Source organism: Ferrimonas sediminum, from assembly GCF_900100175.1.
Lineage (GTDB): Bacteria > Pseudomonadota > Gammaproteobacteria > Enterobacterales > Shewanellaceae > Ferrimonas > Ferrimonas sediminum.
In genome coordinates, this window is the sequence record NZ_FNEM01000005.1 from 81,679 (window position 1) to 139,349 (window position 57,671).

Annotated in this window: 53 protein-coding genes and 1 riboswitch (1 of these 54 running past the window's edge); of the genes, 16 read left to right on the plus strand and 37 right to left on the minus strand. The window is 56.6% G+C overall.

Features of this window, described 5'->3' with window-relative positions:
* Both BLT77_RS20255 and BLT77_RS08175 read left to right on the plus strand, forming a co-directional pair.
* Positions 1-261: hypothetical protein (locus BLT77_RS20255; protein ID WP_218126918.1), on the plus strand; the 261-nt coding region annotated here is incomplete at its 5' end.
* A 214-nt stretch (positions 262-475) separates the two neighbouring features.
* Positions 476-1,864 carry a cytochrome C biosynthesis protein gene (locus BLT77_RS08175; protein WP_090364594.1) on the plus strand — a complete coding sequence of 463 codons (1,389 nt, stop codon included), beginning with the start codon at positions 476-478 and terminating at the stop codon, positions 1,862-1,864.
* 61 nt (positions 1,865-1,925) lie between these two features.
* On the opposite strand, the gene BLT77_RS08180 is transcribed toward BLT77_RS08175, so the two are convergent.
* The 9 genes from BLT77_RS08180 to BLT77_RS08220 form a co-directional block, all read right to left on the minus strand.
* A complete protein-coding gene (locus tag BLT77_RS08180; protein WP_281241972.1) occupies positions 1,926-2,378 on the minus strand; it encodes a low molecular weight protein-tyrosine-phosphatase in 453 nt (150 codons plus the stop codon).
* A gap of 424 nt (positions 2,379-2,802) precedes the next feature.
* On the minus strand, positions 2,803-3,045 hold the full coding sequence (locus tag BLT77_RS08185) for a nickel-binding protein (protein ID WP_090364597.1): 243 nt from the start codon (positions 3,043-3,045) through the stop codon (positions 2,803-2,805).
* A gap of 314 nt (positions 3,046-3,359) precedes the next feature.
* Positions 3,360-5,402 carry a methyl-accepting chemotaxis protein gene (locus tag BLT77_RS08190; RefSeq protein WP_342707528.1) on the minus strand — a complete coding sequence of 681 codons (2,043 nt, stop codon included), beginning with the start codon at positions 5,400-5,402 and terminating at the stop codon, positions 3,360-3,362.
* A gap of 247 nt (positions 5,403-5,649) precedes the next feature.
* On the minus strand, positions 5,650-6,105 hold the full coding sequence (locus BLT77_RS08195; RefSeq protein WP_176819237.1) for a DUF2780 domain-containing protein: 456 nt from the start codon (positions 6,103-6,105) through the stop codon (positions 5,650-5,652).
* Positions 6,106-6,160: 55 nt separating this feature from the next.
* Complete coding sequence (locus BLT77_RS08200) at positions 6,161-7,138, minus strand: glutathione S-transferase family protein (RefSeq protein ID WP_090364602.1); 978 nt, start codon at positions 7,136-7,138, stop codon at positions 6,161-6,163.
* Between the two features lie 105 nt (positions 7,139-7,243).
* A complete protein-coding gene (locus BLT77_RS08205; protein WP_090364604.1) occupies positions 7,244-8,905 on the minus strand; it encodes a response regulator in 1,662 nt (553 codons plus the stop codon).
* Positions 8,902-9,453 (minus strand): heme NO-binding domain-containing protein, encoded by a 552-nt coding sequence (locus BLT77_RS08210; RefSeq protein ID WP_090364607.1) that lies wholly within the window; start codon positions 9,451-9,453, stop codon positions 8,902-8,904. The genes BLT77_RS08205 and BLT77_RS08210 overlap by 4 nt, the downstream gene beginning before the upstream one ends.
* Before the next feature lie 53 nt (positions 9,454-9,506).
* On the minus strand, positions 9,507-10,412 hold the full coding sequence (locus BLT77_RS08215) for a bifunctional methionine sulfoxide reductase B/A protein (protein WP_090364609.1): 906 nt from the start codon (positions 10,410-10,412) through the stop codon (positions 9,507-9,509).
* 24 nt (positions 10,413-10,436) lie between these two features.
* Complete coding sequence (locus tag BLT77_RS08220; protein ID WP_090364611.1) at positions 10,437-10,649, minus strand: hypothetical protein; 213 nt, start codon at positions 10,647-10,649, stop codon at positions 10,437-10,439.
* Positions 10,650-10,762: 113 nt separating this feature from the next.
* Here BLT77_RS08220 and queD point away from each other — a divergent pair, with 113 nt between their 5' ends.
* The gene (queD, locus tag BLT77_RS08225) at positions 10,763-11,122 is read left to right on the plus strand and encodes a 6-carboxytetrahydropterin synthase QueD (protein ID WP_028112293.1); all 360 of its coding nucleotides are present in this window, start codon (positions 10,763-10,765) and stop codon (positions 11,120-11,122) included.
* Between the two features lie 105 nt (positions 11,123-11,227).
* On the opposite strand, the gene cysB is transcribed toward queD, so the two are convergent.
* Positions 11,228-12,202, minus strand: a complete 975-nt coding sequence (cysB, locus tag BLT77_RS08230; protein ID WP_090364613.1) for an HTH-type transcriptional regulator CysB — start codon at positions 12,200-12,202, stop codon at positions 11,228-11,230.
* 151 nt (positions 12,203-12,353) lie between these two features.
* Here cysB and BLT77_RS08235 point away from each other — a divergent pair, with 151 nt between their 5' ends.
* On the plus strand, positions 12,354-13,112 hold the full coding sequence (locus BLT77_RS08235; RefSeq protein ID WP_090364615.1) for a hypothetical protein: 759 nt from the start codon (positions 12,354-12,356) through the stop codon (positions 13,110-13,112).
* 187 nt (positions 13,113-13,299) lie between these two features.
* Positions 13,300-13,447: riboswitch (FMN riboswitch) on the plus strand.
* Between the two features lie 134 nt (positions 13,448-13,581).
* On the plus strand, positions 13,582-14,229 hold the full coding sequence (gene ribB, locus BLT77_RS08240; RefSeq protein WP_090364618.1) for a 3,4-dihydroxy-2-butanone-4-phosphate synthase: 648 nt from the start codon (positions 13,582-13,584) through the stop codon (positions 14,227-14,229).
* A gap of 83 nt (positions 14,230-14,312) precedes the next feature.
* Here ribB and topA read toward each other — a convergent pair whose 3' ends face one another.
* On the minus strand, positions 14,313-16,976 hold the full coding sequence (topA, locus tag BLT77_RS08245; RefSeq protein WP_090364620.1) for a type I DNA topoisomerase: 2,664 nt from the start codon (positions 16,974-16,976) through the stop codon (positions 14,313-14,315).
* A gap of 342 nt (positions 16,977-17,318) precedes the next feature.
* Here topA and astB point away from each other — a divergent pair, with 342 nt between their 5' ends.
* Complete coding sequence (gene astB / locus BLT77_RS08250) at positions 17,319-18,659, plus strand: N-succinylarginine dihydrolase (protein ID WP_090364622.1); 1,341 nt, start codon at positions 17,319-17,321, stop codon at positions 18,657-18,659.
* Between the two features lie 63 nt (positions 18,660-18,722).
* Here the strand turns inward: astB and BLT77_RS08255 are convergent, their stop codons facing one another.
* The 3 genes from BLT77_RS08255 to dapA form a co-directional block, all read right to left on the minus strand.
* The gene (locus BLT77_RS08255; RefSeq protein WP_090364624.1) at positions 18,723-20,171 is read right to left on the minus strand and encodes a DUF3360 family protein; all 1,449 of its coding nucleotides are present in this window, start codon (positions 20,169-20,171) and stop codon (positions 18,723-18,725) included.
* Between the two features lie 626 nt (positions 20,172-20,797).
* Positions 20,798-21,883, minus strand: a complete 1,086-nt coding sequence (gene bamC / locus BLT77_RS08260) for an outer membrane protein assembly factor BamC (protein ID WP_176819238.1) — start codon at positions 21,881-21,883, stop codon at positions 20,798-20,800.
* Positions 21,884-21,896: 13 nt separating this feature from the next.
* Complete coding sequence (dapA, locus tag BLT77_RS08265) at positions 21,897-22,775, minus strand: 4-hydroxy-tetrahydrodipicolinate synthase (RefSeq protein ID WP_090364628.1); 879 nt, start codon at positions 22,773-22,775, stop codon at positions 21,897-21,899.
* Between the two features lie 267 nt (positions 22,776-23,042).
* On the opposite strand from dapA, the gene BLT77_RS08270 reads away from it, so the two are divergent.
* Both BLT77_RS08270 and bcp read left to right on the plus strand, forming a co-directional pair.
* On the plus strand, positions 23,043-23,585 hold the full coding sequence (locus BLT77_RS08270) for a glycine cleavage system transcriptional repressor (protein WP_090364630.1): 543 nt from the start codon (positions 23,043-23,045) through the stop codon (positions 23,583-23,585).
* 7 nt (positions 23,586-23,592) lie between these two features.
* Positions 23,593-24,060, plus strand: a complete 468-nt coding sequence (gene bcp / locus BLT77_RS08275; RefSeq protein ID WP_090364632.1) for a thioredoxin-dependent thiol peroxidase — start codon at positions 23,593-23,595, stop codon at positions 24,058-24,060.
* Between the two features lie 66 nt (positions 24,061-24,126).
* Here bcp and BLT77_RS08280 read toward each other — a convergent pair whose 3' ends face one another.
* Together BLT77_RS08280 and htpX are read right to left on the minus strand one after the other, a co-directional pair.
* The gene (locus tag BLT77_RS08280) at positions 24,127-24,444 is read right to left on the minus strand and encodes a cytochrome c3 family protein (RefSeq protein ID WP_090364635.1); all 318 of its coding nucleotides are present in this window, start codon (positions 24,442-24,444) and stop codon (positions 24,127-24,129) included.
* Between the two features lie 261 nt (positions 24,445-24,705).
* On the minus strand, positions 24,706-25,587 hold the full coding sequence (gene htpX, locus BLT77_RS08285; RefSeq protein WP_090364636.1) for a protease HtpX: 882 nt from the start codon (positions 25,585-25,587) through the stop codon (positions 24,706-24,708).
* 494 nt (positions 25,588-26,081) lie between these two features.
* Here htpX and pepE point away from each other — a divergent pair, with 494 nt between their 5' ends.
* A complete protein-coding gene (gene pepE / locus BLT77_RS08290) occupies positions 26,082-26,789 on the plus strand; it encodes a dipeptidase PepE (protein ID WP_090364638.1) in 708 nt (235 codons plus the stop codon).
* A 45-nt stretch (positions 26,790-26,834) separates the two neighbouring features.
* Here the strand turns inward: pepE and cobB are convergent, their stop codons facing one another.
* Positions 26,835-27,560, minus strand: a complete 726-nt coding sequence (gene cobB, locus BLT77_RS08295; RefSeq protein ID WP_090364640.1) for a Sir2 family NAD+-dependent deacetylase — start codon at positions 27,558-27,560, stop codon at positions 26,835-26,837.
* 250 nt (positions 27,561-27,810) lie between these two features.
* Between cobB and fur the strand changes: the two genes are divergently transcribed.
* Positions 27,811-28,233 carry a ferric iron uptake transcriptional regulator gene (gene fur / locus BLT77_RS08300; protein WP_028112278.1) on the plus strand — a complete coding sequence of 141 codons (423 nt, stop codon included), beginning with the start codon at positions 27,811-27,813 and terminating at the stop codon, positions 28,231-28,233.
* 106 nt (positions 28,234-28,339) lie between these two features.
* On the opposite strand, the gene glnS is transcribed toward fur, so the two are convergent.
* The 3 genes from glnS to BLT77_RS08315 all read right to left on the minus strand — a co-directional run bounded on the left by glnS (position 28,340) and on the right by BLT77_RS08315 (position 32,778).
* Positions 28,340-30,013: a glutamine--tRNA ligase gene (gene glnS, locus BLT77_RS08305; protein ID WP_090364642.1), complete on the minus strand. Its 1,674-nt coding sequence runs from the start codon at positions 30,011-30,013 to the stop codon at positions 28,340-28,342.
* Positions 30,014-30,300: 287 nt separating this feature from the next.
* Positions 30,301-32,544: a ferrous iron transport protein B gene (feoB, locus tag BLT77_RS08310; protein ID WP_245709899.1), complete on the minus strand. Its 2,244-nt coding sequence runs from the start codon at positions 32,542-32,544 to the stop codon at positions 30,301-30,303.
* Positions 32,545-32,547: 3 nt separating this feature from the next.
* Positions 32,548-32,778, minus strand: a complete 231-nt coding sequence (locus BLT77_RS08315) for a FeoA family protein (protein WP_090364646.1) — start codon at positions 32,776-32,778, stop codon at positions 32,548-32,550.
* A gap of 363 nt (positions 32,779-33,141) precedes the next feature.
* Here BLT77_RS08315 and BLT77_RS08320 point away from each other — a divergent pair, with 363 nt between their 5' ends.
* Complete coding sequence (locus tag BLT77_RS08320; protein WP_090364648.1) at positions 33,142-33,750, plus strand: acetate uptake transporter; 609 nt, start codon at positions 33,142-33,144, stop codon at positions 33,748-33,750.
* 54 nt (positions 33,751-33,804) lie between these two features.
* Here BLT77_RS08320 and BLT77_RS08325 read toward each other — a convergent pair whose 3' ends face one another.
* From BLT77_RS08325 to BLT77_RS08400, 16 genes are all read right to left on the minus strand, one after another.
* Complete coding sequence (locus BLT77_RS08325; RefSeq protein WP_090364650.1) at positions 33,805-34,476, minus strand: Crp/Fnr family transcriptional regulator; 672 nt, start codon at positions 34,474-34,476, stop codon at positions 33,805-33,807.
* A gap of 87 nt (positions 34,477-34,563) precedes the next feature.
* Positions 34,564-35,646: a hydrogenase large subunit gene (locus tag BLT77_RS08330; RefSeq protein ID WP_090364652.1), complete on the minus strand. Its 1,083-nt coding sequence runs from the start codon at positions 35,644-35,646 to the stop codon at positions 34,564-34,566.
* On the minus strand, positions 35,643-36,167 hold the full coding sequence (locus tag BLT77_RS08335) for an NADH-quinone oxidoreductase subunit C (RefSeq protein ID WP_176819239.1): 525 nt from the start codon (positions 36,165-36,167) through the stop codon (positions 35,643-35,645). Before BLT77_RS08335 ends, BLT77_RS08330 begins: the two co-directional genes overlap by 4 nt.
* The gene (locus tag BLT77_RS08340; protein ID WP_090364656.1) at positions 36,164-36,676 is read right to left on the minus strand and encodes a 4Fe-4S dicluster domain-containing protein; all 513 of its coding nucleotides are present in this window, start codon (positions 36,674-36,676) and stop codon (positions 36,164-36,166) included. The genes BLT77_RS08335 and BLT77_RS08340 overlap by 4 nt, the downstream gene beginning before the upstream one ends.
* 8 nt (positions 36,677-36,684) lie before the next feature.
* A complete protein-coding gene (locus tag BLT77_RS08345; RefSeq protein WP_028112270.1) occupies positions 36,685-37,113 on the minus strand; it encodes an NADH-quinone oxidoreductase subunit B family protein in 429 nt (142 codons plus the stop codon).
* A 13-nt stretch (positions 37,114-37,126) separates the two neighbouring features.
* On the minus strand, positions 37,127-38,086 hold the full coding sequence (locus BLT77_RS08350; protein WP_090364658.1) for a respiratory chain complex I subunit 1 family protein: 960 nt from the start codon (positions 38,084-38,086) through the stop codon (positions 37,127-37,129).
* A complete protein-coding gene (locus BLT77_RS08355) occupies positions 38,079-41,852 on the minus strand; it encodes a proton-conducting transporter transmembrane domain-containing protein (RefSeq protein WP_090364660.1) in 3,774 nt (1,257 codons plus the stop codon). Before BLT77_RS08355 ends, BLT77_RS08350 begins: the two co-directional genes overlap by 8 nt.
* Before the next feature lie 223 nt (positions 41,853-42,075).
* Positions 42,076-43,290 carry a 4Fe-4S binding protein gene (locus BLT77_RS08360; RefSeq protein WP_090364661.1) on the minus strand — a complete coding sequence of 405 codons (1,215 nt, stop codon included), beginning with the start codon at positions 43,288-43,290 and terminating at the stop codon, positions 42,076-42,078.
* A gap of 218 nt (positions 43,291-43,508) precedes the next feature.
* Positions 43,509-44,249, minus strand: coding sequence for a hydrogenase nickel incorporation protein HypB (gene hypB / locus BLT77_RS08365; RefSeq protein WP_090364663.1), 741 nt, complete (start codon positions 44,247-44,249; stop codon positions 43,509-43,511).
* Positions 44,250-44,278: 29 nt separating this feature from the next.
* Positions 44,279-44,515 carry a DUF8180 domain-containing protein gene (locus tag BLT77_RS08370; protein ID WP_090364665.1) on the minus strand — a complete coding sequence of 79 codons (237 nt, stop codon included), beginning with the start codon at positions 44,513-44,515 and terminating at the stop codon, positions 44,279-44,281.
* Complete coding sequence (locus BLT77_RS08375) at positions 44,508-44,720, minus strand: CooT family nickel-binding protein (protein WP_090364667.1); 213 nt, start codon at positions 44,718-44,720, stop codon at positions 44,508-44,510. Before BLT77_RS08375 ends, BLT77_RS08370 begins: the two co-directional genes overlap by 8 nt.
* On the minus strand, positions 44,713-45,510 hold the full coding sequence (locus BLT77_RS08380; protein WP_090364669.1) for an ATP-binding protein: 798 nt from the start codon (positions 45,508-45,510) through the stop codon (positions 44,713-44,715). Before BLT77_RS08380 ends, BLT77_RS08375 begins: the two co-directional genes overlap by 8 nt.
* Positions 45,511-45,557: 47 nt before the next feature.
* Positions 45,558-47,468 carry an anaerobic carbon-monoxide dehydrogenase catalytic subunit gene (gene cooS, locus BLT77_RS08385; RefSeq protein WP_090364671.1) on the minus strand — a complete coding sequence of 637 codons (1,911 nt, stop codon included), beginning with the start codon at positions 47,466-47,468 and terminating at the stop codon, positions 45,558-45,560.
* Entirely contained in the window at positions 47,468-48,046 is a 579-nt protein-coding gene (locus tag BLT77_RS08390; protein ID WP_090364674.1) for a 4Fe-4S dicluster domain-containing protein, read from the minus strand. The genes cooS and BLT77_RS08390 overlap by 1 nt, the downstream gene beginning before the upstream one ends.
* A gap of 11 nt (positions 48,047-48,057) precedes the next feature.
* Positions 48,058-48,396, minus strand: a complete 339-nt coding sequence (gene hypA / locus BLT77_RS08395) for a hydrogenase maturation nickel metallochaperone HypA (protein WP_090364677.1) — start codon at positions 48,394-48,396, stop codon at positions 48,058-48,060.
* Between the two features lie 205 nt (positions 48,397-48,601).
* On the minus strand, positions 48,602-49,174 hold the full coding sequence (locus BLT77_RS08400) for a NapC/NirT family cytochrome c (RefSeq protein ID WP_090364679.1): 573 nt from the start codon (positions 49,172-49,174) through the stop codon (positions 48,602-48,604).
* 455 nt (positions 49,175-49,629) lie between these two features.
* Here BLT77_RS08400 and BLT77_RS08405 point away from each other — a divergent pair, with 455 nt between their 5' ends.
* From BLT77_RS08405 to BLT77_RS20260, 5 genes are all read left to right on the plus strand, one after another.
* Positions 49,630-51,774, plus strand: coding sequence for an OmcA/MtrC family decaheme c-type cytochrome (locus BLT77_RS08405; protein WP_090364681.1), 2,145 nt, complete (start codon positions 49,630-49,632; stop codon positions 51,772-51,774).
* A 393-nt stretch (positions 51,775-52,167) separates the two neighbouring features.
* Positions 52,168-54,171: an OmcA/MtrC family decaheme c-type cytochrome gene (locus BLT77_RS08410; RefSeq protein WP_090364683.1), complete on the plus strand. Its 2,004-nt coding sequence runs from the start codon at positions 52,168-52,170 to the stop codon at positions 54,169-54,171.
* 55 nt (positions 54,172-54,226) lie between these two features.
* A complete protein-coding gene (locus BLT77_RS08415; RefSeq protein WP_090364685.1) occupies positions 54,227-55,168 on the plus strand; it encodes a DmsE family decaheme c-type cytochrome in 942 nt (313 codons plus the stop codon).
* Between the two features lie 11 nt (positions 55,169-55,179).
* Positions 55,180-57,135 (plus strand): MtrB/PioB family decaheme-associated outer membrane protein, encoded by a 1,956-nt coding sequence (locus tag BLT77_RS08420; protein ID WP_090364687.1) that lies wholly within the window; start codon positions 55,180-55,182, stop codon positions 57,133-57,135.
* 282 nt (positions 57,136-57,417) lie between these two features.
* A complete protein-coding gene (locus tag BLT77_RS20260) occupies positions 57,418-57,567 on the plus strand; it encodes a hypothetical protein (RefSeq protein WP_176819240.1) in 150 nt (49 codons plus the stop codon).
* A 53-nt stretch (positions 57,568-57,620) separates the two neighbouring features.
* Here the strand turns inward: BLT77_RS20260 and BLT77_RS08425 are convergent, their stop codons facing one another.
* Positions 57,621-57,671, minus strand: the end of a protein-coding gene (locus tag BLT77_RS08425; RefSeq protein ID WP_090364691.1) for an MBL fold metallo-hydrolase. The gene runs 594 nt beyond the window's last position; only the last 51 of its 645 coding nucleotides appear in the window; the start codon falls outside the window, past its right edge — the gene reads right to left on this strand; the stop codon is at positions 57,621-57,623.

The following is a 57,671-nucleotide window of genomic DNA, read 5'->3' on the forward strand; positions in this document are numbered from 1 at the left end:
GAGCCTAAGCCGGTAACCGAAGCCAAAGCCGAAGAGCCTAAGCCGGCCGCAGCTAAGCCAGTTGCCGGTGCCAGCCGCTTTGCCAAAGCTGCCTTTGCTCAGGCCGCCGCGCCAGAGGTGGAAGTGCCAGAGTTTGAAGCCGTAAAAGTGCCTCAGAGTGACGCTCCGGCTGAAGCGGAAGCTAAGCCCAACGACTTTGCAAAGAGTCGTTACCGCTTCTCTTCCAACGCCACCACGACAAAACCTGAAGACTCAGAATAAGTCACTGGCTCGCGCTGAATAAACAAACCGGTAACGGCAACGTTACCGGTTTTTTTCTGCCCACCTCTTACACAACTCTGACCAGTAGTTCGCACCGAAGTAAAAAAAATGTGCATTAGATAACATCTCGGCTAAATACCGTTACCGGCACTGAACCAACCCGCTTAAATTGAACTCTTAACCAGTACTTTCTGTGTCTTAGGAGTGATTCTCAATGAATCCGATTAGGGGCCTGCTCTGGGGCCTGTTACTGTGCGTTTTGTCTCCGCTGGCCACCGCCGCCGATGCCGATTGGTTCTCTAAGGGCGCCAACGATCAACCTGTGGTCAACCTGTATTTCTTTTGGTCTGAAACCTGCCCGCACTGCGCCGAGGCTCACCCTTTCATCACCGAAAAACTGCTTCCCCACTACCCCTGGATACAACTGAAAGACCATAAAGTATCGGATCCTGAGACCCGCAAACACTGGCAATACATCGCTGAACTGACCGGCAGCCAGACCAACTCGGTTCCCTTTATGGCGGTGTGTGGTACTCCCATCGTCGGCTACACCAGTGAGCAGACAACCGGCCAGTTCCTGGAGGCACAACTGCGCAGCTGCTACCAACGCCTGGGTGGTGACCTCAGTGGCACCGCCGCCATCGCCGGCAACGGCACCGATGCCGATCTGAGCCTGAACACCAGCCTGGATCTGTCCGCCCAGTGCGGAGAAGGCGACGAGGGAACCTGCGGCGTCAGCGAGTTGACCGCACCGGCAGTGCAGCCGGTAGAGCTGCCTTTTGTCGGCGTGGTGAATCCGGAAAAGCTGTCCCTGCCGATGCTGACGGTAGTCCTGGCCGGTGTAGACGCCTTCAACCCCTGCGCCTTCTTTGTGCTCCTGTTCCTGCTCAGCGTCATGGTAAACGCCAAGAGCCGGGGCCGAATGCTGATCGTCGGCGGCATCTTCGTATTTTTCTCCGGACTGATCTACTTCCTGTTTATGACCGCCTGGCTGAATCTGTTCCAGCTGCTGGGCAACGGTTCCGACGGCGGCTGGATTATCCTCGCGGCCGGGATACTGGCGATCATCGCCGGCGGCATCAATGTAAAGGAGTTTTTCCTCAATCGAGGCGAAGTGTCGCTGTCGATGTCGGCGGAAAACCGTACCGGCCTGATTAAACGCATGGGCAAGCTATCCAGCGCCTCCAGTATGGCTGCCATGATCGCCGGCACCACGGTACTGGCGGTACTGGCCAACGCCTATGAATTGTTGTGTACCGCCGGTTTCCCGATGATCTACACCAGTGTGTTGTCGATGCACGACCTCAGTGAAAGCACCCGCTACCTGTATCTGGTGCTCTACAACGTGGTGTATGTGATCCCCCTGGCAGCCATCGTGACCGTTTTTGCCATGACCATGGGCAAGCGCAAGCTGTCCGAGAAAGAGGGGCAAACCCTGAAGTTGATGTCCGGTGTGATGATGCTGGGCCTCGGTGGTACCCTGGCGGTCAACCCCAATGCCCTCCAAAGCCCCGTCGTTGCCATTGGTATGATTCTGGGTGCCATTGTCGCCACCATGATCATCGTGCCGATTAAGCGCCGTTGGGAGCAGCGCCAGGCTTGACTCTGAACCCATAGAAAAACCGGCCAAATGGCCGGTTTTTTTTGCGGTTACCGATAACGATTCAGCGCAGCCGGGCCAGCCACTGATCCGCTGCGACTTCCAACAGATCCAGCACTCGTTCAAAGCCATCGCTACCGCCATAGTAAGGATCCGGTACCTCAGCGCCATCGATGATCATCCCCAGTTTATAGGTCAGATGCGACGGACACCTCTGGCGCAGGTCGCTCAGGTTGGAACGGTCGGCAGACAGTATCAGGTCAAAGTGTTCAAAGTCCTCATCCCGAACCTGACGGGCCCGAATGCCGGAAAAGTCGTAGCCCCGCCGGCACCCCGCCGCTGCCGAGCGACTGTCTGGTGTTTCACCAGCGTGGTAGGCCAGAGTACCGGCTGAGTCCAGCTCCACCTTCAACCCGGCAGCCTCGAAGCGATGGCCAAACACCGCCTCTGCCGTAGGTGAGCGACAGATATTGCCCATGCAAACGACCAAAATCGAGCGGACTTTTTTGTAATTCAGTTGCTTAGACAAGGCTTGACCCCAAATTCAATGCGTCGATGAATGATTTACAGAGGTAATTATATCAACACCTTAAGGAGAGTTTTTAGGAAGAATCCAGAGTTTTTCAGATGCAACTAAGGTGGCTCAACTCACCTGACTGCCTCAAAGACCGGCCCGTCGGCCTGCTGATGGGAGTCAGGTACATGCTCCCTCCGAATCTGTCTTTATATTTGCCACGGATCGCCAAAACCCTGCGGTTTTAGTTTTGCCATTGGGTACCAATGTGCACCAACAGGTAGGGCCAAGCCAGATCAATGAGTTACAGACCCGACAACCCCGTCTGCAGCCCCACCAAAACCCCATGGCTGGAGGGGGCGGGCGTATTAGACAGGAAAGAGGTCAAAAAAAAGGGAGTCAGCGGGACAGCCGACTCCTGAGTGGTCTATTTACTGCGGGTTGACTCGACCTCATGCACCCACTGACAAGAGATGCCGGCTTTGGCGTGATGCTTGTGGATCGCTTCTGCGTTCGGCGCCTCCAGTACGCAATAGATAAGATTGTCCCTCTTGCTGAACAGGATGTCGTGGTGTGTCACCCCGAACTCATCGGGCGGCGCACTCTGTAGGTCTCGTAGCTGATCCGCAGTAAAGGGTTCCATGGGGTGGGAATCGATGAATTTCGGCATTGCGGTCTCCTCCTTCCTCCCGGGGCTGGGCATCGTGGCCTGCAATAAGCAGGCACTCCCAGTGTGGAATCGACTCTCCAAAGGATAGACCACATTCTGTGTAATTTATTCCAGAGTCAAGCCTCCGGCCTACCACCGGGTCTCCTCGACCGCTGAGCCGCGGCTCGCCGCCTCTCCCTGAGCCTTGAACCGGCTCAGATTGGAGCTGCGCGGCTGGCAAACGTGGCTGGTATTTTGGGGCACAGTCTGCAGACAAAAGAAATCATTGATCCAGCCATCAGCTTTGCCATCGATCAGAATCAACCCTCGGCGGCTCAACGAAGCCGGAATCGCCCCACCAGGGTCGACAGTTGCTCATTGGCAGCGGCCAGGCTGCGGGTACTGACCGCAGTCTCCTCGCCATTTTGAGCCAGCTCGGCGGCCATCTCCTGGATGGTATGGACGTTGGCGCTGATCTCCTCGCTCACCGAGCTCTGCTCCTGTGCCGCCGTGGCGATCTGGCCACTCAGGGCATCGATGTCACTAATGGAGTCGGTCATCTGATCCAGACGCTCGGTAATACGGGTGGTGTTGTCTGCCACTCGCTGGCAGCTGCTGCGGGTGCCGTCCATCAGAGTCACGGCCTCTTCCGCTCCCTGCTGCAGGGTGCCTAAAATCTCATTGATCTCCGACGTACTTTTTTGGGTACGTGAAGCCAGGTTACGAACCTCCTCCGCCACCACGGCAAAGCCCCTGCCCTGCTCCCCGGCCCTGGCGGCTTCAATAGCGGCATTCAAGGCAAGCAGGTTGGTCTGATCGGCGATATCACCGATGATGCTGAGCACAGAGACGATGTTACGAGTGTTCTGGTTCATGGTATCGATGCAAGCCGAGGCGGTACCCATCTCCTCCACCAATGCCCGAACACTGTCACCGGCCTCGACCACCGTCACCTTGGACTCTCTGGCTTCGTCGTTGGCTTGACGGGTCTTGTCGGAGGTATTTTCCGAACTGCGCGCTACGGTATCTGCGGTGCTGCTGACCTGGGTGATGGCGGTTACCGCCAGTTCGGTCTCGGAGGAATGCCGGTCCAATGCCCTGCTGTTTCGCTCGGTCTGCTCGTTAAGCTGGTCAAGTCCGACGGTGATGTGACCCGATGCCTGGGAGATATCCAACATCATCGATTGCAGGTTACCGACGAAATCGTTAAAGGACTCCCTGATCGCCCCTAATTCATCCCTGCTTTTCACCTCCAGTCGAGCGGTCAGATCCGCATCTCCAGTAGAAAGGTTGTCGATGCGCAGTTTCAAATCCACCATCTCGGCAATGATCAAGTTCAGCAGGAACACCGAGAGAATCATGGTTAAAATCAGCAATACCACGGTATAGATCAGGGCCTTACCAACCTCAGCATCAAACAGGTCGGCCATGGCGACACCGAGGCTCTCCTCGATGCCAGTCACGTCCCGTTGAAAAGTACCGGTCACAATGACCCATCCCCAACGAGGAAATACCTGTTTCGCAAATGTCAGACGATTTTCAGGAAGTTGGGTGTCCGGGTGCACCTCTTGCGTCAACACGCTTGCCTGGGATCGGGTCGCCAGTTGCCGGGCCACCTCCCGACTGCTTGGTGTGACCGAGCCAATCAAAGCCGGGTCGGGGTGTGTCAGTAGGGTGCCGTTTTTGTCTTGAACCCAAAAATAACCATGCTCGCCGAAACGGGACGATGCAATCGCAAGCAGCGCAGCTTCCGTCGCCTGCTGCTTGAGGGTACTGACGTATTCCCCGGTGCCAATGACCAGGTTCAAAGGAGCAAAGTAGAACGACGCCGACAGCTTTTCCTCCACCTTGCCGGTTTGAGGATTGGTGAAGAAGTAACTGCTGAAACCGATGTCGTGCTGCCGGGCCGAGGAGACAATGTCACGGGCGTAGTAGTTGCCCTTTTCATCCTGTGCATCGAACGAGTTCCCAACCGCCACTTCGCCGTTTCCAGACGCCTCATTAGACAGAGTGTCCGCGTCGTAGGCAAACAGGTAACGGCCACTCCCCCACTGATACTCATTGATAAAGGTATAGAGGGTCATGGCGGCATCATCAGTGAGGTTGTTGTCGTACATATTGCCAATGGCAACGCGCAGTCCCGACACCTCCTGAAATAATGCCTCACGAATTTCTTTATCATCGGTGCGCTGGTAGTACTCACTCACCGATCGAGTCATGGTTTCAACCTGCCCTTGCAAATTGGCATTCACCAAAGACTCGACCTGCTCTGAAACCAACACCTTTTGCTGATTCAGCACTCCGGTCTCAATCAACAGCAGATTGAGGCAAAAGAAACTGCTGACCGCCAGCAACACTCCTGCCACTAAGATCGACAATTTCCACCTGATGGTTATATTCATGACGCACCCAGACCGATCAACTTAAGAAGAATCTAATTAAGTAATCAGGGCAATACAACCCCGTTGGCCAACAGTTGTGCTTTTTGTAGATGATCGTTGAATAAAGTGTTAAGAGACTGAAGAAAAACACCGAATAACCCGAGGAAACACTACCCTGATCACAGCGCACATGCCGGCACCGGCAGCGCTCAAAGGCCGCTAAAATAAGCGGCCTTCCATCGGGTTAAAGCAGCGCCGTTTGCAGTTGCTGCATCAGCGCCTGTCCCCCTTCACTGTTAACATAATCCAGCAACACCTGACTAAACTGCGCCACCATGGCTGAATCCAGGCCCAGCGATGAAAACGCCTCATTGAGGCCGAGCAGAGCGGTGGCATTTCCCCCCATCAGCCCGCCCAGCAGGCTGGAAGTGCCCGACGACGACGCCTCCCCCCCCAGCAACTGCGCTCCGGTGGCCAGCAGGCCATCCATGTCGGGAATGATCCCCGACAGGGAGCTCAACCCCTCGGCACTCATGTTTGGCTCGGCCGTGGCCAGCAAAGCGCCCAGGCCTCCGCTGGCCTGCTGCTCGGTGACCCCGAGCTGGGAGGTCAACATACCGATCAGCGCATCACTGGCACTCACCGGTGCCGACAGCAGCACCATCACCAAAAATAGCCACCTGGATACCATCACTTTCATCACATTCTCCCTGACAGTGTTGTCCTCATAGCATAGATGACCCGACTCTCCAGCGTTACAAACCCTGACGCCCATGGGGCTGCATCCAGTCCAGCCAGGGGCCGATCGGCACCACCGCAGTGGGATTGATCATGACGTGGGAGCGGTAATAATGCTGTTTAATGTGGGCCATATTGACGGTCTCTGCAATTCCCGGCCATTGGTAGAGCTCACGGGTGTAGGCCCACAGATTGGGGTATTCGCGCAGATCCCGAAGGTTACACTTAAAGTGGCCCACGTAGACGGAATCGAAACGCACCAGAGTGGTAAACAAACGCCAATCCGCTTCCGTGAGCTGGTTGCCGGCCAGATATCGCTGCGCCGCCAATCTGGATTCCAGTACATCCAGTGCCTGAAACAACTGCTCCAGCGCCTCCTCATAAGCCGACTGGGTGGTCGCAAATCCCGCCCGGTAGACGCCATTATTGATGCCGGAATAGACCAACTCATTGATGGCATCGATCTCTGCTCGAAGCGGCTGTGGATAGTAATCGCCCTGCATCGCGCCCACCCCATCAAACGCACTGTTGAGCATTCGAATGATCTCGGACGACTCATTGCTGACGATGCGCTTCTGCCGCTTGTCCCACAAAACAGGCACTGTCACCCGGCCACTGTAGAGCGGGTCATCGGTGGTGTAGATCTGGTGGAGATAGTCGGCTCCATTAATGTCATCGGCGATCACTCCGTCTCCCGGAGCAAACGTCCAGCCGTGCTCAGCCATCAGCGGGTGCACCACCGACACGCTGATGGCATCCTCCAGACCTTTGAGCTTTCGAAAGATCAGGGTTCGATGGGCCCAGGGACAGGCCATAGAGACATACAGATGGTAACGCCCCGGCTCGGCGGCAAAGCCACCTTCCCCACTGGGGCCGGGAGCGCCGTCGGCCGTAACCCAGTTTCGGTGCTGCGACTCACTGCGAACAAATTTGCCCTGATTGGCCTCGGTGTCGTACCACACGTTGTGCCATTGTCCATCCACTAAACGTCCCATTGCCAACTCCAGTAAAGGGGGGAAAACCCGAGAATAGCTACGATTAAATAGAATGAATAGCGCATAAAATGGCAAGTTATCATCTATAGATTAGAATCAATATCGTTACAGCCATTGATCAATCGCCTGCATCAGCGAGGCCCGGTGAATGGGCTTATGCAGCACCGCATTCATACCCGCTTCCATGCACATTTTGTGCGCTTCTGCAGTGGTGGTGGCGGTCAACGCCAATATGGGGGTTTGACAGCCTTTTGAGCGCAATACCTCGGTGGCAGAATAACCATCCATGATCGGCATACTGCAGTCCATGAGAATAAGATCATAAGGGTGCTCACACGCATGCTCTATCGCCTGCTTCCCGTTCTCAACAAGGGTGACCTGACACCCCTCCTTCTCCAGCATCAGCCTGATGACCAACTGATTGGCTTTGGTGTCTTCTGCCACCAGAATGTGGCCACTTTTGCTGACTTTCAAGCTGGTAGTGCTCACCGGCGGTCGCACGCACGGGATCAGTTCCAGCGCAAAATAGAAACGGGTTCCCACCGCCAGTTCACTGCTGACCTGCAGTTCGCCGCCCAGGCGCCGCACCAGTTTTTGACTGATGGATAACCCCAGGCCAGTTCCCTCCCCACTGGTCCCACCCTCCTGAGTAAAGGGCTCAAACAACCGCTGCTGAAACGCTTCCCCTATTCCCGGGCCGCTGTCCTCAACACAGGTCACCACCTCGACAACGTCGCCAACCTGGCGGCTGTCCAGGGTTAACGCCACCCCGCCCTGTTCGGTGTGATTAACGGCATTGCCCAGCAGGTTCAGCAAAACCTGTTTATAACGGCTGGGATCGAGGCAGACCGCGTCGGGGAGCTCACCTTTGACTTCGCAAGTCAGGCTCAGCCCCTTATCACTGGCCATGGGCCGCACGACCTCCAGCGTATCCCGGCATAGTTGGTGCAGATCGATGGGCTTGTCATTGAGGCAAAATTGATCGGAGTCGATCTTGTTATAGTCCAGCACGTCGTTGATCAACGCCAGTAAACTGTGGCCGGAGTGAGTCAGTACCCTTAACAACTGCTGCTGCTCCGAGTTCAGGGGGGAGGACGCCAGCAGATCGGCACAGCCCAGTACGCCATTCATGGGCGTTCGCAATTCATGGGTCACCATCGCCAGGAACCGGGATCTCAGGGTCGACATTCTGTGGGTTTCCTGCTCGGCCAGCTTTAGCTGGGTAAAGGCCAGCCAGTTGTTATAGAAGGCATCAAACAGCAGCGCCAGATCCCTGAGCATATCCTGGTGAGGCTCTCGCCATTCCACCTCTTCACTGAATACCACTATCAGAGACACCCCGGTGGCCACCGCCTGGTAGCCACACCGGTGATCACGCTCACTGAGTATGGGTTCCTCTTTCGCCAGCGGCCCACTCTGGTGCTTAGGCCAGGGACCGTTATACACCACAGGCCAGCACAGGGAGCGGCCCCGTCCCCACTCCAGTCCAATCCAGGCTGCCGACAGCAGCGCCCCCAGGCGAGCCTGGGTATCGCGAATGGTGTCAAACGGAGCAGAGACATTGCAAGACAGCAGATCCCGGCTTACCCCAAGTAAACAAGCATCAAACCGCTGCCGCCACTTAATCTCGCCAGCCTGCAGCAGGTTGGTCGCCTCCAGCTTCCGATTCAGCTCATACAGCTCAAGGCTTTTGGTTTCCAGAAGGGCTTCTGCCTGCTCGCGTGCACGCCTCTCCCTTTGGTAGCGCTTTTGCCATAGATCCGTCATTCACCGGCCCGCTTGGTCAACAGGAAACAAACCCGAGTCTTGTCCTTGCCACTCAGATCGGTCAGGGCGATATCGATGGCCTCGTCGAAGTGGTCACAGCAGCGGGCAATCAAGCCGTGGGCGACGTCCGCCAACCCGCGCTTGGAGTTGTAAATCACCTGCATTTGATGCTCGTCCCGGTGCGGAAACTCGAAGGTGGGTACTTCGGCGCTGACGTGAATTTTTTTGACGTGGGTATGAATTTCGTTTTCTACGGCATAGAGAAAATCGAAGCTGTTGTAGCAGTGACTCAACCGCTGTGGATACAGCTTCATTAAACGGGGGAACAGGTAATAACCGTAGCTGTACAGCAGCTCTGCCACCGGTTTATTGACCTGGTTGCTGAGCGCCTTCACCAGAGCCACAATCTCCTCGTGATCGTAGTTGCCCACCCGGGTATAGGCGCCCCCACTGGGCAGCTCCAGCTGCTCAAACAACGCTTCGGTCACCTCAGGACCAAACGCCTCATCAACCAAGTCGAGAAACTCGGTAAAGATGATTCCCTGCATGTCGCCTCCCTGGCAGTCCGGTCGCTTTGGTGGATAACTGTCACCAGTTTAGTCTATTCGTCGCCTTTCATCCTGTCGGCAAATCGCTGAAATACAGAGGCAACCTTGGGGCTAATCACCATCTGGCAATAAGGCTGACTCTGGTGCTGCTGATAATACTGCTGATGGCTGAGTTCGGCAGGATAGAAATCATGCCCTTGCTCGATGGCGGTCACAATTGGCTGGGCGAAGGCACCACTGGCCTCGAGTCGCTGCACATAGTGGCGGACCCGCTCTGCCTGCTCCTCATCCTCGCAAATGACAATGGAGCGGTACTGGGTACCCCGATCGGCTCCCTGGCGATTCAGGGTGGTTGGGTCGTGGCTGGCAAAAAACAGCTCCAGCAGGGAATCCAGATCCACCACCGCGGGATCGTAGTTTAGCTTTACAACCTCGGCATGGCCGGTTTCACCGCTGCACACCTGCTGATAGCCGGGGTTGTCGATGCGACCGCCGGCATAGCCACTCACCACGCGGCTGACACCATTGACCCGTTCAAACACCGCTTCGATGCACCAGAAACACCCGCCTCCCAGCATCAGAGAAGCGACCTGAGCGCCTGGCTCAGGGCTGAACGCCAGACTCAGTGAATTGACGCAGTGGCGTTCATTGGCCGGAGTCAACCGCTCTCCCCTGAACACGTGCCCGAGATGACCGCCACACTGGCGGCACAGAATCTCGGTTCGGCGGCCGTCAGCATCGGCCACCTCGGTCACCGCCTGGGCCAGCGGCGCCTCAAACGATGGCCAGCCACAACCGGCATCGAATTTCGACTCACTGGGGTACAGCGGGGCATCGCAGTTGCGGCACCGGTACCAGCCGCGACTGTCGTGATGCAGAAACCGGCCGGAAAACGGCGCTTCGGTGCCTTTATGCTCCAGTACCTGCTTTTCTTCTGCGGTTAGTGGTCGTCGTGACATACTTTGCTCCTTAGCCGCGATGCGTTAATGAGCTTCGAGTCTCCAACCTGCGCGCTTCATACAGGCGGAAAACCGCGCTTTGAAATCGGCCTGACTGTCGTCAATGGCGACGTTGCAACGATCTCGATCAGCCATAAATCCCTGATTATCTTTTGTATCATGTACCCAGCTGGCTTCAGGCTGTCCACATCCCGCCAACACAACAATCGTCAGTGTGCCCAAAAGCATTTTTTTCATCGTATTTCCTTTATTCGAAATCACTCCCTGAGTGCCTACGATAGCAAACAATTCGCTATTGCATCACTCTCGTCGCCATGCCAAACTTCCGGCGCATTTTTACGGAGTCCATTATGTCTACTGAAATCTACAAAGAGTTTCATTTTGAAGCCGCACACCACCTTCCCAATGTTCCTGAAGGGCACAAGTGCGGCCGGCTGCATGGTCATTCGTTTCTGGTGCGCATCTACATCAGTGGAGAGGTCGACGCACACACCGGCTGGATAATGGACTTTGGCGATCTCAAAGCGGCCTTTAAGCCCATCTACGATCGCCTGGATCACTACTACCTGAATGAGATCCCCGGCCTGGAGAACCCCACCAGCGAAGTGCTGGCCCGGTGGATCTGGAATGAACTCAAACCGACGCTGCCGCAACTGTCGATGGTGGAGATCAAAGAGACCTGCACCTCCGGATGCCGTTACCGCGGCTAAGCTCGAATCCCGAAATAAAAAAGCAGCCCTGAGGCTGCTTTTTTATTTTCCAGCCGACAATTCAGACCAGATAAATTTCGAATGGTTCTCCGCTTTGATTCGGTTTTACCGCATCGGTAGCTCGATGTTTGCGAACATCTCGTCCACCTGCTGCTGATCCCGCAGCAATTGCGCCTGCTCGACCCGTTCACGGGTCAGATGCGGAGCAAACCTCTCCATGAATTCATACATATAACTACGTAAAAAGCTGCCTTTTCGAAACCCAATCTTGGTGGTGTTCGGCTCAAACAGATGGCTGGCATCCACCACCACCAGATCCTGATCTTCCACTTCATCAATGGCCATGGTCGCCATTACCCCGACCCCGAGTCCCAACCGGACGTAGGTCTTTAATACATCGGCGCTGGTGGCAGAAAACACCACTCTGGGCTCGAGGCCATTGTTGTGGAACGCCCGCTCCAGGGCGCTGCTTCGATTAAAACCAAAGACATAAGTCACCAATGGGCATTCCGCTACGTCTGCCAGGCTGACGGTGCTTTTAGAGGCCAGCGGGTGATCTTTGCGAAATACGATGGAGCGATTCCAGTGGTAACAGGGCAGCATCAGCAGGTCATGGAACATGTTCATGCCTTCAGTAGCGATGGCAAAATCCGCATCACCGCGTACCGCCATCTCGCAGATCTGGTCCGGAGTGCCCTGGTGCATATGCAGATTGACCTGAGGATAACGCTCGATAAAGCCGCGAATCACCTCCGGCAACGCGTAGCGGGCCTGGGTATGGGTAGTCGCCAGAATCAGATCTCCGCGATCGGGCTGGGTGTACTCCCGCGCCACCTTCTTAATGCTTTCAACCTTGCCCAGCACCTCGGAGGCGATGTCTATGACCTGCTGCCCCGCAGGGGTCACGTGGGTCAGGTGCTTGCCACTGCGGCCAAAGATCTGAATGCCCAGCTCATCTTCCAACATCCGCACCTGCTTGCTGATCCCCGGTTGAGAGGTATACAGACTCTCTGCGGTAGCAGACACATTGAGGTTATTGTTCAGCACCTCGACGATATAGCGCAACTGTTGAAGCTTCATGGTGTTCTCAGACCCTTGTCTTTAATATCATAAAGTTATAAACCTGATAATTCTAAAACACAAATGGAATATAGCAAAGCCTTATCCGTTAGGATGCAACTCTCTGGACAATAGTGTAACATTGAGAAAAATTCTAACTCTTTGCTATTGCATGTCATTTTTTGCCGTTGTCGTCATGGTTGTGATCGCCTTGTTGGTTATCATCGCCATCAATCTGGTTTATCAGCACCATGAAGCTAAAGAAGCCAATAGGCGGAAAGAGCTGGCTCGTCAGCGTGCCATTATCGAAGAGTCAGAAGATATCCTTTCCCAGGCCGCTGTGCTGCCGATGAGCAATGCCCTGCTGCAAACCTTGAATCAGCGCATTCTCGATGCCCTTAAAACCGCCAAGCAGATGAGTCCCGCCAGCAGTGACATGGACTCCCGCATCGCCCAGACCATGGCCCAGCTAAAGGGACTTCAGGACTCGGAAGCCGGGCAGGGGAGCATCGACCTGTTTCAGTTGCCCAGCAACGAAAAACAGACTCTGGTGCTGATCCAAACCCTGAAAAAGCTCAAGCCGGTGCTGCGCAATGAACACAACAAAGGCCGCATCAACGCCGAAGTGTTTACCGACGAAGAGCTGAAGATCGATAAGCTGCAGTTGCGAATCCACATCGAAGTGCTGCTCAACCGGGCCCGCAACCTGGTCAATGCCCGCCAGTACGGCTCTGCCAAGATGCTGCTGTCGAAGATCACCCTGGCTCTCAACAACCAGGTACTGGCCTCACCGGAGTACCGCACCCGCATGCTGGCGAAAACCAACGAACTGCTCGACACCATCGAAGGCAGTAAGCAACCGGTTGAGAGCAACAAACCCAAACGCGCCGACGACCTGGACGAACTGTTCCAGCCGAAGAAAAAGTGGTAATCCCCTTTTACCCAGGCCGGAGCCATCCGGCCTGCTCCCCTGTTTTCCCCTGTCGCTAATCCGCCGGCCATCGGCCTAAGTTCCAATCTGAGATCCCTGCCGCGAAATTGTTTTCTGGTCAGCCCGTTTGGCTGCTTCTCCATTGTGTCACTCCACCCACGGGAGTAGCATGGCTGTGCCTTCGGGCAACTATTCTCAGGGCGGGGTGAAACTCCCCACCGGCGGTAAACTTCCCTACCGGGAGTGAGCCCGCGAGCGCCCATCACATGGTGGGGTCAGCAGATCTGGTGCAAAACCAGAGCCGACGGTTACAGTCCGGATGAAAGAGGATAAGGGCACCACGCCACAGGCCGGTGTCTCTGCAAGGCCAAGGCCGCATTCGCGCCAGGCCCGCTTACCTGCGCATTCTGCCTGGGTAACCTCCTATGCCCTGATTCTGGTATCTCATTGTATTATTAAAGGAACTGCCATGAATCAGCCACTACTTGCCGGCACCGCCGAGCAACGCGTACTCGCCGCCATCAACGCCCTTAAACTGGGCCAGGGCGTGCTTCTGGTCGACGATGAAGATCGGGAGAACGAAGGTGACATCATCTACGCCGCCCAATCCATCACCAAAGAGCAGATGGCGCTGCTCATTCGCCACGGCAGCGGCATTGTCTGCCTGTGCCTGACCCACGAACGGGCCGACGCCCTGGCGCTGCCCCCGATGGTCAACCACAACTCCAGCCAGAACGGCACCGCGTTCACCGTCTCCATCGAAGCCAAGGTTGGCGTCACTACCGGGGTGTCGGCGGCAGATCGGGTCACCACCATTCGCACCGCGGTGGCCGATCACTGCCGGCCGGATGACCTGGCCCGTCCCGGGCATGTGTTCCCGCTGCGGGCCCAGCCCGGCGGGGTGCTGAGTCGCCGCGGCCACACCGAAGGCTCGGTGGAACTGATGCAACTGGCCGGGCTCAAGCCTGCCGGTGTCATCTGCGAAGTCGCCCATGACGACGGCGACATGATGCGCCTGCCTGAGCTGGTGAAATTCGCCAAAGCCCACCAAATGCCGCTACTGAGCATCGAAGACATTGTGCAGCACCTAACCCTGCAACAGCGTCAAAGTGCGTAAATTCGCTCTTCAGGACGCTCTAAGCGCATAAAAAAGCCCGCTGTGTGACAGCGGGCTTTTTAATTGGGTCAGGCTAACCGAAATCAGGCTTTCTTCTTCGCCGCCGGCTTACGCTTTTTCGCCAACTCTTCCACCCACTTACCGTCCACATATTTGGCGGTCCAACCGGTGGCCTTGCCATCGACTTCGGTGGCGACGTACTGCTCTTTGGTCTTACGACTGAACTTCAGCACCGCCAGATTACCGTCCGGATCCTTGGCCGGCGCTTCGGTCAGGTAGGTAAACTTCGGAGAGATACGATCTTTGAAACGCACCAGCTCCTCCACCTTCGGCGCCCGGGTCTCGCGACTCTTAGGGAAGGTGCTGGCCGCCAGGAACAGGCCGGCAGCGCCATCGCGCAGCACGAAGTGGGCATCGGATTTCTCGCAGGCCAGCTCCGGCAACTGTACCGGGTCTTCCTTAGGTGGCGCGACTTCGCCGCTTTTCAGCAGCTTGCGAGTGTTTTTGCAGGCCTCGGTGTTGGTGCAGGCGAAGTACTTACCGAAACGGCCGTTCTTCAGCTCCATGTCGGCACCGCAGCGGTCACACTCGATGATTGGACCGTCATAGCCCTTGATCTTGAAAGTACCCTGCTCGACCTCGTAGCCATCGCAGTTGGGGTTATTACCACACACATGCAGCTTACGGGTTTCATCGATTAGGTAGCTGTCCATGGCGGTGCCACAGACGCCACAGCGGCGCTTGCTGCGCAGCGCTTCCGTTTCCATGTCCTCACCGGACAACACCGCTTCCGCTTCGTCGCCCGGGGTCAGGTTGATGGTGGTCTTGCAGCGCTCCTTCGGCGGCAGATTGTAGCCACTGCACCCCAGGAACACCCCGGTGGTGGCGGTACGAATCCCCATAGGGCGCTCGCAGGTCGGGCACGGAATGTCGGTTTGCACCATTTCGTTGCCAACCATGCCGCCCTCTTCCGCAGGCAATCCGGCATGTTCCAAGCGCTCGGTAAACTCGCCATAGAACTCGTTCAGCACCTGTTTCCAGTCTCGCTGATCGTCGGCAATTTTATCCAGCGTCTGCTCCATGCCGGCGGTAAAGTCGTAGTTGAGCAGGTTTTCGAAGTTCCCCACCAGGCGATCGGTCACGATCTCGCCCATCTTTTCGGCAAAGAAACGGCGGTTTTCCACCTTGACGTAACCACGGTCGACAATGGTCGAGATGATGGAGGCGTAGGTAGACGGGCGGCCAATGCCCCGCTTTTCCAGCTCTTTCACCAGCGATGCTTCATTGAAGCGGGCCGGTGGCTTGGTGAAGTGCTGCTTGGGATCCAGCAGCTTCAGACTCAGGCTGTCGCCAACCTTGACCGGCGGCAGGATCAGATCCTCTTCCCCCTTCCGGCGCAGAGGCGGCTGCACCCGGGTCCAGCCATCGAAGCGCATGATGCGACCTTTGGCCTTGAGTTCATACTCATCGGCCACCACGGTCAGGGTGGTCGAGTCGTACTTGGCCTCGGTCATCTGACAGGCAACAAACTGACGCCAAATCAGGTCATACAGTCGCTCGGCATCGCGCTCCATCCCCTTAAGGCTGTCGGCTTTAACGGTAACGTCAGAGGGACGAATCGCTTCGTGCGCTTCCTGGGCGCCCTCTTTGCTGCCATAGGTTTTCGGGGCGTCAGGCAGGTACTCGCTGCCGTACCACTCGGTCACATAGTCACGACAGTTGGCCACCGCTTCCTTGCTGAGGTTGGTGGAGTCGGTACGCATGTAGGTGATGTAACCGGCTTCATACAGGCGCTGGGCCAGGGTCATGGTCTTCTTCACCCCAAAGCCCAGACGGGTGCTCGCCGCCTGCTGCAGGGTCGAGGTGATGAACGGCGCCTGAGGTTTGCTCTTGCTCGGCTTATCTTCCCGACCACTGACGGTGTAGGAGGCCGAGGTCAGGGTCGCAACCGCCGCATTGGCCTGCGCTTCGTTGGTCAGTGCCAACTTGTCACCCTGATAGCGGCTCACCTGCATCCGCAGGGCGTCGCTGGAAGCGCAGCTCAGATCGGCGTGCAGATCCCAGAACTCCTCCGGTACAAAGGCGCGAATCTCCCGCTCACGTTCCACCAGCAAGCGCACCGCAACTGACTGCACCCGGCCGGCGGAAAGACCGCGGCCAATCTTCTTCCACAGCAGCGGCGAGACCATAAAGCCCACCACCCGGTCGAGGAACCGGCGGGCCTGCTGGGCGTTCACACGGGCCTGATTCAGCTCCAATGGATTGGAGAAGGCGTCTTTGATGGCACTTTTGGTGATCTCGTTAAACACCACCCGGCGATAACGCTCGTCATCGCCGCCGATCACCTGCTGCAGGTGCCAGGCGATGGCTTCCCCTTCGCGGTCCAAATCCGTTGCGAGATAGACGTGGTCCGCCTTGGCAGCCAGAGTTTGCAACTCCTTGACCACCTTTTCTTTGCCAGGCAACACCTGGTAGTTGGCTTTCCAGTCGTGCTCGGGATCGATGCCCATGCGGGCAATCAAGCCCTGATATTCACGATTACGCTTGTATTCTGCCTTCTCTTCGGGCGACATCTTTCGTACTTCGGCAGCGGGCTTGGCCGGCACTGACGAGGTCGATTGACTGGCGGAAGTCGGAAGATCACGAATGTGGCCCACCGACGACTTTACGATGAAGTCGTTGCCGAGATATTTGTTAATGGTTTTCGCCTTGGCGGGCGACTCCACAATTACCAGTGATTTAGCCATGACGGAGGAATAGGCACCTGTTAACAAGCTGATTCAAATAAAGTGGCTCCATATATAGAGGGAACATCCGCCAGTTTCAAGCTTTGCCCCGCTTTCAAGCCACTAGTTAGTCGATTTTTGTCCAACAACTTTTTTTTGGACTAAAAACGCACCTAAAAAAATTACTAATGCAATGCCGCGCTTAACGCAAGTAATAGTTATGCAATTGTAAACGCCAGTGCCAATTTTTCCCCTTGTCCATCACAGTTTCCTCTTTATACTGTTGACTTCCCGATCCCGGACCGCTTGCCGGTTTTCCCATCGGATTCAGGACCTCAACTATAAATAGAATAAGGAATTTTCATGCGTGCATTTGAAGCCAACTTCGATGGCCTGGTAGGCCCGACCCATAATTACGCCGGTCTCTCTTTTGGCAATGTGGCTTCCCAATCCAACGCCCAGGCGGTTTCAAATCCGAAAGCGGCCGCCCTGCAGGGGTTAGAAAAAATGTGGTCCGTTAAGCAGCTTGGTCTGCCCCAGGGGGTGCTGGCGCCCCAGCAGCGCCCGGATATCCATACCCTGAAAACCCTGGGTTTTTCCGGCAGTGACGGTCAGATACTGCAGCGGGCCTACGACACCGCGCCGCACCTGCTGATGGCCTGCTACTCCGCTTCCAGCATGTGGACCGCCAATGCCGCCACCGTCTCCCCCAGTGCCGACAGCGCCGATCACAAGGTGCATTTCACCCCCGCCAACCTGGTCAACAAGTTCCACCGGGCCATCGAGCACCCGGTCACCGGCCGTATTCTGCAGGCGACCTTTGCTGATCCCGCCCATTTCCGCCATCACGCCGCCCTCCCCGCCCACGACATGTTCGGCGATGAGGGAGCGGCCAACCATACCCGTCTGTGCCGTGACTATGGCCAATCTGGGGTGCAGCTGTTTGTCTATGGTCAGCACGGCTCGGATCCCAGCCAGCCCAAGCCGCAGCGCTACCCGGCCCGGCAAACGCTGGAAGCCAGTCAAGCCGTAGCCCGCCTGCACCAGTTGGACGCTGCCCGGACCGTCTACCTGCAACAAAACCCCGATGTCATTGATCAGGGGGTGTTCCACAACGACGTCATCGCCGTCGGCAACCAGAACGTGCTGTTCTATCACGAGCAGGCTTTCCTCGACACCGAGGCAAAACTGGCAGAGATTCAAGACAAGTTCGGTGACAACAAGCTGCATTTCATCAGAGTCGGCACCGAGCAGGTCAGCATCGACAGCGCGGTGCGCAGCTACCTGTTCAACACCCAGATTCTGACCCTGCCCAGTGGCGAGATGGTGATTGTGGCTCCGACAGAGTGCCAGGACAACACCCAGGTTAATCAGTATCTGCAATCCCTGGTTGCCGCCGCCAACCCCATTAGCAACGTGCTGTTCTACAACGTTAAGCAAAGCATGCAAAACGGCGGTGGCCCCGCCTGTCTGCGCCTGCGGGTGGCATTGACTGAAACGGAACTGGCGGCTGTGAATCAGGCTACCCTGCTGGATGCAGCGCAGCATCAGGCCTTGCGAGACTGGATCAACGGCCACTACCGCGATCAGCTGACACTGGACGACCTGCGGGATCCGGCGCTGTTGAATGAATCACTGACCGCGCTGGACCACCTGACCCAGATTCTGAAGCTGGGCAGCGTCTACCCCTTCCAGCGCAACTAAGCCCGTTCAGACACAAAAAAGCGGCTGTGGAAAACCCACAGCCGCTTTTTTTAATGCGCCGATTTACAGAATGGCCGGAATACCAGGCAACTGTCCCACCAGTGCCAAAGAGCCCACACAGACGATAAAGGCGATAAGCGGAATCACCACCCGATCCGCAAAGGACAAGGACGCACTGCGCTTCTTGTCGCCAATCAGGCCCATGTTATCCAGCAGCATGGTCAGTGCCCAGCCGAAGACCGGATTCACGAAGGCACAGGAGAATATGCACACACCGGCGCTCTGGGCGCTCTGGTTATCACGAACCATCTGCATGCCCGCTTCCAGCAGCGGCAGGAAAACCCCCACCAACAGAGCCACACGCAATACCGGCTCCCACATAGCCAGATCCATTGGGTAACCCAACACCGCAGCCAGTACGCACATCACACCGGTGAGCAGGGCGCCACCGGGAATCGGACGCTTGGCGATGGCAGCCGGAATCATGTAGGTTCCCCAGGAAGAGGCCAGGTTACCGCCGCCGAGGATTGAGCCGACAATCTGACGAATGGAGCAGACGGTCATGGTATCGTCGACGTTCATCAGTACCCCTTTGGCTTTCTTGGGGTAGTTCAGTTCCTGGAACACACGGTGACCGAGGAAATCCGGAGACCACATGGCCACCGCCAGAATGGCAAACGGGATCACCGCGATAAAGTGGTTCAGATCCGGCCAGCCCAGCTGCCAACCCGTAGTTTCTCCCCACCAGAAGGTCGGGCTCATTGGCGGCAGGCCAGGTTCGGTGACAAACTCAAACGGCGTACCCATGGCATAGGCCACCACACCGGCAAGTAAAGAGCACAGGGGAATCGCCAGCCAGCGTTTCTGTACCCGGGCCAGGTAGGCATAAATCACCACGGTCGCAAAGATCACGCCAAAGGACACAAAGCCCATGCCGATCCCTTCCGACCACAACTCCAGTTTGCCAATCTGGCCAATCAAGCCCACGGCCCCCAGGTAGATCAGCAACCCACCCCGGACCCCCTCTCCGCTGAGGGTCACCAATTTAGAGCCCCCTTTACTGAAACTGAGTAGCAGGCCGAACACGCCCACCATGATCCCCAGCGCCAACGGGTGTCCCCCGGCCGCCGCGATCAACGGAATCAGAGGAATCATCGGTCCGTGGGTACCGGCGAGGTTGGTGTTGGGGTTAAGCAGTGCCGAGAAAACCACCGCAAACAGCACGCCGGCGATCAGCAACTCGTAGCGCACGTTTTCAGCGACAAACTCCGCCGACAAGCCAAACTGGCTGGCGAAGGCCGCCGCCATGGCGGTAACCATCACCACCTTGCCAATGGTGGCCGCCAGGGCAGGCACCAGGTCTTCCAGCTCAATGCCGAAGTCCCGGAAAGGGAGGTGCAGGCGCCAGCGCCTGAAATTCATAATACTCAGCTCGTTTTCCAGATAGCTGTCTCTGGATTCAAACTCACTGGCGGGCTTTCGCCGCTGTTGATAGGAGGATTGCGTTGACATCGATAACCCCTGCGGTTAATTCAACATTGCCGAAACAGACACTCACGCAATTTCAACATGAAGCCTGCATTTCGTTTTCGTTATCGGCGAATTCTATGTAGGCAAATTCTGCAAATCAAACCCTGCAAAACCCTCCCAAACGCCGGAAAATCTCCATCCCTGTCATGCTTCGAAAGCAAGAAAAACAACAACAAACAAAAATTTATCCTTTTTATTCATAGTGTTACATGGCGCTAAAGTCATGCATAAAGAAATGTTTGCAACCCATACAGAAAAACAATAATGAACGGTATATCAGTGAATTACACCTTCTCGATATGGCTGGATTATTACGCGAATAAATTTCAACTGCGGCACCAGTCACACCCACCCAGGAAGCGTGACCGCGCGCACACCAAGGCAATTATAGGAGGAATTTAATGGTTGCTAATTCCACCGACAAGCTGGACTTTCGTGATCGAGCTTCACCATGGGGAATTTTTCTGACGCGGATCACAAAAGAAAACATTGGTTAACATATGTGCTGCCACAGAATAGTGACACTCTCGCCTTCGGTGGCTGGCGATGATCAGCACCAACAAAAACGCCCGGCAAATGCCGGGCGTTGAGAGTTCGATGCCACAGGGTTACAAAGAGCGTGCGTTCTTCTTCATGTACTGCGCAAACTGTTCATACAGTGAAGTCACCAGCTCATCATCAAGTGGTTGACCGTCGGCATCCAGGAAGCTGATGAAAGAGACGTCGTTCTTTTCACTGAGCTTAATTCGATAAGCGCCGGATTTCAGCGCCAACAGATCGTTGTCGCCCCACAGGCTGGCCCAGAATCCCTGGTTGGGATCGTAATCCACGTAGTAGGTACCCTGGCTCTTATCCAGATCTTTCACGGTAAAGCCAAGTACAGGCAGCACCTTATCCAAGCGGCTCCACACTCGCTCAAAATCGGCATTGGCAGTAAATGCTGCGTGACCGTCAGCATCTTTTCCCAGTGACAGAGCCATGCCTTCAGAATCCTGAATCTGGCGAATCTTGCGCTCCTGCTTGCGCTGGAAGTTCATGTAAGAGATAGCATTGTTCAGCATATCGATAGAGTAACGCCGCTTGTCTGAATCGGTCAGAATCACATCCTGATCCTGCTCGTCGATCAGCTCTTCGTGATCGGTCAGCTCAATGGTCAGGGCACCGGTACGACCGTTGTCCTTTACTTCAACGTTAAACTGGTAGCGCTGACGCAGACGGTACTCATCTTTACCCCAGATGGAGCCACCAAACTCTTCCACAGTCTCGATCCAGTCGGTTTTCAGAACACCGGCACCGCTGTCGGTGTCGGTGAGCGGAATCGACTTGTGAGCGAGGAATTTGGTCAGGTTTTCCAACATCTCCTGTTTCAGGTTGATGTCTTCAAACTGGTTTTCAATCAGAACGGTAACGCTGTCTGCCCCCTCCTGCAACCGGGTACCCGGTGCCAAAGGCAGCACCTGCAGCGGCGGACGAACGTCGACACGAGCCCCCATAGCCTGACTGCCTGTGGTTGGCCCCGGCAACTGGAATTCGGAGCTGATGGCAGGGGTTTTCAATTGCTGAGGCACCTTCAGGGAAACCGGCTCAGGCTGAGTGGTGTAATCGTAGCTGCCACTGGGCTGACGCCGCTCCAGCGGAGTGCTGCATCCTGCAAGTGCAGATACTACCAACACCCCTAGTAAAACTCGCTTCATTCTTTTTTCCTTTTTATAGCACGTCGGCCTGCACCAACGCGTGGCGCACCGTGTCATGGTACGCCTCAGACAATTCAGTTAACGGCAGACGCAAGGTCGCCAGAGGCATTTTGCCCATCTCCGCCAGAGCCCATTTCACCGGAATCGGATTGGCTTCGGTAAACAGCGCCGAATACAGTCCGGTCAACTTATCGTTGTAGGCTTTGGCCGCCACCATGTCACCGCAAGACGCGGCGTCACACATCGCCTTAAAACAGGCTGGCGCCACATTGTTAGTGACCGAGATGACCCCGTGACCGCCCAGTCGGATAAACTCCATGCTGGTCGGGTCATCACCACTGAACAGCAGAAAATCATCCGGACACAGTTGCTGCAACAGAGGCACCCGACTCAAGTCCCCCGTAGCGTCTTTGATTGCGATAATCCCAGGAAGTTTCGCCAACTCAGCGGTTGTTTCCGGCAACAGGTCGCAACAGGTGCGTCCCGGCACGTTATAGAGGATGATCGGCTTGGTGGCGACCGCTTCAATCGCACTGTAGTGAGCAATCAAACCCGCCTGGGTCGGCTTGTTGTAATAAGGCGTTACCGACAGCGTGGCGTCCACCCCCGCCGCTTCGCAACGACGAGTCAGCTCAATGGCCTCGGCAGTGGCATTGGCACCGGCACCGCCGATCACCTTGAGCCGCCCGGCAACGGCCTTGACCACCGCTGCCACCACCTGGATATGTTCGTCGGGATTCAGGGTCGCGGATTCGCCGGTGGTACCCACCGCGACAATAGCATCGGTACCCTGCTCAATATGAAACTCAACCAACTCATTAAGAGCGACATAATCTACGGCGCCATCCGCCAGTAGTGGAGTGACCAACGCTACTATACTTCCGCTAAACATCTTCTGAAATCCCTAGACCTTTGAACAAGCTATGGTACTTGTGCCGACCAGCATTGACAAGGGATGCCAGCCGGTTAGCCGGGGCTTAATTCGATGGGTTTTCCTCATCCCGGTTCGGACCCACGACTCCACTGGCACTGCCCCAATCCTATTTCGGATAACCTGGACTCATAAGTTATTCTCATCCATAGATTAAATTTATTGTGCTAGCATGATCGGCCAGCATCGATTCGATGGCCTTCAATCACCTGCCAATAAGGGACCACCATGACCCAATATCTTGCGGTTACGGCAATGGGCACCGACCGCCCAGGAATCGTCAACCAACTGGCTAAACTGACCGCCAGCTGCGATTGCGACATCATTGACAGCCGCATGGCCACCTATGGCAATGAATTTAACCTCATCATGCTGGTTGCCGGCAGTTACGCCGCCATCGCCCTGATGGAGAATGAACTGCCAGCCAAAGCGGCACAGCTGGATCTGCTGACCATCAGCAAACGCACCAGTGAACACGTACCCCAGCAGCACATCGCCCGGCTGGCGGTGGAGTATTCCGGTGAAGACCGCCGCGGCACCATGCGCCAGGTCACCCAGTGTCTGGCCGACCTGGAACAAGACCTGGCAGGCATGAGAACCCATGCGGGTACGGCCGCCGATGGTAAGGCGTTGCAGCAACTGGAGCTGTTTATTAATATTCCGGAGAACACCGACATCGATCATCTGGAGCAGCAATTGACCGCCCTGGGTGATCAGATGATGCTGGATTGCCGTATCAGGCGGATGGATACCAACGAAACCACTAATTAGGGACATCATGAATCCACTACAGGCGGGCGCGGATGCCCCACAATTCGAACTCAAAAATCAACACGGTGACACCGTTTCTCTGGCCGATTTTCCAGGCAAACGGGTGCTGGTGTACTTCTACCCTAAGGCGATGACACCGGGCTGCACCACTCAAGCCTGCAGCCTGCGAGATGCCAAAGCCGAACTGGCGGAACTCAATACCGTGGTGCTGGGCATCAGTCCCGATCCGGTGAAACGGCTGGCCAAGTTCATCGAGCGGGACAACCTTAACTTTGATCTGCTTTCTGACGAAGATCATGCCATCGCCGATGCCTTTGGAGTGTGGGGACTGAAGAAGTTCATGGGGCGGGAGTACGACGGAATTCACCGCCTAAGCTTTCTGATCAGCCCACAAGGCAAGATCGAGCACCTGTTCAACAAGTTTAAAACCAAGGATCACCACCAGGTGGTACTGGATTATCTGGCGGCCCACTGATTACCGCCTTTAAGAGACACATACAAAAAAACCCGCCAACCGGCGGGTTTTTACTGTCACACCAACTTAGTTAGCGGTGCGGCCGTCGTCATGACAGGCATCACAGGCTGGGTGTTGACCCACTTCCTGCTCATGCACCATGTGACAGTCGGTACACTCCAGCATGCCATCGTGAGCCGGGTGTGGCGCTTCCATGTCGGCCAGGCCGCCATGACAATCCGCACACTGGGCCGCTTCATGGGCACCGTCTTCAGACGGGGCGCCATCGGCATGACAAGTTTCGCAACCGGACATCTCTGCATGCATATCGGCGATGACATCGGCAGCAGACGCGCTGAACGCCAGGCCCATACCAAAGAACACGCACAATAATTTCTTAAACATTTATCTCATCCTCACACGCTATCAGGGCGGTGAAAAACCCGCCCCCTTTTTTTTATCCCCAATTAACCTAGTTGATCGCCATCAACCACGCAATTGAAAGGCGGGCTAACTTTATCAGTTGAAAGGGTGGAAAAATGGTGGTCAGATCAAAAAAGAACGCAATTCTTGGCCTTAGACACCTAATTTTACAAAGGATTCGGCTTCAGTTCAGAAAATGAAAACAGGCAGCTAATGCTGCCTGTTCTTTACTCTAACCCGGTATTAACCGTTGGCTTGCAATTGAGCAATCCGCTTTTCAAGCGGCGGGTGACTCATCATCAGTTCACTCATACTGCGTTTACCGCTGATGCCAAAAGCCGCCATGGTGGCTGGCATCTGGCTCTCCTGGCCACCGCGAAGGCGCTCCAGGGCTGCGATCATTTTATTCCGCCCCGCCAAGGCTGCACCGCCGGCGTCGGCGCGGAATTCACGCTGACGGGAGAAGTACATCACAATGAACGACGCCAGAATGCCAAACACCATCTCCAGCACCATGGAGACCAGGAAGTAAGTCATGTAGCTGGCTTCCTCACCACTGCCCTCTTCGTCACCGGACGACAAAACGTTACTGACGGTACCGGCAATCAAGCGGGCGGCGAAAATCACAAAGGTGTTCACCACACCCTGAATCAAAGCCATGGTCACCATGTCGCCGTTGGCAACATGGCTCACTTCGTGGGCCAGAACCGCTTCCACCTCATCCCGGTTCATACCGTACATCAGGCCGGTAGAGACCGCGACCAGTGAGTTGTTGCGGCTGGGGCCGGTGGCAAACGCATTCATCTCCGGCGCGGAGTACACCGCCACTTCAGGCATCTTAATACCTGCTTGCTGGGCCTGGCGCGCCACAGTTTCCATCAGCCAGGTCTCGGTTTCGTCCCGGGGCTGTTCGATCACCTGCAGACCCATGGAGCGCTTGGCCACCCACTTGGACATCTGCAACGACAAAATCGAACCACCAAAGCCAAACACCGCCGCCAGCACCAGTATATAAGGGATGCTGTTGTGCTGAATGCCCAGTGCCGAGGTCAGCAGGGTCAGAACAATGCCCAACACCAGCACCACCGCCAGGTTGGTCGCCAGGAACAAAAGTACGCGTTTCATCTATTCTCCTAAAAAAGACACGTCATCAATGGCCCACACGGGGTGAGTCATCCTATAGACAACAGATGGGGGCGAAATATCTCTGATTCAAGTCACATTTTTCTTAGTAAAAAACTGACTCTCACCTCGAAATTCCCGATCTCCGCCAATAAGGAGCCCGGTCTCTCAGCGATAACCAGGATGGGAGAGAAGTCAAAATTCAGAGGAAAAAAAGCCACCGTTTGGGGCGGTGGCTTTCTGGTGGTTTGGGAAACCAATTCACACTTCGAAATACAGTATATGCCACTTTCAACACTCTTCAACCACAAGATGCGGCATTATCCTACAGTTAGACTATAATGATATAACAAAATACTATTCGAACTGCGGCGAGTTGGCATCTGGCCCTATCTTTTTGATCCCTAAAGAGTTTTAACCCTGTTGTTTTTCTTCGGGACATCCGCCGATTTTAGCCTTATTATCAGGAGGATAGCGTGAAATAAGGAATTCGCTCCATGAGTCAATCAATGTTATTGCTAAGCAGCTCCCGCGTCGGTGACACCCCCTACCTGAGCCATGCCCTTCCCATGCTGGAAAAGCTGGTAAAACCAGGCAGCCGGTGGTTGTTCATTCCCTATGCCGGAGTCAGCATCAGTTACGACGACTACCAGCAACGGGTTGCGGAAGCCTTAGGATCCCTGGGATGCCAGGTATGCAGTGCTCACGAGTGTCCAGATCCGGTGGCGGCCCTGGACGAGGTCGACGGTATCATGGTCGGTGGCGGCAACACCTTCCACCTGCTGCATGAACTGTATCGCCACAACCTGATTGACGCGATTCGCGACAAGGTTAAAAACGGCATGCCTTATGTGGGCTGGAGTGCCGGCTCCAATGTGGCCGGTAAATCGATCCGCACCACCAACGACATGCCAATCATCGAACCACCGAGCTTCGATGCACTGGCTTTGGTTCCCTTCCAGATTAACCCGCATTACAGTGACTATCAGGCCCCAGGCCATAACGGCGAAACCCGGGCCCAGCGCCTGCAGGAGTTCACCTGCGTCGACCCGTTATCTCCCGTGGTCGGCATCTGTGAGGGCTCAGCCATTTTCCGCCAGGGCGATGCGCTGGTGCTAAAGGGTGACAAGTCTGGTTATCTGTTTGAGGGCACAACCCAAAAAGAAGAGATTCAACCAGGCAGCGACATCAGCTTCCTGCTATAAACGACTGCCATCAGAAAAAAAGGGCCTCATGGCCCTTTTTTGTTTCTACAGTATCTCCGTCAGCGGCGCGCTCCGGGCCAGGCAGTGTGCCACTTTTGGTACCATCTCACTGGCTTTGCCCCGCAGATGATACTGGAACTGACTCTGAACCTCAGACGGCTCGAGGTTGATCTCCAGGGTCTGAGCGTGGCTCTGGCTGGCCATATCGACAAAGCCAGCGGCAGGGTAGACCGTGCCGGAGGTACCTATCGCCACAAACAGGTCGCACTCGGACAGTGACTGATAGATCTGGTTCAGCTGCAATGGCATCTCGCCAAACCAGACCACGTGGGGACGTAGGATCTCTGCGGGAATGCAGCAGGTGCAGCAATTATCGGCCGAAAATGGCATCACCATCGGAAACACCTGCTGACTGCGGGGGCAACGCGCCTTGGCCAACTCACCGTGCATATGAATCACCCGGCGGCTGCCTGCCCTCTCATGGAGGTTATCGATATTCTGGGTGATCAGGGTCAGATCAATCTCTTCTCTGGCCTCAAGTTCAGCCAGGGCGCGATGGGCCGCATTGGGCTGAACCTGGCCATTTCCCAGCTGCTGCCAACGGGCGTTGTAGAACTCCCTCACCAACCTGGGGTTGCGCTCATAGCCCTCCGGCGTAGCCACCTCTTCGATACTGTGCTGCTCCCACAAGCCATCTTCGGCACGAAATGTCTTCAAGCCTGACTCCGCCGAGATGCCTGCTCCGGTGAGCACCACTATCTTCATCGCCATCCTTCCATCCCTGATTTTTCCACTCCTGAGCCATCTTAACCGCCGTTCTCGACAAGGGCGATCGATTTTTGACGTTTGCCTTAACTTTCAGTTTGCCGTATTTTCAATCGCATCGAGCTCATTTTTTGCCACAATGAGCATCGAATCGCAAATCCTTGCAATATCGAAGGTTTAATGTTGCGGACAAGCTACCTATAATGGGTCTAATTACAAAATGTCAGACCCCTCTGACTATATGCAAGAGACTGCCATGACGGACGAAAACCAAGCACTAAAAAAAGCAGGCCTGAAAGTCACCCTGCCACGGGTTAAGATTCTTGAGCTGTTGCAGCACCCGGGCAACCAGCACATCAGTGCCGAAGACCTGTATAAATTATTGCTGGACCAAGGAGAGGAGATAGGACTGGCCACCGTGTACCGCGTCCTGAACCAGTTCGACGACGCCGGCATTGTCACTCGTCACCATTTCGAAAGCGGCAAAGCCGTATTTGAATTGGCCAGCCAACATCATCATGACCATCTGGTCTGCCTGGATTGTGGCAAGGTGATCGAATTCAGTGACGAGACCATTGAGCAGCGTCAAAATGAGATTGCCATGAAGCACAACATTAAACTGACCAACCACAGCTTATACCTGTACGGCGTCAGTACCGATGGCAAGTGCGATCATTAAGTAGACTGGCAGTCTTGCAGTAACCGACAGACACAAAAAAGCGGAGCTTTGGCTCCGCTTTTTTGTGTCTGCTTACCAAAGCCCCTCACAAGGGGCCCTGCTAGCGTTAACCGTTAATTTTAGCCCAGGTGTCACGCAAACCAACGGTACGGTTAAATACCAGTGCATCGGAGCGACTGTCGACGCTATCGGCACAGAAGTACCCCACCCGCTCAAACTGGAATGCCTGTTCGGCCTCCGCGTTTTTCAGGCTGGCTTCCACAAAACCGCGTTTCACCACCAGGGAGTCCGGGTTCAGTACCGTTTCGAACTCCTCGGCCGCACCAGGGTTTTCCACGGTGAACAGGCGATCGTACAAACGGAACTCTGCCTCCAGACCGGCGCTGGCAGACACCCAGTGAATCACCCCTTTTGGCTTTACGCCATCGGCAGGATCTACGCCCAGGCTGTCCAGATCAACGGAACAGTAGATGGTGGTCACGTCGCCATTGTCGTCTTTGTCGACGCGCTCTGCAGTCAACACGTAGGCACCGCGCAGACGCACTTTTTTACCCAGTACCAGGCGCTTAAACTTCTTATTGGCTTCTTCGCGGAAGTCTTCACGCTCAATCCACACTTCACGGCTGAACGGCACTTCACGGCTGCCCATGGACTCGTCTGAAGGGTGGTTGGCCACGTTCAGCACCTCCACCTTATCGGCCGGGTAGTTTTCCAGCACCACTTTAACCGGATCCAGCACCGCCATGGCCCGGGGGGCATTTACGTTCAGATCGTCGCGCACACAAGACTCCAGGGATCCCATCTCGATGGTATTCTCCTGCTTGGTCACGCCGATACGTTGGCAAAACTCCCGAATCGACGCCGGTGTATAGCCGCGGCGACGCAGGCCGGAGATGGTTGGCATGCGTGGGTCATTCCAGCCATCCACCAACTTGTCGGTCACCAGCTGATTCAGCTTACGCTTGGACATGACGGTGTATTCCAGGTTCAGACGGCTGAACTCATACTGGCGAGGCTGACACTCAATGCTGATGTTCTCCAGCACCCAGTCATACAAGCGACGGTTATCCTGAAACTCCAGGGTACACAGGGAGTGGGTGATCCCCTCCAGGGCATCGGAGATGCAGTGGGTAAAGTCGTACATCGGGTAGATACACCACTTGTCGCCGGTCTGGTGGTGGTGGGCAAATTTAACCCGGTACAGCACCGGATCCCGCATCACCATAAAGGAGGACGCCATGTCGATCTTGGCCCGCAGGCAGATGGTGCCCTCTTTAAACTCACCGGCACGCATCTTTTCAAACAGCGCCAGGTTCTCTTGCGGGCTGCGATCCCGGTATGGGCTCGGCTTACCGGCCTGGGTCAGGGTACCGCGGTACTCACGAATCTGCTCCGGAGTCAGTTCATCCACGTAAGCCAGGCCTTTATTGATCAGCTCAACGGCATAGCCGTACAGCAGCTCAAAATAATCTGAAGAGTAGTGGATGTCACCGTGCCACTGGAACCCCAGCCACTGCACGTCCTGCTTGATGGACTCGACGTATTCGACGTCTTCCTTTTCCGGGTTAGTGTCATCAAAACGCAGATTACACAGTCCCTGGTAGTCCTTGGCAATGCCAAAATTCAGGCAGATGGACTTGGCATGACCAATATGAAGATAGCCGTTGGGCTCTGGCGGGAAACGGGTCTGGACAGCAGAGTGTTTACCCGAGGCCAGATCGGCATCAATGATATTGCGAATAAAGTTGCTTGGACGAACGTCGTTGTCCGGCTGGGTCATGGTTGCCCTCGACTAACTGCAAATAAAACGTATAAGGGGACTATGATCCACTATCATGGGGGTCGGAGCAAGACCCAAAACTGGCCCCGAAGGTGACTTTTTTGGCTTTTCGGCCAACAATTGCCCTCAACCGCCCGACAGATCGCCTAAAGCCCGTCCGAACCGAGCGTTACCGGCCTCGGCTCTGGGTTCGTGGCGCTCTCGACGAGACAAAAAAGGCAACCCCTGAGGGTTGCCTTTCGCATCAGTCTTGATGGGACGGCGCGTTCGCCGTCCGCATCCCTGAATTACTCTTTGATGGCCACAGGAATGTCTCCGACACCCATCTGGCTCTTCTTACCGAGTCGACGCAGGTAAGCGATACCGGCCACAACCAGTACCACGATGGTACCGATGTGGAACAGGGCGTGGGCCGGCTCAATCGCCAGTCGGGACGCCTGATAGAACAGGGTCGCGGTGGCGTAAGCCAGAACAAAGGTGTACACCGCGCTGAATGCGGTCCAGCGGCTGCCAAATTCACCGGCCATGGCACCCAGAACCGCAGCACAAGGGGTGTACAGCAAGATGAACAGCAGGTAAGCAAAGGCCGCGGCGCGGGTTTCAAAGCCGGCTGCCAGGTTGCTCAGGGTCGCGGCTTCAAAGCCAAACTCTTCGCCCATGGCGGCGGTATCCTGGGCATCACCGATGTTCAGGCCCAGAGGATCGTCCCAGGCAATACCAAACAGGTTCTCAGGAATGGTCGCCAGACCTTCGTTCACGGCGCCCAGCAGGCTGTATTCACCGCCCTCTTCTTCAGCACCCTGGCTGTAGAGGCTGTTCAAGGTACCGACTACGGCTTCCTTGGCGAAGATACCGGTGATCACCCCGACCGTCGCCGGCCAGTTGTCTTCTTTAATGCCCATGGGATCAAACAGCGGCGTCACTACCTGGGAGGCGGCGGACAACACGGAGTTTTCCGAGTCCTGGTTACCAAAGCTGCCATCGGTACCCATGGAGTTGAAGAAGCTGAGGATGGTTACCACAATCACGATGGTTTTACCGGCGCCCAGCACGAACTGCTTGGTACGCTGCCAGGTGCGACGGCCAATGGCCCGCAGGGTTGGCATCTCATAATCCGGCAGCTCCATAAAGCCCTGGCTTGCCTGACCCGGCAGCAGGGTATGGCGCAGCAACAGGCCGGTCAGGACCGCAGCAACGATGCCCACCAGATACAGCACAAACACCAGGTTCTGGCCGTTATCCGGGAAGAACGCCGCCACAAACAGGGCGTACACCGGCAGACGGGCACCACAGGACATGAACGGGGCCATCATGGCGGTCACGATACGCTCGCGCTTGGTATCCAGGGAGCGGGTAGCGGTCACCGCCGGTACGTTACAACCGAAACCGACGATAAGAGGCACAAACGCCTTACCAGGCAAACCGATCTTCTGCATCACGCCTTCGATAACGAAACCGGCGCGGGCCAGATAACCGGAGACTTCCAGAATACTCAATGCGATGTACAGGAAAGCCACAACCGGAATGAAGGTCGCAACGGTCTGAATACCGGCGCCCACACCGTCAGACACAATGGCCGACATCCAGTCCGGCAGGCCGGCATTGCCCATCAGCAGCGCGGTACCATCCACAAAAATGGCTCCGGCGACGATGTCGAAGAAATCGATGAAGGCCGCGCCGACGTTGATGGCGAACATGAAGGTCAGATACATCATACCCAGGAAGATCGGCACGCCGGTCATCGGGCTGAGGGCGTACTTGTCCAGCTTCTCGGTCACCGACTGGTAGATGCTGGGTTGGGATACCGTCTCGCCGACCAGCTCACCAATAAACTGGTAACGGCGATCGGCGATGTGCTCCGCCGGACTCAGATCCGCAGCAACCAGCTTGTTGTATGCCTGCTGGGCGTCGGCATCGCTCTGGGACAACAACTTGCCGATGGCGCGGGCACGAACGTTGTCGAGTTGGGTCAACTCCTGCTCGATGGCGGCGTCGATACCAATAGACAACACCTCGGCGGCGGGCTTCGCGGCCATCTCGGCCATCGCCTGTTTTACCAGTTTGGGACCCTGTTCATTCTTGGCACTGATCTGGATCACTTTGCAACCCAGTCTGGCAGACAGAGCCTGAGCGTCTACTTCGACACCTCGACGATCGGTGACGTCGCCTTTGTTGAGTACCAGCAGCATGGGCACATTGAGCTCACGCAGTTGGGTGGTCAGGTACAGGTTGCGCTCCAACTGAGACACATCCACCACATTGATCAACAGATCAACGTCATTACCTAACAGGTAATCACGGCTGATCTTCTCATCAATAAAGCCTTCACCATCGGTCGCTTCCAGATCATACAGACCAGGCAGATCGGTGATCTCCACCGCAACGCCGTCCAGATCCAGCTTACCGACCTTTTTATCGACCGTCACACCGGCCCAGTTGCCCACGGACACATCATTGCCCGTCAGAGCGTTAAACAGGGTTGATTTGCCGGAGTTCGGATTACCGACAGCAACACAACGCATAGTAGTCATTCGTTATCCCTCTACGTGAATCTGCGCAGCCAGACGATTGTTCAGGCACAAGCTTGCACCCCGAACTTTAAGTTGTACTGCGCCACCCAGCGGTGCCGAACGTACCATCTGGACTTCACTGCCTGTCGTGAAGCCCAATGCCATCAAGCGACGCTTCAGGGTCAGAGGCATGCTCTGATCACCCAAACGTTTCACACTTGCGCTTTGTCCTAACCCCAACTCCGATAAAACCATTGTGCTACCTGTATCTAAATGGGAATTGATTTCATTTACAGTCAAGTATACACAAGGAAATGCAAAAATCCTTGACCTAGCTCGCCGTTTTGCACGTCAAATAATAATAATTCCTATTTTATTAACGTGTTCGACCTATTTTTTTCTTGCCACCCTGCCCAGTGAATTTCCAACGGAGAAACTGGGATCTGGATCACAAGCCAAAAAAGAGAGGGCGAATGGAATTCAAAGTTTTGAGACTCCCCTCAATTTGCTCGTTCAGCCGTGACCCCTGTCACATCGAAAAATCAAATGACCATTTTATAATCCGCCCTTAATTCAGGCGTTTGCGCCACAATTTATTAACACAGTTTAGGTAAACTCATGACACAAAAGATTGCAAACCCGGCTCCACTGGGGCTGATGGGGTTCGGCATGACCACTATCCTGCTTAACATCCACAACGCAGGATATTTCCCTATCGATAGCATGATTCTTGCTATGGGTATCTTCTTTGGTGGCATCGCCCAGATCATTGCCGGCATTATGGAGTACCGCAATGGCAATACTTTTGGTACCACGGCCTTTACTTCCTACGGCTCTTTCTGGCTGACCCTGGTGGGCCTGATTCTGATGCCTAACATGGAGATCGGCGTGGCTGGCAGCCCGCACCACTTCATGGGCTGGTACCTGAGCTTGTGGGGCCTGTTTACCGGCTTTATGTTCATTGCTACCCTGGCCAACTACCCTCGCGCCAAGCAGTTTATCTTCGGCAGCCTGACCGTGCTGTTCTTCCTGCTGGCGGCCCGCGATTTCACCGGCAGTGCCCTGATCGGCACCATCGCCGGCTTTGAAGGTATCCTCTGTGGTGCCAGCGCCGTTTACCTGGCGATGGCCACCATCATCAACGGCGAGTATGGTCGCACCATCATGCCCATCGGCGAGCTCAAGCGCCCTGCTGCGGCCCAGGCAAACGTGGCCATGGCCCACTAATTCGCTTCCTGAACAATAAAAAACCGGCTCAATGAGCCGGTTTTTTTTTTCACTTCAGTCGTCATCGCCTTCCAGCAGGCCCCTAAGCACATCTGGCTCAGGCACTCGATAACGGCCGCGGCCTAACCGAACCAGATGGCCATCTTTAATCAAGGTATTGAGCAGCGACGACGCGGTCTGTCTGGTGGTGCCGATCAGCAGGGAGATCTCCTCCATGTTGAGGTCACATTCAAACTCGGTGCCCGCTTCGGTTTGCTTGCCCTGTTCGTCCGCCAGAGATAACAAAAACTCCACCAACCGGTAGCGGACATCGTGGAACATGATCCCCTCGATGACATCCAGAGTCCCCCCCAACACCTGACCGAGGATCCCGGTCATCACCAGCGACACTTCGGGAAAGCGAACCACCTCTTCACGAAACCGCGCCACACTGATAGCCATGATAGTGGCCTCCTTACAGGCCTCTATCATCACCCGGGTATGGGTACTGAACAGATCCCCGGGCTCCAGAAAGCACAAGGTAAACTCTTTCCCCTCATAGGAGAGGAAGATCCGCAATCGCCCGGACACCACAATGAAGACCTCATTGCTTTGCTGGTCCGGCGAGCTCACCAGGTTGCCGCGGGCAAACTGACGAGCCTGAAAGCCGGAAAGAAAACCTTTGTATTGAGGCGCCTTTAACAGCTCAATCATATTGAACTTGGACAGTCTCATTTTCGATTGCACCACCGCACTCCTGTATTCGCCCTTTATGGGATCTGGGCCGTTAACCGCTTGGCGGGGCAGCGGGCTGCCACCGCGTTCGACGACGGACTATCGTTCTGTGCATGAGATACAGGGGTCGATGCTGTTCACCATTAACGGCACATCGGCGATCTTCTCCCCCGCCATCATGGTCTGCAGTGCATCCCAGTTGGGGTAGCTGGGTACCCGCCATTTCAGGCGCTCCGGTTTGTCACTGCCGTCGGTGCGCAGATAATAAATTAACTCGCCCCGGGGCGCTTCACTTTTTGCGATGGCTTCTCCGGCGGGAATGCTGGGCAGGGCCGTGATGGCAATGGGCCCCTGAGGCAGCTTGGCCAAACATTGCAAAATCAAATCCAGTGCCACCAACACCTCATCGATACGAACCATGGCCCGAGACCACACATCGCCACCGCTGCGGGTCTGAATCTCCATGTCCAACTGGTCATAGATGGCGTAACTGGCCTGAACCCGAACGTCGTAGGCCAGACCGGAAGCCCGGGCCACCGGCCCCACCAGACCGTAGTCCTTTACGTCCTCCAGAGTCAGCACACCAACCCCCTGGGTCCGCGACACAATGAAATGGTCGCTGTCATACAACGCCTTGATCTCCTCCACTGCCGGTATCATTCCCTGAACCTTATCAATCAGGTACGCCACTTTGTCGGCATCCAGGTTGTATTTCACCCCACCTATGCAGTTGGCGCCAAGATCCATGCGGTTTCCATACACGGTCTCCTTAACGTCCTGCATCACCTCCCGGGTTTCCAGCACGTGCATAAACAGGGAATCAAAGCCGATGATGTGGGCCATGATCCCCACATTGAACAGGTTCGACGCCACCCGCTTAACCTCATCGGCAATCACCCTCAGGTACTGGGCCCGCAGCGGCACCTCGATGCCGCCAATGGTTTCCAGGGCCATGCAGTAGGTGGTGGGGTGACTGTTGGAGCACAGGGAACACAAACGTTCGGTCAGGGTGATGTTCTGATAGAAGTTTCGCTTTACCGCCAGATACTCCAGGCCTCGATGCACATGACCGGCGGTAATGTCGATGCCCTTGATGGTTTCCCCCTCCACCTCAACCTTGAAGTACATCGGCTCTTCCAGGGCCACATGCAATGGGCCCACAGGTACCTTATAGCTGCTCATTGCGCGTCTCCCTTGGTGATCATGATTTTCTCCCACAACGCCTTGGTGCTGGCGGCGTTAACCAGGTCGGAGTAGGGGATGAAACGTTGCAGCACCGCCGGGTCGATGTTTTCATCGATGAACAGGCGCCGAGGATTCGGGTGACCGGTCACCTCGATCTGATACAGCTCCATAAATTCGCGTTCGTTCCAATCGGCATTGCGAAATACACCGGTCAGAGACGGGATGGTGCGAGGCGCGGCGGCCACCGTCACTGTGGCGGTCAGGGTATCGCCATCCAGATCGAAGTGATAGGCAATCTCCAGCCCATCGGGCTGCTGCTTAATCTGGTAGGCAGTGATGGTGCTGAGCCGCCCGCCCAACACCTTGATCAAGCGTGCCATGGGCAGAATCTGCGCCGCATCACTCAGTCGGCACCAGGCCACAGTCACACCTTTGCCGTTGGTGCTCTGGGACCAGTCGACCGGTTGTCTGAGGCTGTTACCCAGGCTGGCGGCCACACTTTGGAACATCGGGGTCATAGCAATTCTCCTTTGGTCAACTGCCGAGCCGAGCGTTGGCGCCGGCAGTCCGGACATAAGCGGGACAGGGATTCAATGGCGGCGTTGGAACCGGCATACGCCCGGCCAATCAGGCGCTCGGTGGTAGGAACCATCGCCACCTGACAGCCTTCACAAGGCAGGCGCCGCACCACGCCCTGCTCCACCATGGTGTACTTCTCCTGCTGCGGGTGCGCCAGGTGCCAGTCCTGAGTCATTCGAATCGCGCCGGGGACACAGTAGTGCTCGCACAGGCCACAAAAGGCGCAGCTGTTGTGCCACAGGTGAAACTTCAAGCCCGCATCGGTCTCCTGAAAACGGATGGCGCCACCGGCACACACGTACTCACACATGCGACAGCCAGTGCAACGACTGGCATCAAACTCGATGCGGCCCCGCAGTGCCTTCGGCGTAAAGGTGTCGCCGAAGGGAAAGGGATCCGTGGACGGCCCTTTGAGCAGATTTCGAAACAGCAGTTTTACAATTCCCATGGGACCTCCTATAGCCGGGTTTTCCAGATTTCAATCGCCTGGGCAATGCCTTCGATGATCGCCTGCGGCCGCGGCGGACAGCCGGGCACATTGACGTCCACATCGAAATAGCGATCGATAGGCCCTTCGATGGCATAGCTGTCGCGGAACACCCCACCGGAGATGGGACAGATCCCCACCGCCACCGTCACCTTGGGATCGGGAATTTCGGCGTACACCCGCAAGACCTTGTCTTTAACCCGGGCGGTCAACGGCCCGGTGATCAGCACAATGTCGGCGTGCTTGGGACTGCCGCAATACTGGCAGCCGAGACGCTCCACGTCGTAGCGGGGAATGCAGGCGGTAGTTGCCAACTCCACGTCACAGCCGTTGCAGGAACCGGCATTAATGCGGTACAACCAGGGCGAGCGTACCGCCGTGTTGGAAAACAGTTTCATAGATACCTCTCGCTCATGCGGCGGCCACCACCAGAATCAAACTCAGCACCCCGAGCAGCTCCGGCCATTTGAAATAAAAAATAAACGCCTGATCCATCCGCATTCTTCCCACCGACGCCCGCAGCGCCGTCTTGGCCACCAGAAACAGGCCCAGACATTTGAGCAGGTGCGTCAACAGCGGCCACAGCCCCTCCCCCACGGACGGCCAGAACATCACCACCCCCAGGCTCAGCACCAACATGGTTTTCAGGGTCGACATCAACTTGAACATCGCCAGTGCCGGTCCGGAATACTCCAGCAAGGGGCCTTCAAGAATCTCCGACTCCGCCTCAGGAATATCGAACGGGGCCACCCCCAGGTTGGCCGGTATCACGCTCAGAAACGCCAGCAGGGCTGGCCACATCAACGGGTCGGTAATGTAGGCGCCGTGGCCCTGTTGCCAGGCCACCACCTCATTCAGCGACAGGCTGATCGGCTCACCCAGACCCGCGCCGGTACGAATGGCCACGCTGATCAGCACCAACAGCAACGGGCCTTCGTACGCCAGCATCAACGACATCTCACGGGAGAAGCCGATGGCACCGAAGGTCGAGCCGGACGCGGAGCCGGCCAACATGATGACAATGGCCGGCACCGCCAGCAGATACAGCAACACCAGCAAGTCCCCCAGCGCCTGCGGCGGCTGATACATGCCGGGAATGGGCACCAGGGCGACGGCCACCATCATGGCGCAGACACCGGCCGCCGGCAGGTACAGAAACAGCCCGGTCATCGCCTGCTCCGGTACCATGGATCGCTTTTGCATCAACTTGGCAATGTCATAAAAAGGCTGCAGCAGCGGTGGGCCGATGCGCCGCTGCAGACGCGCCACCACAATCCGATCTACCCCTTTAAACAGCAGCCCGACGAACAAGGCGCCCATCCCCAGCGGCAATACCCACAGGGGTGACAACAAGGCCAACAACTCACTCATGGTTCACTCCTTGAGATGGTTTGGTTCGTGTGATGGCGCGGATCAGCGCCTTGGGGGACTCATACAGGCTGGAGGCCGGCAGGTGAGCCTGTGCGGCATCGATGTCCTCAACCCCGCAGGCGTGCAGATGCACCCGCTGCCGCTGAGGGTTACTGAGGCGATAGAAGCCCCAACAGCCCCAGGCCAACAGCGCCATTGCCAGCGTCAGGGTCGCAGGGTGCCAGCCGCCATTGCCCGGCAGACCGCCAAGCCAGCTGACGCTGATGCTTGCCATCCCCAGGGAGTCGATGACCGCCGCCACCGGCACCAGCACCATGCCGGGAAACGCACCGACGATCAGGCTTACGGCCATCAACGCCAGCATCGGCAGGCGCATGGACCAGTCCGCCTCCTTGAGGTGGGCCACCTTGGGGTTGAGCTGGCCCATAAAGGCCACATGGGCGAACTTCAGTACCGCCGCCAGGGTAAACAGACTCGACATCAGCGCCGCCAGGCCCAGCAGGTAATGCCCGGACTGAAAGCTGGCCTGATAGATCAGCCATTTCGACGCGAATCCATTCAGCGGCGGCACCCCGGACAGAGACAGGCCGGCAAACAGGAATACCCCAAAGGTCACCGGCATCCGCCGCCCCAGGCCACCGAGGTCGTCCAGGCTCTCCAGATGGGCCTGGGCCAAAATCACCCCTGCGGCCATAAACAACATGTTTTTTAATAGCATGTGGTTTACGAAATGCATCAAGCCACCGGCCAGCCCCAGGGGCGACAGCAGGGCGATGCCGAGCAGCACGTACCCCAGTTGACTGACGGTGCTGTAGATCAGCAGCCGCTTTATCCCGGTTTGAACCATGGCCATGGCCCCGGCATAGAGCAGGGTTACTGCCGCGATCACCGCCACGCCATACGCCAGCCAGGGCAGCTCGGCAATGCCCCCCAAACGGGCGGTCAGCGTGGTGACGCCCAAAGCGGTAAGGAACTTCAACACCCCATAAGGACCGCTTTTCAACAGCACCGCCGAAATGTATCCACTGACCGGCGTCGGTGCCGTCGGTGGGTGCATCTGCACATCGATGCGCAGCGGCAGTTGAGCCGCCTTCATCAACAACCCGGCCATCACCAACACCAGAGCCAGCGCCAGCCAGGAGACCGGCATAAAGGCGGTGGCGGCCTGAAGCGCCTCGAAGCTGAATGAACCGCTGTAGGCGGTCAACATCACCACCCCCAGGAACAGGGCACTGGCTCCCACCAGATTAAACAGGAAGTACTTGAAGCCTTCGCCCAGGGCTTCCTCGCTCTCCTCATGAATGATGACGAAATACAGCGTCCAGCTGCTCATCAGCTCCCAGAAGGCAAAGAAGTTAAACAGATCCTCACTGGCGGTGACCCCCAGCAGGCCGCCGATCATCATCAGGAAAAAGAAGCTGAACCGGTGCGGGCTGTGGCTGTGGGCCATGTAGCCCTTGGCGTAACACAGATTCGCCAACCCCATGGCGGTAATCAATATCGCAAACCACCAGGACAACAGGTCATAGCGCTGCGACTCCAGCAACACGCTGGCCAGCGCCAGGGCCATCACTCCCAGGGCGGCCCAGCGGCTGCCAGGCAACTGCCAACGGCCCATCAGGTACACCACGATGGCTCCGCCACAGGCAAACAGGGCACTCAATGGCCAGGCCATGGTGAGCGTCGGCACACTGACGTTGCCCGGCGGTGGCACCAGCAGCGCCGCCGCCGGACGCACCCAGTTCAGGACCGCATCCGGGAACAGCCCCCCCAACAGCACCAGGGTCGCCAGCACCACCAGAGCCAGCAACATCGATGCCGGAGCGTCGCTCACCCTGGCACTCCCCTTCTGGAAATACAGCACCCGAAACAGGCGCAGGTAATACACGGCACCGATGAGGCTGCCCAGCAGAATCGTCGCCGGCAGCAGCAACTGGCCGGCGGCAACGGCGGCATAGATCATCATAAATTTACTGAAGAAACCGCTAAACGGCGGCAACCCCATGATCGCCAACAGACCCACGGCCATACACAGGCCGGTCACCGGCATCTGCCGCGCCACACCCGCCAGCTCCGACAGCTGCTTACTGCCGGTGCGATAGATAAAGGCGCCGGCGGCCAGAAACAGCAGACTCTTAAACAGGGCATGATTGGCCAGGTGCGCCAGCCCGCCCACCAGGCTCAAATAGGTTCCCAGCCCGAGGATGGCGGCAATCTCCCCCACCTGAGCCAAGGTGGAATAAGCCAGCATCCGTTTCAGGTTGTCCTGCCTGAGCGCCATGATTTCGCCATACAACAGGGTAATGACCCCAAGCAGACTCAACAGCAGACCAAACACACTCCAGTCACCGATCCGCCCCATCTCCATCAGGGTCGCGGTGCCAAACACCATCATGCCCAGTTTCAGCAGACCAAACAGTCCCGCCTTAGTGAGAATCGCCGACATCGGCGCCGAAATCGAGGACGGTGCCACCGGGTGGGCATCGGGCAACCAACTGTGCAGGGGCCACAGGCCAGCCTTAACCCCCAGTCCCAGCATGAAACACCCCAGGGCGACCCAGGCCACCGAAGGCGACAGCTGCGACACCCCGGCCGAGATCGCCGCAAACTCAAAACTGCCGACCTGAGCATGCAGCAGCAAAATGCCAAAATGCATCACATAGGCGCCACTGGCGCACATCAGGAAGTACTTTCTGCCGGCGCGCAGGGCAGAATCGCTCTGTGGGTGGATCACCAGCAGATACGAGGTCCAGGTCATCAGCTCCCAGAACAGGTAGAAGTTGCCCAAGTTGTCGGCCGTCGCCACCCCGAGCAATGACCCCAGCATCAGCATCAAGAAAAAGTAGTAGCGATTGCTGTGCGCCTGCTGCTTCATATAAGCGGCGGAGTACACCACCACCATCAGCATCACCAGGGCAAACAGCACCGCAAACAGCCAGGACAAACCATCAAGGTCGGTCTGATTCCACACCAGCACCAGGGTCAGCGCCGCTATGCCCTGAGCCAGCCAGTCTCGCAGCCGGTGGCTAAAATGGCCAAACAGATAGAGACCAAAACCACTCAGGTAGGGCAGCAACACCAATGGGTGCCAGGGGGTTTCAAACGTCGGCAGGCCATCGGCCGCGGTCAGTCCCAGAGACTGCCCAATCCCGTGTAACAAAGGCTCGGGATCCAGGCTCAGCAGCACCGTCAGTGCCGCCAGAGCGACCATCAGCAGCCAGGTACGGCTGCCAAACGCCCACTCCCGCCAGCGCTGACCGTCCGATTGCTGTCCAAAGCACAGGGCCTGAATCACGGTGATGGTGTACACCGCCGCCACCACACTGGCCAGCGTCGCGGTTAAAGCCACAGCCCAGTGGCCCTGATCCACCGCCGAATACAGAATAATAAACTTGCTGAACGCTCCCTTGAACGGCGACAGCCCCATGACCGAGAACAAGCCAAAGCCCAGCAATAATCGGGTCAGCGGCAACTGTGGCGCCACCTTGGCCACGTCGGTCAATTCGGCGCTGCCAGCGCGGCGTATCAGCCGCCATGCCGCCACGATCACCAACAACCGCATCACCAACTGCAGCGACAGGTGGAACCAGGCGCCGGTCTCCCCCAGGGTGGTGCCCAGCCCCAGGCCCAGCCCCAGATACCCCATCTCGGCGATGGTAGAAAACAGCAGCAACTTACCCAGGTTGCGGTAGTGCATCCAGGCCCATAACTCACCGATTAATAACAGCGCGGCCCCTCCCCAGGCCCACACCGATAACTCACCCATAGCAATCCTCATCCAAGCAACAATGCTGTAGGGCCAGTGTCCGGTATGGCGACGGGGATTTCTGTCAGCGAGCCGACAGCCGCAGCGGTATGTTGCCTAAGCGTTGCACCCATCACGCTTTTACTTCAGAGCCATTTGTCGACCGCCAATAACAAAAAAAGCCCGAGCCCCTTCACGGGACTCAGGCAAGGCTCACACAGAGGCACTCAATAAACGATTGGGATCAGTGGCCGATCTGATGGATGTATTTCATCAGCTCTATTCGGGTCGCATCGGTCACCTGGCTGTGCCAGAAACCACCCACATAGGCCACCAGAGGCACAGCAAACATCAATAACAACAACATAATGAGCACCCCCCGAGCCGACAGGGTTTGTCCCCAGCGGGTCGAGACCTGCAGCGCCTTTTTCTTAGGACAGGCCGCCACACAACGCATGCAGGCCTGGCACTCATCGGAGCGAACGGTGTTCTCGGTATGCACCTGGATTCGTGCCGGACAGGCCCGGGTGCATTTATCGCACTTCATTCCCTTAGACTGAATCAAGCAGTGGGCAGTGTCCCGACGAACCTTAAACGGACTCAGGAAACTCAACAGCCCCAGCAATGCGCCGTAGGGGCACAAGTAGCGACAAAACGCCTGCTGCTGCCAGGCAGCCAAACCAAGAATCACCGCGATAACCACCATGGCGAGCACACTGGGGTTGGCGAAAAACAATCCCATCTTAAGGTCGGCTATCTTTTGATAATTGCCATTGAGGTAATAGGGCAAAGAATCTGCCGGCATACCAATAACGATGTAAAACAACCCCAGCAATAAAAGGTATTTCAGCATTCTCAACGGCCAATCCAGCCATTTTGGCGCCAAATAAGCCCCTTTGATAAAACGTACCCTTAAATCGTATAAATATTTACCAGCCAGGCCCAACGGACAAATCCAACCGCAAAAAGCACGCTTGCAAATTAACCCGCTCAATAATACCGAGGTCAACATGACTGCCGCCGCCGGGTGATTTTGGTCCCACAGATTCAGCATGATGATGGCTTTTAACTCAATGCCACCGGCAATCGGCAAAAACGCATCCACCACATCCGGGCGCCCCAGACCGGTTTCCAATCCCTGGCCCAGCAAGCTGTAATACACCACATACTGAACCCCAACCAGCAACATCGCCAGTGACATCAAATGATGCACCCAGTCCCTTAGACCATTCTCCCGTCCCTGCCCCCGGGCAATTTCCGGTCGCCAATGGTGCAGCGCGGCCAGGGCCAATAAGGCCACCGCCGCCCCCAACAACAACGGCCAGTACAGGGTGAGCACTAACGCGGTCACCATTAAGGCCGCGGTTAACACCAGTCCCCACTTCTGGTTACTCCAATAGAGCAGGCTCAGAGAAAATACCAGGCCAAACATCAGAGTGATGGATTCAATAACAGTCATAATTCATTTCTTAATAACAAGTCGTATTAATATCGAGTCTAAATAAGTCTTATCGTTCAGTACTCAATGCCCATTCGTGACCAAGATCAACAAAATAAAACCAAGAATAAATAAACAAAAAAAGACTATAAAGAACACCAACAAGCCTTATTTTAGGCAGCACAGCAAGCACTCAAGCAATAATGACTGAGCGCTTATTTAATTGCCGATTATTTACCCTATCTTTCCACTAATTCCGCCAACCACGCCAACCAGTCTTCCAACCCCTGTTCGGTTTTTGCCGACACCTGCCACGCCGGCTGCGCCAGCCCCAGCTGCGCCAGGTTGGCCTGGGCCAGACTGGCATCAAAGTCGTCGAAGTGGGCCAGCAGATCGATCTTGGTGATCAGCACCCGATCGGCGCTGCGAAACATCACCGGGTACTTACAGGGTTTGTCGTCCCCCTCGGTAACCGACAGCAACACCACATCCTGATGCTGCCCCAGATCGAAACTGGCAGGGCACACCAGGTTGCCCACGTTCTCAATAAACACCAAATCCAGCTCCGACAACGGCAGATAATGCAGGGCGTTATGCACCATATGAGCGTCCAGATGGCAAGCCATGCCAGTAGTGATCTGCAGTACAGGCACCCCATGCTTACGAATTCGGGCCGCGTCGTTCTCCGTCTCCAGATCCCCTTCGATCACCCCAACCCGAATGCCCCTCTGTGCCAGCTTCGGCAGACACGCCTCCAGAAGCCGGGTTTTACCGCTGCCCGGTGAAGACATCAGATTGATGGCCACCACCTGATGCTGATCCAGATGCTCGCGGTTGTGCATCGCCTGATGATCGTTTTCGTCCAACAGGCCCTCCAGAACCTGAATGGTTCGCCGTCCCTGGCTGTGCTCCAGTTTGCCGCCCGCCTCCAGCAAGTGGCGATTACCCGACGTCACATTGCACCCACAGTTATTACACATGACTGACTCTCCTCTGCCCCCTGGGCCGACTAGGCTTCCTCGCCGGTGTAAGTGGTCACTTTTTCCTGAGCCCGCTCCAGGCGCTGGCCGGTGGTTTTCATCTGGATCACCACATCGGCAATCGATTGGGCCAGCTCGGTCAGTTCCTGAGCAAGCAACTGTTCGCGCCACCGCTCCATTTCACCGATGTGATCGTCATTGTGCTGTTGCCAGTGGGGCAGCAGTCGTTGCATTTTTTGCAGCAAAATTTGCCGTTCATTACTCATGGTTGTCTCCTGATTGCTCTCGCTTCTCGAGCAATATCTGACCTTTAAGAAAGTCGGCACTCACCAGCCGATACCCTGACAGGTACCTGGGAGAGGCAAAGAAGGTATTAACGACCAGAGTCTCTCCGTGCACTTCGATGCCGGTGACCTCGTCGATGGTTTCGGCCGCCGTCGGGGTCACCAGCACCACGCTGACGTTACACATGACCGGCCTCCTCGTGCGTCGGCATCCGCTCCAGTAACGCCCGCTTGATGGCGTTGACTTCATCAATAAAGGGGCCGGAAAAATCAAACGGGGATTGGGCGGCCTTATCGGCGCGACGCAAGGCATCACTCCAGCTCAGCTGACCCAACAAGGTTCGCTGTTCCCCCAGAGCCCGACGAATAAACGCCAGATCCTCTGGCCCGCCCACCTTGCTGGCCACAAACCCGACCCGGGCGATGGCCAATTGCTGTGCCAGCTGCTCTACCTGCAAGGCGGTCTGCACACTGCGGCTACCGGGTTCCACCACCACCACCAGCAGATCCACCGCATCGGCGGTCCCCCGTCCCAGGTGCTCAATGCCCGCCTCCATATCCATGATCACCACCTCATCCCTATCCAGCAGCAAGTGCCGCATCAGGCTGCGCACCAATGTGTGCTCAGGACAAACGCAGCCGCTGCCGGCGTGGTCGACGGTGCCCATTTTCAATACCCGTACCCCCTGATGCTCCAACCAGAACTGTTGCGGCAGGTCGTCCACTCTGGGGTTGAGCTTAAACAAACCACCACTGTTCTGGTCCGCGCCGGTGCGGGATTTGGCCAATTCGGTTAGTTTGGAGAAGGGTAAGGGTTGTGGCGACCCGGCACGGACCCCCACCGCCGCCGCCAGATTGGCGTCGGGATCGGCGTCCACCGCCAAAACCCGCAGATTGTCCGCGGCCAGGCTTCGGGCCAGCAAACCGGCCAGAGTGGTTTTTCCCACTCCCCCTTTTCCGGTAATGGCTATCTTCATGTTGCACCTCCGCCCGGGGAAGGCCGAGCTTCCCCGGGGTGTGTTGATTAAATACCCAGGCCAAGCCGTTTGTTGCGAATCACCTCCACCAGTTTTTCGCCGGCCAAGTCTGGATCAGTTTCCACCAGGTAGTAACCGCCAAACAGATCCTTGGTCCCTTCGGTCATCAACTCGGTCACCACCTGGGAACCGGTCACATGAGGCATGGTGCCCAAATGAGTCGGAATCCCGAGGCCCACGCTCCAGGAGGCGATGGCCACCGCTTTCTCCGACATCGCTTCCGGCGCCGACGCCACCAATGGCAGGTCGCTCAGGTCCACATTAAGGCGATTGGCCAACGCCGTGGCCAGGGTAATGGCACGACTGTTGTCGACACAGGAGCCCATGTGCAACACCAGTGGCAACGGTCCATTGAGGCCAGCGGCTTCGCCAACGGCGGTCAGGACCGCCTTCAGCCCCTCACCGGCATACAACTCGGTGGCCTGCTGATTCATCAATCCATTTTTGGCAAAGGCGCCTGCCCCACAGCCCGTGGCCAGCAGCAGAACGTTGTTGGCCGCCAGTGTTTTGGCAATCTTCTGGTAGCTCTCATCCTGAACACTCTGGGTATTGTTGCAGCCGGCAAACAAGGCAATGCCCTGAATGTTGCCGGTCACAATGTGGTCCAGCAGGGGTTTCAAGGGATCCACGGCATCAACCTGTGCCAGTGCGTCCATCACCGCTTCGGCGCTAAAACCCACCACCGCCGTACGCTTGATGTCAGGAATGTTGATCTTGTTGGCATCGCGGCGCCCGTACGCGTCTATGGCAAACTGAATCACCTTGCGGGCAGTGGCCGTAGCATTGTCCTCACAAAAATCCACATGGCGGGCTCCCTGCATCTTGTTGTCGGCCATGGTGGTGATCACTTCGGTGTGGAAGCAGTCACCAATCTGGGGCAGCGACGGCATGATGCACTGAACATCGACCACCATGGCGTCCAGGGCTCCGGTGAGGATCGCCATCTCCTGGGACAGGTAGTTGGTGGCCAGGGGGACACCGTGGCGCATCATCACTTCGTTGCCGGTGCAGCAGATGCCGACGATGTTAATGCCACCGGGGGCTCCTGCATCGATGGCGGCCTGGTTCATCTCCCGCGACACATCACAGATCACTTCGCTGAGCAGTGGGTTATGGCCATTGACGGCGATGTTGACCGATTGGCGATCGATCACGCCGATGTTGGCTTCGGTCACCACCGGCGCCGGCGTGCCGAACATGGCATCCGACAACTCGGTGGCCAGCGACATGCCGTTGAAATCGGCCAACGCCCCTTTGATCCCCCCAAGAAAGACGTTGCCCGGCTCGGCGTCACAGCCGATGTGAGTGCGAGCCATGATCTGAGCCACGGTGGCGTCGATGTTGTGAGGCAATACCCCCAGCTTGGCCAACCTATCGAGTCGCTTTTTCGGTACCGAGGCACTGATCCAATGACAGCCCTTGTGATGATCCTGATTCTGATAATCTTCCAGAGTCTTGGTGGCCACATCGTGCGCCAACTGCAGTACCGACTTGTCCTTCGTGTCGATCTGCAGTCGCTCGGCGATGGCGGTCAGCTTTTTCGGGTCCCGTATCTGATAAGCGGGTAACTCGCCTTTGCCCACCCGCTGCATCGCCAGGGCGATATGACGACCGTGCTCCGAGTGAGCCGCCGCACCGGCTGCCATCATTCGAGCCACATTGCGGGCGACAATGGTGTCGCGGTTGGCACCACAGATCCCCTCGCTGGGGCCGTCACCAAAGGGATCGACCCGGCAGGGGCCCTTCCAGCAGATGCGGCAACACAGCCCCAGAGAGCCGAAGCCGCACTGCGGTTGCTGGGCCTTATAGCGGTCAAACACCGTGGCAATACCTTCGCTCTCCGCCACCGGGCACAGTGCGGCAACGGCGTCGTCGCTGGATTTTACGATGATCTCCATCAGGGTCTCCTCAGGGTCAGGGTCATGTGTTTTTGAGATTGAGCCAGCTCTTTCGCCCTGGCCTGCACCAGGGCGGTGCGGTAGGTTTGCATGTTAATCAGGCTGATCGCCTTGGTCGGACAAGCTTCGACACAGGCGGTCTCGCTCTTGCCCTGCTCGGCACACCAGCTCTTACACAGATCGCATTTCAGCGCCACCCCCTGATTGTTGGTGTCTTCCTCCTGCTTATGGCTGTCGCGGCGCACAGTGATGGCCCCGAAAGGACACACCATGACGCACAATTTACAACCGACACAGTTGGCTTCGACGATCTGCACCTGGCCGTCCTCCTGGCGACAGGCGCCGGTGGGGCACACCATGGTGCAGGGGGCGTTCTCGCACTGACGGCACTGCATCGGCATCATCACCTCATCCGCCACCACCACCTTGGTTCGCGAGTGAAGCGGCAGTCCTTTGACCACCGACCCCACCAGGCCACCTTCGCCACCATGAGCGACCGCGCAGGCCAGCTCACAACTATGGCAACCCAGACATCGCTCTGCGTCGGCATAGATAATGACGTTTTCCGTTTGTTTCATAACTTCAGCCTCTAGGTCTCAAAGCTTTCAATGAACAACTCTTCGCCTTGAATCAATTCGATATTCCGGCTCTGGCACGCGTCACAGCGAAAGCAGAATCGGGAGATGTCGAACGATCGCCGGCATCCATGGCAGGTTGCCCGAGCGGGGACGTGATCGATCACCAGCTGCGCCCCCTCAATCAGAGTGTCCTTTGCGAACATCTCAAAGCAGAAACTCAGGGATTGGGGCTCCACCGCCTTTAACTGGCCAACTTTGACCGTAACGCGAGAAATGGAGTTGGCCTTAACCCGGTCAGCCTGGGTCAACAGCACCTTTATCAGGCTTTGGGTCAGGGCCGCTTCATGCATCTCGTTACCTGTGTCGTGGGTTTCTCATTGGCTTGAGGCTATGAAACACCAGCGATGGCGGCAATTCTGTCAGCTGAATGACACTAGCGAAGGGAAAGTTGGCAACTGCGGCCGAGGGCACATTAAATGAAGTGATGAGGGATGGACAAAAAAAACGCCGGGCAATGCCCGGCGTCGTTAACCACTCAAAGTTCGGTTGAGTCGTTTATGGCTTCTTATGGGCCACCTTGTATTTGTGGCAATCGATGCAGGTCTTGCCCATCTTATCCATCTTCTGGTGCATCTTGGCCGCAACCTTCTTCTGCTTGTCGAAGTTCATGCGGGTTACATCGTGACAGGTGCGGCATTCGCGGGAGTCATTGCTCTTCATCTCAGCAATGATGCGGGCGGCGCCGTCTTTTTTGTAGGCCAGAAACTCTTCCTTAGTGGTGATCTCGCCTTTCAGCTCCAGATACACCTCTTTCATGGCAGAGATCTTACGCACCATCTTTGGCACGAACTCTTTGGATACGTGACAATCGGCGCAGTTAACCACCATGCCAGACTTGGACATGCCGTGCTTGCTGAGTTTCACCTCTTCAGCAGCAAAAGAAGGCACGTGACAGTTAACGCAGAAGGCGTCGCTGCTGGTGGCGTGCAGTACGGTGTTAAAGCCAACGGTACCTACGGCGCCGATAGCCAGGGCCAGGAACGCACCCAGTGGAATACCCAGCAACCATTTTGATTTGGGTTGCTTCCACAGCTTAGCCCAACCGGACTGTTGATTGTTGTCTACCATCTCTCATCCTCATGAAATAAAGCAGTGGCTCAATAAATTAGGAGCCACAAATTCTCAATTCCAAATTTTACTTGTCACATAATTAGAAGGTGATGATATAAGTCACAGTTCTTCTACTGCCGGTCAAATTTGGCTTACACACTGCGATCCAGATCATCCTTTTTCGGTGCAATTTCAAGACGGTTTTCAACTGCGTAACGACAGATACATTACCTCTTAAAAATCAGCAGTTAGCCCCCGAGATGTTGCTGATGAACTACAGTTGCTTAACAGATTTTGTACGAAACTGAACCGGAAGACCGATACAGGTCGAATATTTGATTATTCATATGGGAATGTTGAGTTGGATCACGTTGCATTCATTCAACTCTGAGTTATCTTTCTGATGTTGATTGTGCATACCTCAAAAGTGATATCTGCATAATCAACCCTTTATACATTGCAGGGAAATAGTAATGATGATGATGAAACAAACTGCCTTATGGCGCGCAATGGCGTTTGCCGGCATCGGGGCCTTCGCCCTGGCCGGTTGTGGTTCCGACGGTTCTGATGGCTCCGACGGTGAAGATGGCAAGCCAGGTCCTGTTGGCATCGCCATTGGCCAGGCCAGCTCTGTGCAAGCCACGGTCAATTCCGCCTCCGTCAGTGAAGACGGGTTCCTGACACTGAACTTCAGCCTGGTCAACGCCAATGGCGTTGCCGTTTATGGTCTGACCAACGCCGACATCGGTGCGGTCTCCTTCGGTCGTCTGGGTAATGAGGATGAAGTGGGCACCACCGACGTCGAGGGTGAGCCTCGCGACATCTGGTTGAGCTACTTCAACAAAGACAAAGGCGACGGCCACTTCACCGGTTCCTCCTACTTTAAGGGCAGCAACTGCGAAGATTGTCTGACCGACAACCAGGACGGCACCTACAGCCTGACGCTGAACATGGCCATCGACACCCTGGAGTACGACTACGGCTATCAAGCCGACGCCACCAACGGCCTCTACCTGGGCGTGAAAGCGACCGGTGCCGAAGGCGCGACTCTGGTCGAAAACAGCTTCTACTACTGGCAGCCCGCCTCCGACACGGCCCAGCCGCGTCCGAAAGAGCTGATCGCCGACACCACCTGTCAAAGCTGTCACCGCCCGGGCCATGATGGCGCCCTGGCCAAGCACGGCGGCAAGCACGTGACCCTGGAGTCCTGTACTTTCTGTCACGCCGACTACAACAGCTACAACAAAGACATCAAAGATGGCGATGGCAATGTCACCGGCACCATGGTGTTTGATGGTTCCATCAAAGGCATGGCTCACGACATTCACAGCCACTCCTTCTTCGCCGACGACGGTATCTTCCCTCAGAACGCGTCCAACTGTCAGACCTGCCACCAGGCCGACGAGGCCCTGCCCCTGGCTGACCACTGGAAAGCCGACAAGGACAGCGCCACCTGCCTGAACTGCCACAACAGCGTCTACGGCGTTCCAAGCTGGCACTGGGGCGGTGAAGCCGTCAAGCCGGAATACACCAACTGTGTGTCCTGCCACAATGCCAACGGTGCCCGTGGTGCCGAAGCCGGTCACTACACCCAGAACGACACCGCCCGCTCCGCTACCCTGAAAGTGGTCTTCGATGATATGACCGTCGCTGCCGACGGCCTGTCCATCACCACCACCTTCAAGATCCTGGACGGTGAAGATCTGGTGCCACTGACTCAGGTTGACCCTCGCCCATACAAGTACGGCGGCTTCAACAGTGCCATCGTTCTGAACGGCGTACTGGGTGATGACTTCCTGGTCAACTATCAGAAAGTAGGCTTCGACAACTTTGTCCAGCTGGGTGACGGTCGCATCGAGGCAGTTATCAACGACGGCGCGTTCAAGGTCAAGGAACTGGTTGACGCCGGTGCCACCCTCACCCTGAGCAGCCAGCTGCACGTCTGCTTCGAAGGCAAAGGCGTGCGCGCCGACTGCGTGGTTGACGGCGACGGCAACCTGGATGGTCAGGAAGCCCCTTACCTGGTCAGCGACACCTTCTACTTCCAGCAGGACGGCACTGCCGTTGCTGACACTCCCCGTGTTCAGCATGCGGAGATGAGCGCTTGTCAGGATTGTCACACCACGGACATCAAGCACCGCTTCACCAACGACATGGACGGCTGTGCGACTTGCCACAACGGCACTCGCACCACCTCCTCCGGTGTCACCTCCAACCTGGCCAAAGTGGTTCACAGCAAGCACTACATCGGCGACTTCTTCAAGAAGACCGACTGTGCCACCTGTCACGGTGAGAACGGCTACTCTCTGTCTATCATCGCCAACACCGCCGATGCCCAGCCTGTGGCCTTCGGTAAGACCGCCGATGGCAGCGAGCAACTGCTGGTCTCCCCGCAGACTGCGGCCTGCGTAAGCTGCCACATGCCTCCTTATGGCCTCAATGCCTCCACCGTTGCTCACATCGACGGCATGGGTGGCATCATCGACCATGACGGCGACATCAACACCATTGGTGTACCGGCCAGCCAGTACCCTGCTCAGGTGAACGAGAGCTGCGCAACCTGTCACAGCGACAGCCAGTTGCTGGAAGCTCACGCCAACTGGGGCACCGGTCACTAAGACCGAATTGCAACAAAATGTAAAAGCGGCCTTCGGGCCGCTTTTTTATTGCTCGGCAAAACTCGGGCATTCCTGCTCACACACCTCAAAATCCCGAGCCAAAATAGTGTCCGCTCCCCATGGATTCAGCTCAAGTTCAGCCTCGCCATCGAATTCAGTTCACAAATGCAGTTTTTACAACTAAGTTATTGCACGGAGACGAAAATGTGTCCCCTACCCCTTTTGGGGTAAAGCAATGTAAATCACTGATGCACATCACAGTAATAGACACAGGAAGTTGATATAAATTACCTCGAATAAGTGCTTTAGCGAATCTTAATCAAGACTAAAGCACTGATTGGCAAGGTGGTTACTTCGTTACGTAGCCGCCTCCAAAAAAAAGCAGGGAAATTGATGATGATGATGAACAAACCTAACTGGCGCCTGCTGGCTACCGCTGCGGTAGTCAGTGCTGCGCTGACCGCCTGTGGCGGCGATGATGGCAACGACGGGAACGCCGGCAACCCCGGTCGCCCAGGTGGCGAGCCTGCCACTTCCGTATCCACGCTGAACCTGAGTGTCACTGACGCCAGCTTCACCAATGGCTTGCCGGTATTTACCCTACTGGCCACCAACGAAGACGACGAAGCCGTTGTCGGCCTGCAGGGCCTGAAAGTCAACGTGGCTCAATTGCTGCCCGCCGGGCACAACGTCGTTGGCGATCCCAGCAAGTGGCAAGTTGCCGGCCATAACAGCAAGTACGGTGCCGCAGAGATTGTGGACCAGAAAAACGGCTACTACACCGTGACCTTTACCAGCCTGGAAAAGGCCGAACTGGATCCGAACTTCACCCGCCGACTGAACATTGTTTCACCGGCTGGCACTCTGGTTGATGGCACCACCAGCGTACCGAATGCAGAAGTGGCCTTCGATTACAACGCTGCCGGCGCAGACGCCGACTACACCCGTAATATCGTCGCTGCGGACGCCTGTGCAGCCTGTCACGGCGACGACATCGCCATCAAACACAGCTACACGTCGCCTGAAACCTGTGCCAGCTGCCACGACGGTATGAAAGCCGATGGCGGCCGCACCAGCCGCTCCTTTGCCGTGCTGGTACACGATGTGCACAAAGTGGCCGCCGCCGAAGACGCCGATGGCCACATTCAGTACCCTACTGAGCTGAGCAGCTGTAACGTCTGTCACGAAACCTCGGCTCCGGCCGACGAACTGGCAATCACCGAGTGGGGCAACTGGTCTGCGGTTCCCTCCAAAGAGAACTGCTCCAGCTGTCACGCCGACAACAACCACATCCTGGAACAGGCCGACAGCTCCCGCTGCGCCTCTTGCCACACCCCTGAAGGCACTGGCGTGGTCAAAGGCACCATCGAAGCGCACCTGGGTGAGTGGAACGATGCCGCCGCCGTAATCAGCCAGTGGGGCAGCGAAGCCGAGCTGAGCTACGATGCCACCAGCGACAGCACCAGCATCACTGTTACCATCACCGATGCCGCTGGCCAGAAACTGGCCGCCGATCAGGTTCTGCCTCAGATCAAGCGCATCGAAGTGCTGACCAACGTTGGTCCGAACTACCCGGTTCTGAGCTACGGCGCCGGCAGCCACCAAGACGCCGTTGTTAATGGCGAACTGGCGAGCGGCACCACCATCGTCGATGGCAGCTTCGTGATGCCTGTGGTTGACCATAACGGTGACCCACTGCCGTACGGCGCCGCCGGTTCCGATGCCGACACCGCCTTCTCCTTCATTGGTCTGGCTGTCTGCTCTCAGAGCAATGCCATCGTAGACTGCGCCGATGTTGCCAACCCTGACGACAAAGCGAACTACACCGGCATGAAGGCCAACATGGCGTTCGTTACCAAGTCCGGTGAAGCCAACAGCACCCGCCACACCGACTCCCTGGAGTTCAACAAGTGTGCCGGCTGCCACAACGACAACTGGCAGATTCACAAAGGCTACCACTCCGGCTTCGTTATGGACGATCTGGAAGGCGGTCTGAGTGGTTGTGTCACCTGTCACACCCCTGACGGCACCTACGCCTTCAACAACAACGGCGCCTTCGAGCAGAAGCTGCACGTGGTACACGGTGAGAAGAACATCATCAGCGACTGTACCCAGTGTCATACCAGCTTCAACCTGGATGCCTTTGCCAAGAAGGGTCCAATCAACACAGGTGCCGGTGCCAACCCTTACGCTGACGGCCTGTACGGAACGCCTATCACGGCCACCTGTGCCAGCTGCCACAGCTACGCAAGCGCCATCGACCACATGACCGGCGAAACCCTCGGTAACGGCAAATTCAACGTCGACAAAGCCGATGCCCAGCTGGCTGTTTCTGCAGAGAACTGCTTCGTCTGTCACGCCCCTGATGTGGCTGACCACAGCAACGTGAAGTTCTAAGCCGATGGGGAGGGCCTGGCCCTCCCCTTCTGTGGACCCGAGTTAGGAATCCTTTATGAAACAGATGAAATGGTTAACCACCCTGCTGGCCGGCGCTGCGCTGGTTGCCGGTTTTGGTGCGACCGCAGCACCATGGGACAAAATGCCCGACGCCGAGGTTGAGCAGATTCTGGACACTAAGTTTGCCGAAGGCAAATACTCCAAAAAAGGCGCCGATGGCTGCCTGATGTGTCACCGCAAGAGTGAGCAGGTCATGGGCATCTTCCAAGGTGTTCACGGTCAGAGCACCAGCAGCAAGAGCCCCATGGCCGGCCTGCAGTGCGAAGCCTGTCACGGCCCTCAGGGCAAGCACAACCGCGGTGGCAAAGAGCCGATGATCCAGTTTGGCACCGACGCCCCGGTTCCGGCGGCCAAGCAAAACAGTGTTTGTCTGTCCTGTCACCAGGATGGCGAGCGCATGGCCTGGCACTCCAGCACCCACAACCTGGAAGAGGTGGCTTGCGCCTCCTGTCACCAGGTGCACGTTGAAAAGGATCCTATCCTCGACAAGGTGACTGAAGTCGACGCCTGTACCGCCTGTCATACCCGCCAGAAGGCCGACATGAACAAGCGCTCCTCGCACCCGCTGAAGTGGGCAGACATGACCTGTACCGATTGCCACAATCCTCACGGTTCCATGTCCGAGGCGGCCTTAAACCAGGTCTCCACCAACGACACCTGTTACGAGTGCCACGCCGAGAAGCGCGGCCCTTTCCTGTGGGAGCACGCCCCTGTTGCGGAAGACTGCTCAGCCTGTCATAACCCCCACGGCAGTGTGAACGAAGGCATGCTGACAAACCGTGCTCCTCAGCTGTGTCAGCAGTGTCACACCAATCCTCACAGCGGCAACAACATCAACGGCAAGCCCAGCGTCTTCACCGCCGGCCAGAGCTGTTTGAACTGCCACAGCCAGATTCACGGGTCTAATCACCCCTCTGGCAAAGCGCTGCAGCACTAAGGAGAGGTAACATGAGATTTCGTTTAAATCTGATTACGCTGGCCCTGGCCGGTGTCTCCAGTGTTGCCATGGCCGGTGGGTACAGCCTGCAGGAAGCCAACACTGATAAGGTCAACACCGACAAGTGGGCCTGTAAACGCTGTACCGTCGAGTACGGTGCCCGGGGTTCGGTCGGCATCGCCGCCGGCATGGTAGAGAGCAGTAACGAGCGATCCGCCAACACCTTTGGCGCCGAAGATGGTGCCGTTGGCGCCGTCAACTCCGACCTGCACTATCTGGCCGAGTCCGGTTATCAGGCCTCGCTGGAAGCCCGTAACCTGGGCATGGACAACGGCGAAGCCACCCTGTCTGCCGGACACGGCGACACCTGGAACGTGGCTCTGGAGTACGGCAAGCTGGTGTGGGTGGATAACGCCAACGCCCAGACCGAATACCTGCCCGTGGGCGATACCCTGGTTAAGGGTGAACTGACCGACGTCGAGCTGAAAACCGAGCGCGAGCGCTACGGCATGGCGTTCGATTTCGGCGGTGAGATGTGGCAAACCTTTGCCAGCTTCAAACGCGAAGACAAAACCGGTCGCCAGAAAGCCTCCATCTATGGCGGCACGCCGACCAACATCGCCAAACCGGTCGACAGCAGCACCGATAACTGGAAAGCCGGCGTCAAGCTGAACGGCGAGCGCTGGTTCACCAGCCTGGCCTACATCGGCTCCAAGTACGACAACGACGTTTCTGCCCTGAACTTCGGCAGCTTTGCCGGCGCCTATCAGGATGCCCCGAGCAACGAAGCCCATCAGGTTCTGTTGAACGGTCAGTACAGCATCGGTCGTACCCACCTGGCCGGTCGTTTCTCCACCGGCGAGATGACCCAGGACGACGACCTGCTGTCCATCAATAACGGCATCACCGGCTTTGATGGCAAAGTTGAAACTCTGGACGCCAACTTCAAGGTAACCTCTCTGGTGACCAACAAGCTGCGTCTGGGCGCCAGTGTGGACTACAGCGACCGCGACAACAAGTCGACCGTACTGACCACTCAGGTCACCGTGGATCCGAACTCCGGCAACGCCAGTGAGTATGTGGCCTACGACACCGAGCGCACCACCTATAAGGTGAGTGGCAGCTACCGCATCGCCTCCGGCTATCGGGTCGATGCCGGTTACGACCGCAAGGAAGTGACCCGCACCGGTCAGGATCGCGAAGACACCACCGATGACGCCGTCTGGGGTCGTTTCCGTGTCACCGCATTCGATGCCTGGGACATCGCCCTGAAAGGCGGATTCAGCAGCCGCGACGGTTCTAGCTACAGCGTCACCGGCAACAACAACGACCTGATGCGTCGTTACTACCTGGCCGATCGTGACCGCTCCGAAGTGGAACTGCGTGTCAGCCATAACCCGCTGGATAAGCTGTCGGTGGACTTCACCGGTCATTATGCTCTGGACGACTACGACAAGTCGGAAGTGGGCCTGACCGAAGCGGAAGACTACGGCTATGACGTCACCCTGGCCTTCCAGCACACCGAGCGGTTCTCTACTCACCTGTTCGTCGGCCAACAGTGGATCACCTCAGAGCAAGGCGGGTCCGTGACCGGTCCGGCCGCCTGGGAAGCCACGGTAGAGGATGAGTTCCTCAACGCCGGCCTGGGCTTCAGCTACACCGGCCTGCTGGCCGATAAGCTGGTACTGGGCGGTGACTACGTGTACGCCGACTCCAACAGCGATACCGTGTCTGGCTTCAGCGAGTACGATGACTACTACGCCACCAGCCACAACTTCAACCTGTATGGCGATTACGCCCTCAGCACCAGCATGTCGCTGCGCCTGGATTACCGCTATGAGCGCTACCAGGATGCCGACTACGCCGTGGTTGAGGCCGATACCGTTGCTGACCTGATCACCCTGGGCGATCTCAACAGCAACTACAACGCCCACATGGTGATGTTGTCGTTCAACTACAAGCTGTAACCACAGCGTCTGTGACTAAGGCCGGCATTGCCGGCCTTTTTTTCGCCTCTAGAGCGCGGTCTTAACCCAAACTGAATCACTTGCGCATTGATTTGGCCCATTGATTGCCTGGCCATCCGGGCTACGCCATACTCCCTCCCGAATCGAAACAGACCGATCTGACACGGATCAGCGTCACGGCGGCCCGCCCCTGATTGGGTCAGCGCCGACGCTCCGATCGGCCCACGCTCCGCGCTCCCAAAGGACACGAGAGTCGCCAGCTCTGATACCCAGGAGACTGACATGACCGATTTAATCAGCCCGGTGCTGTTCGACAGCCCCAATGCCCTGCTGGTGGCCCAGATCATGTTGACCGCCGGCCTGCCCTTTCTGGCCTACGTGCTCTATGACATCGTCAATACCGAACACCAACCCAAGCTCTGGCAACAGTAGCCCACAAAAAAACCGGCCCTGAGGCCGGTTTTTTTGTCTCTGGCCGAGCCCGCTCAGCCCAGCACACTGTCCGCCACATAGGGGTTAAGCTGGCGTTCACGGCC

Coding starts and splice junctions, on each gene's coding strand:
- dapA (WP_090364628.1), bottom strand. CDS start 22,775: ATGTTTAGCGGAAGTATAGTAGCGTTGGTCACTCCACTACTGGCGGAT.
- cooS (WP_090364671.1), bottom strand. CDS start 47,468: ATGGAGATCATCGTAAAATCCAGCGACGACGCCGTTGCCGCACTGTGC.
- BLT77_RS08405 (WP_090364681.1), top strand. CDS start 49,630: ATGATGATGATGAAACAAACTGCCTTATGGCGCGCAATGGCGTTTGCC.
- BLT77_RS08420 (WP_090364687.1), top strand. CDS start 55,180: ATGAGATTTCGTTTAAATCTGATTACGCTGGCCCTGGCCGGTGTCTCC.
- BLT77_RS08175 (WP_090364594.1), top strand. CDS start 476: ATGAATCCGATTAGGGGCCTGCTCTGGGGCCTGTTACTGTGCGTTTTG.
- BLT77_RS08195 (WP_176819237.1), bottom strand. CDS start 6,105: ATGAAAGTGATGGTATCCAGGTGGCTATTTTTGGTGATGGTGCTGCTG.
- feoB (WP_245709899.1), bottom strand. CDS start 32,544: ATGACTACTATGCGTTGTGTTGCTGTCGGTAATCCGAACTCCGGCAAA.
- BLT77_RS08370 (WP_090364665.1), bottom strand. CDS start 44,515: ATGAGTAATGAACGGCAAATTTTGCTGCAAAAAATGCAACGACTGCTG.
- BLT77_RS08320 (WP_090364648.1), top strand. CDS start 33,142: ATGACACAAAAGATTGCAAACCCGGCTCCACTGGGGCTGATGGGGTTC.
- BLT77_RS08215 (WP_090364609.1), bottom strand. CDS start 10,412: ATGTCACGACGACCACTAACCGCAGAAGAAAAGCAGGTACTGGAGCAT.
- BLT77_RS08360 (WP_090364661.1), bottom strand. CDS start 43,290: ATGACTGTTATTGAATCCATCACTCTGATGTTTGGCCTGGTATTTTCT.
- BLT77_RS08255 (WP_090364624.1), bottom strand. CDS start 20,171: ATGTCAACGCAATCCTCCTATCAACAGCGGCGAAAGCCCGCCAGTGAG.
- BLT77_RS08200 (WP_090364602.1), bottom strand. CDS start 7,138: ATGGGACGTTTAGTGGATGGACAATGGCACAACGTGTGGTACGACACC.
- BLT77_RS08415 (WP_090364685.1), top strand. CDS start 54,227: ATGAAACAGATGAAATGGTTAACCACCCTGCTGGCCGGCGCTGCGCTG.
- hypB (WP_090364663.1), bottom strand. CDS start 44,249: ATGTGTAATAACTGTGGGTGCAATGTGACGTCGGGTAATCGCCACTTG.
- BLT77_RS08375 (WP_090364667.1), bottom strand. CDS start 44,720: ATGTGTAACGTCAGCGTGGTGCTGGTGACCCCGACGGCGGCCGAAACC.
- BLT77_RS08340 (WP_090364656.1), bottom strand. CDS start 36,676: ATGGGAATTGTAAAACTGCTGTTTCGAAATCTGCTCAAAGGGCCGTCC.
- pepE (WP_090364638.1), top strand. CDS start 26,082: ATGAGTCAATCAATGTTATTGCTAAGCAGCTCCCGCGTCGGTGACACC.
- BLT77_RS08235 (WP_090364615.1), top strand. CDS start 12,354: ATGTCATTTTTTGCCGTTGTCGTCATGGTTGTGATCGCCTTGTTGGTT.
- BLT77_RS08345 (WP_028112270.1), bottom strand. CDS start 37,113: ATGAAACTGTTTTCCAACACGGCGGTACGCTCGCCCTGGTTGTACCGC.
- BLT77_RS08390 (WP_090364674.1), bottom strand. CDS start 48,046: ATGAAACAAACGGAAAACGTCATTATCTATGCCGACGCAGAGCGATGT.
- BLT77_RS08315 (WP_090364646.1), bottom strand. CDS start 32,778: ATGGTTTTATCGGAGTTGGGGTTAGGACAAAGCGCAAGTGTGAAACGT.
- cobB (WP_090364640.1), bottom strand. CDS start 27,560: ATGGCGATGAAGATAGTGGTGCTCACCGGAGCAGGCATCTCGGCGGAG.
- BLT77_RS08355 (WP_090364660.1), bottom strand. CDS start 41,852: ATGGGTGAGTTATCGGTGTGGGCCTGGGGAGGGGCCGCGCTGTTATTA.
- BLT77_RS20260 (WP_176819240.1), top strand. CDS start 57,418: ATGACCGATTTAATCAGCCCGGTGCTGTTCGACAGCCCCAATGCCCTG.
- BLT77_RS08205 (WP_090364604.1), bottom strand. CDS start 8,905: ATGACGGATCTATGGCAAAAGCGCTACCAAAGGGAGAGGCGTGCACGC.
- ribB (WP_090364618.1), top strand. CDS start 13,582: ATGAATCAGCCACTACTTGCCGGCACCGCCGAGCAACGCGTACTCGCC.
- cysB (WP_090364613.1), bottom strand. CDS start 12,202: ATGAAGCTTCAACAGTTGCGCTATATCGTCGAGGTGCTGAACAATAAC.
- htpX (WP_090364636.1), bottom strand. CDS start 25,587: ATGAAACGCGTACTTTTGTTCCTGGCGACCAACCTGGCGGTGGTGCTG.
- BLT77_RS08410 (WP_090364683.1), top strand. CDS start 52,168: ATGATGATGATGAACAAACCTAACTGGCGCCTGCTGGCTACCGCTGCG.
- bamC (WP_176819238.1), bottom strand. CDS start 21,883: ATGAAGCGAGTTTTACTAGGGGTGTTGGTAGTATCTGCACTTGCAGGA.
- BLT77_RS08380 (WP_090364669.1), bottom strand. CDS start 45,510: ATGAAGATAGCCATTACCGGAAAAGGGGGAGTGGGAAAAACCACTCTG.
- astB (WP_090364622.1), top strand. CDS start 17,319: ATGCGTGCATTTGAAGCCAACTTCGATGGCCTGGTAGGCCCGACCCAT.
- BLT77_RS08280 (WP_090364635.1), bottom strand. CDS start 24,444: ATGTTTAAGAAATTATTGTGCGTGTTCTTTGGTATGGGCCTGGCGTTC.
- BLT77_RS08330 (WP_090364652.1), bottom strand. CDS start 35,646: ATGAGCAGCTATAAGGTACCTGTGGGCCCATTGCATGTGGCCCTGGAA.
- BLT77_RS08270 (WP_090364630.1), top strand. CDS start 23,043: ATGACCCAATATCTTGCGGTTACGGCAATGGGCACCGACCGCCCAGGA.
- BLT77_RS08185 (WP_090364597.1), bottom strand. CDS start 3,045: ATGCCGAAATTCATCGATTCCCACCCCATGGAACCCTTTACTGCGGAT.
- topA (WP_090364620.1), bottom strand. CDS start 16,976: ATGGCTAAATCACTGGTAATTGTGGAGTCGCCCGCCAAGGCGAAAACC.
- bcp (WP_090364632.1), top strand. CDS start 23,593: ATGAATCCACTACAGGCGGGCGCGGATGCCCCACAATTCGAACTCAAA.
- queD (WP_028112293.1), top strand. CDS start 10,763: ATGTCTACTGAAATCTACAAAGAGTTTCATTTTGAAGCCGCACACCAC.
- BLT77_RS08350 (WP_090364658.1), bottom strand. CDS start 38,086: ATGAGTGAGTTGTTGGCCTTGTTGTCACCCCTGTGGGTATTGCCGCTG.
- fur (WP_028112278.1), top strand. CDS start 27,811: ATGACGGACGAAAACCAAGCACTAAAAAAAGCAGGCCTGAAAGTCACC.
- BLT77_RS08220 (WP_090364611.1), bottom strand. CDS start 10,649: ATGAAAAAAATGCTTTTGGGCACACTGACGATTGTTGTGTTGGCGGGA.
- BLT77_RS08400 (WP_090364679.1), bottom strand. CDS start 49,174: ATGGTAGACAACAATCAACAGTCCGGTTGGGCTAAGCTGTGGAAGCAA.
- BLT77_RS08335 (WP_176819239.1), bottom strand. CDS start 36,167: ATGACCCCGATGTTCCAAAGTGTGGCCGCCAGCCTGGGTAACAGCCTC.
- hypA (WP_090364677.1), bottom strand. CDS start 48,396: ATGCATGAAGCGGCCCTGACCCAAAGCCTGATAAAGGTGCTGTTGACC.
- glnS (WP_090364642.1), bottom strand. CDS start 30,013: ATGACCCAGCCGGACAACGACGTTCGTCCAAGCAACTTTATTCGCAAT.
- BLT77_RS08210 (WP_090364607.1), bottom strand. CDS start 9,453: ATGCAGGGAATCATCTTTACCGAGTTTCTCGACTTGGTTGATGAGGCG.